We start from the raw sequence: 52,117 nt of genomic DNA on the forward strand, positions 1-52,117 counted from the left end.
CCGTAGGCATTGACACTGTCGGTGCCGAGTCCCAGCTCGTTGGAGAACTGCATGAGCAGGCGCTCCAGGACGACGTAGCTCTCCTCGGTCGTCGTCGGGTCGGATGCACGGGTGTACGCAGCCTGCCGGATCTTCTCCAGATCCGGTTCGGCCGCCTCCACCAGGCGCACGCGGCGTTCCAGGCCCTGGCCCTCGGGCATTCCGACGACCTCCGTGTGGAAAGCGTCGGCCTTCTCGTCGGTGAGGACACGGGCGTCCCTGACGACCTCGCTGTCCCGGTCGCCCTGCAACAGCGGCTCGGCCGAGGTGTCACGTTCGTTGAGAAGGGCCTCGGCGTACTCGCTGGCGGCGGCCACGATCTTGGCCACCGTCTCGGCGTCGCGCGCCTCCTGCCAGGTGTCGATGGAACCCTTCACCTGGAAGCCGCCCATGACAAGGCCGACCAGCACGGGTATGAGCAGGATCGCGTTCAGACGGGTGGGCACCCGCCAGTTGCGGGGGGAGAGACGACTGCCGCTGGGAGCGGGAGCTGCCGTCGGCTCCGGTCCGGTCACTTGTGTGGGTGCCGCTCCGCGCGGCGGCGGGGTGAAGTTGCCCCGCGCCGACGACTCGGGACCTTTCTTGCTTCGCCTCACTCGACCAACAACCTCTCGGCGCCGGCACCTACGTCGTGCCGCGGGTGACTCCACGCCCTAGTACGTCTTTGACTAATGGGCAGTTCAGGCATTCCAGCACGTCACGCTGACGACTTCCAAACACTGGGAGGCAACGATTCCGCGTGATGTAAGTCCCAGATAAATCGGTCATACAGAGCGAGCCCCGGCAAAAAGTGGGGCCCTTGTGAGCGCAGCGGCACCGATCGACCGCGACGCGTGGTCGTACCACCCTATTTCTCTGTCGAAACGTTATGAACACCGATGCCGACCGTGTCAAAGGACACAGTCGGCTTCGGTGTATCTACGACAACTGCCGTATGGCGTTGTGGACTTGGGTCGTATTTCGGGCCCAAGCGGCCGGGGCGCGGTGTTTGAGTTCGTTGCGCCCCTACCGCAGCCGGGCCATGAGCGCGTGCTCGACGAGGGTGATCAGGGCCGACTTGGCGTCCGCGCGGTGGCGGGCGTCGGTCGTGAGGATCGGGGTGTCGGGCCCGATCTGCAGGGCCTCGCGGACCTCGTCGGGGGAGTACGGCTGGTGCCCGTCGAAGCCGTTCAGGGCGATCACGAACGGCAGGCCGCTGTTCTCGAAGTAGTCGACGGCCGGGAAGCAGTCGGCGAGCCGGCGGGTGTCCACCAGGACGACGGCACCGATGGCGCCGCGCACCAGGTCGTCCCACATGAACCAGAAGCGGTCCTGACCGGGCGTACCGAAGAGGTACAGGATCAGGTCCTGGTCCAGGGTGATACGGCCGAAGTCCATGGCGACCGTCGTGGTCGTCTTGTCCCCGGTGTGCGTCAGATCGTCGATGCCGGCCGAGGCGGAGGTCATCACGGCCTCGGTGCGCAGCGGGTTGATCTCCGAGACGGCGCCCACGAACGTGGTCTTGCCCACGCCGAAGCCACCCGCCACCACGATCTTCGCCGAGGTGGTGGTCCGTCCCGGTTCAGAGCTTGCGAAGTCCACTGAGCACCCTTTCCAGCAGAGTCACGTCCGGCGCGCCACCGGCGTTCTCGTCGCCACCGGGCTGGTGGATCGCGACGAGGCCGGCCTCGGCGAGGTCCGCGACAAGGATCCGGGCCACACCGAGCGGCATGGACAGCAGGGCCGACACCTCGGCCACCGACTTCACCTCGTGGCACAGGTGGCAGATCCGCTGGTGCTCGGGAAGCAGCCCCATCAGGTGCGCGGGGTCTGCCGTCGTGCTGATCAGCGCCTCGAGGGCGAGCTGGTAACGCGGCCGCGTCCGGCCACCGGTCATGGCGTACGGCCGAACCAGCGGCTGGTCGCCCTCGTCTCCGTACGGCTCTGCGTACGGATCGTGAGGAGCGGTGGGCGGGGTCATGGATCCTCCGAGCGGGACAGCAAGTCGGTCAGTCGAGCCGTCTGGCGGGGGCCGGTGGGGGGTCTGTGACGGCCGGACGGTGATTTGGTGAGTTCTGTGGATCCGCAGGCGTCAGTGGAGCAGACTGCCTTGGAGTTCGGCGCGCAGGTCGGGCGTGAGCACGGCGCCCGCGCGGTCGACGAGCAGCGCCATCTCGTACCCGACGAGGCCGATGTCGCACTCGGGGTGGGCGAGGACGGCCAGGGACGAACCGTCCGAGACGGACATCAGGAAGAGGAACCCGCGTTCCATCTCCACCACCGTCTGGGCCACGTCCCCACCCTCGAAGATCCGGGACGCCCCGGCCGTGAGCGAGGTGAGCCCGGAGGCGACGGCGGCGAGCTGGTCGGCCCGGTCGCGCGGGAACCCTTCGGACATCGCCAGAAGGAGTCCGTCGGCGGACACGACGACGGTGTGGGACACCCCGGGGGTGTTGTCCACGAAGTTGGTGATCAACCAGTTGAGGTTCTGTGCCGCCTGGCTCATCTGGCTCAACTAACGCTCCTGCTGGTGAGTGGGGCTCGGGAAGCTGCCGGTCTGGCCGGTACCGGCCTGTCGACCCTGCGCGATGCCCCGACGGAGATTGGTCAGCCGGCCGCGTACGTCGTCAGGCGAACGCGAGACCTGCGGACCGGTTTGGTGCTGTTGCTGCTGAGCCGTCCCCGGCACGAGGTTCGCGCGCGGGACCCGGCGCGGCAGGCCGGAGGTGGTGACTCCGCCTGCCGACGGCTGGCGGACTCGTTCGGCCTGGCGGACCAGGTCGTCATTGGGTGTGCTGCGCCAGGTGGGGGATGCCGGCGCGGCGGGGGTCGCCGGTCGCTGGGGCGCGACCGGAGCCTGGGGAGCCTGGGCGGGCTGCTGCGGAGCGCTGCCGCCGCCGGGCTGCTGGGCCTGCTGGTTGCCGCCCTGGCCGTTCTGACCGCCCTGACCGTGGAACCAGTTGGTCTCCAGCGTGTCGTACAGCGGGGTACGGCCGTCGCCCGGACCCGCGGCCGGGGGCAGAGCCTCCGGTTCCTGCGGACGCGTGGCGGGGCGCTGCGGGGGCATCGGCGGGCGCTGCGGCGGCCGGGGCGCGCCGGAGTTCTCACCGTTGACCTGCGGACGCTCGAACTGACCGGTGTCCTGCGGGCTCTGCCGCCCGGGCAGGTCGAACTGCCCGGTGCTCTGGCCGTTCTGCCGAGCCGGGGCGCCGAACTGTCCGGTGTCCTGGCCGTTCTGCCGGCCCGGCGCGTTGAACTGCCCGGTGTCCTGCGGGTTCTGGCGGCCGGGAACCGGGAACTGCCCGGTGTCCTGCGGGTTCTGCCGGCCCGGTGCCGGGAACTGCCCGGTGCCGGAGCCGTCGAAGCCCGCCGCCGCGAACTGGCCGGTGGACGAGGGGTCCTGCGAGGCGCCGCGGGACGGACCGGTGGGCGCCGGCGGGGCACCGGCCCCGCCGTACACGTCGGAGCGCATGAACGATCCGGTGCCGTCCTGCCCGGCGTCCGAGCCGGGGCGCTGGGCGTCGAAGTCAGGACGTCCGGCGGGCGCGGAACGCGGGAAGTCGTTGCCGGAGCCCGGGCCCTGGCCGGGGTCGATCCGCGGCATCGGCGCGGTGACGTCCGGCTGCTCGTCGTGGCCGCGCGGGGCGTCCAGCGAGGCGCGGGGCACCGGCGGCTGCGCGCTCTCGTCGCTCCAGCTCGGCGTGCGCGACGGAGAGTTGCCGCCGGGCAGCTCGGCCCGCGGACCACCGCGGCCGGGCAGCTGCGGACGAGGGCGACGCCTGCCGGAACGTTCCTTGCCCTGCTTGGGCTGCACGGCGCCGGGACCGCTGTCACCGGGGCCGCCCGGACGCTGACCCTGGCCGCCGTCGGCGAAGCCGCCCTGGCGCCCGGAGTCGTCGAAGTTCTCGAAGGTGCCGGGGCCACCGGTCCCGGCGGCCTGGAGGCCCTGCGGGGCCCCCGGAGCCTGGCCGCCGCCGAACATGTCGACGCCGGCACCGGCGGGGGCCGGCCGTCCACCCTGCGGCGGCGGACCGCCCTGCGGCCCACCCGGACCACCCGGGTTGCCGAAACCACCCGGACCACTGGGGTTGCCGGGCAGCGCGGCCCGCGGGCCCTGTCCGGCGCCCACCTGCCCGCGCTGCGGGACGGCACCGAGACGGCCGGGACCACCGGAGGGGCCACCGCCGAGCGGCGGGCCCGCCTGGCCGCCGGCCTGGCGACGCGCGGCGGCGGCACCGGCCGCGGCCTGCGCGGCGGCCGGACCACCGGTGGAGGGCATGCCCTGGCCGGGCTTGCCCGGGGTGGGCTTCTTGTTGCCCTGCGCGACATCGACGGGAAGCATGACGAGCGCGGTCGTACCGCCCGAGTCGGACGGACGGAGCTGGATCCGGATGCCGTGCCGCTGCGACAGCCGGCCGACCACGAACAGACCCATGCGCCGGGAGACCGACACGTCCACGGTGGGCGGCGCGGCGAGCCGCTCGTTGATCGCGGCGAGGTCCTCGGGGGAGAGACCGATACCGGTGTCGTGGATCTCGATCAGCACCCGGCCGTCGGGCAGGGCGTGACCGGTGACCTTGACCTTGGTCTGCGGTGAGGAGAACGACGTGGCGTTCTCCAGCAGCTCGGCGAGCAGGTGCACGAGGTCGTTGACGACCCGGCCGGCGACCTCGGTGGTCGGCACCGCGGCGAGCTCGATGCGCTCGTACTGCTCCACCTCGGACGCCGCGGCACGGAGCACGTCGACCAGCGGGACCGGACGGGTCCAGCGGCGGCCGGGCTCTTCACCGGCGAGAACGAGGAGGTTCTCACCGTTACGGCGCATGCGGGTGGCGAGGTGGTCGAGCTTGAACAGGGAGGACAGCTGGTCGGGGTCGGCCTCGCGGGACTCCAGTTCGGAGATGAGCGACAGCTGGCGCTGGATCAGACCCTGGGAGCGGCGCGAGAGGTTGGTGAACATCGCGTTGACGTTGCCCCGCAGCAGGGCCTGCTCGGCGGCGAGGCGGACCGCCTCGCGGTGCACGTCGTCGAAGGCCGCGGCCACCTGGCCGATCTCGTCCCGGGAGTGCACACCGACCGACTCGACGGAGGTGTCGACGTCCTGCGGGTCCGACTCCGAGAGCTGCTTGACCAGCTCGGGCAGCCGGTCCTGGGCGACCTTGGTCGCGGTGTCCTGGAGGCGCCGCAGCGAACGGATCATGGACCGGGCCACGACGAAGGCGCCGACCAGGGAGACACCGAGGACGAGCAGGATCAGCGCACCGGAGATGATCGCTTCCTGCTCGGATTCACTACGGAGCTGACGAGCCGTCTGCTCCATCTCCTCCAGCAGCGAGCCCTCGATCTTCTTCATCTGCTCGATCTTGGCAGAAGAATCGTCGACCCAGTCCTTGTACGTGCGCCTGTCCTGGGAGGCCAGACCGCCGTTGCTGGCGAGTACGCGGTCCGCGTAGACGTCGGCGGCCTCGATGGTCGGGTTCGCGTCATCGATCGGCTTGGTCTTCTCTTCGGCGCCGTCACCGTAGATGTCGGAGAAGGTGGTGCGGTCGGACTGCTCGTTCGCCAGGGCCGAGTTCGCGTACAGCCGGTCGTTCTCGGAGAGCGAGCCCGGGTCGTCGTCGGTCTCGGGCAGGGCCGCCGCGATGACCGCGCGCTGGACGGAGGCGTACTCCTTGGCGGAGGAGAAGGCCGCCAGGGCACGGGTGCGCGTGATCATCTCCGGGTTGCTGGTCGCCTCGGCCATGTCCGTGGACAGACCCAGCAGCTGGGTGATCAGACGGTGGTACGCCTCGACGGTCTGCGTGGAGTTCCTGGCGTCCTCGTAGGCGTTGCCGCGGATGCCGTTGAGGTTGTTCAGCTCGCGCGCGACGCGGACGAGGCTGTCGCGGACACCGGGCAGCTTGTCCGTGGTGTTCGCGTTCTCGGCTTCCTGGGTCGCGTCGAGGAACTGGATCCGGGCCTGGTCCGTCTTCTGGCGGGTGCCCTTGACCGTGTAGTCGGAGGCGTTCAGGCCGTGCGCGAGGGGGCCGGCGGACAGGTCGCGCTCCCGCTGGAGCGCGTCGGCGAGCTCGGTCGCCTGCTTGGTCATGTCGGTCAGCAGCCGCATGTTCTCGAGCTGCTGGATGTCGTCCACGTTGTCGCCGATGCGGAGCGCGCCGAGCGAGGTCGCCGCCACCACGGGGAGCGCGAGCAGCGACACGAGACGGGTCGAAATACGCCAGTTGCGGAGAGCTATTCGTGAACCGGGGCCGCTGGAGCCGACCTTGTTGCCGCCCTTGGGCTTCCCGGGCGGCGGGGGAGGAGCGGACGCGCCGGGGCGCCCGGAGCGCTCACCGCCGTCGCCGATCTCCGCCGGACCCGGGTTCTGGGCGTGCTGGGGGGAGGAGCCGTTACCGGCTCCGTTGTGTGGCTCCGGCTCCGCCGAAGCGCTGCCATCCCTCTTGAAACGTCCCTGCACTAGCGTCGCAACCTCTGGACCAGGCGCCCCTCCGCGTGAACGGCGGGGCGGTGTCGGCGTCTTGGGGGCGCCCTGAATACGTCCCCTGTTGGTGGTCGTGAGTGACCGGCGCTGGCTCCCCCTTCCACCGCCGCCAGGCGCTGCTTTGCGCCTCTGCGCGCCGGCACGATCCTGCGGCGGTCCGTGGAATTCCAGCACAGTGCCGGATCTCCAACAAGGCCAATGGGTAACGGTCTGTTCACTGTGACAGTGTGTGAGGTGAGCGTTACCAGATGTGGACAGGGTTTCCCGTCAAAACGGGCATATTCCTGCGATTCACTGCCGTGGGCAGGGTGTCCCAGTCGCCATGATCAGGAGCGGAATGCGGGCTTCAGATGGCCGATATCCGTTTTGTCGGGGTGAGTTGAGGATCCGGATTGCCCGTTTTGCCCATGACTGAGTGAGCAAACTCACACGCCGATCATGCCTTCTTCACGTCTTGACCCGGGAATCGGATGTTTAGCCTGACGCTTTACAGGGATGGCGAATCCGACAACCCGCGCTTGTGGGGCGACTCTTGCAGCCGGCCCGGCGCCCGCATATGACGAGGTCCAGAACAACAGTGAAGACGACGATGATGTTCCGCACGATAGCCAACCCCCGGCGCACCACGCTGGCCCACCTCGCCGACGCCGAGGAGCTGCGCACGCCGGAGCAGGAGCATTCTGTCGACCTCCCCTCCCAGACCGCCAACCCGCGCCGCACCGTCCTCATGAAGGTCCCGGTCCAGGCCGCGGAGTAGTTGCGCGCTCAAGTACGCGCAGGATCCGCCCGCTGCTCAAGGCGGATCCTGTGAATACGAGACGGTCCCTGTGAGAACACAGGGAGAAGGGCGCCCGGCCACCCGGCCAGGGCGCCCTTTACGTGTACGCGCCCGCATGCACGGCGTTATTACGCGAGGCGGGCACCCTTTGCCGCGTTAGCCTGGAGCGGCAGACTCCAGCCGGCTCAGTTACTCAGTTAAGGGGCGCAAGCATCCCGTGCGCATCGCCAGGTTCTCCATCGACGGGAACGTAGCCTTCGGCGCGGTCGAGGGCGACAAGCCGGACGAGCTCGTCCTCGACATCATCAAGGGCATTCCGTTCGCGGACTTCGAACTCTCCGGCACAAAGGTCCCGGTCAGCAAGGTCAGGCTGCTGCCGCCGGTGCTCCCCAACAAGGTCGTCGCCTTCGGCCGCAACTACGCCGAGCACGCCAGGGAGCTGGGCAACGAGGTGCCCGACGCCCCGTTCGCCTTCTTCAAGCCGGCCACCTCGGTGATCGGCCCCGGCGACGAGATCCAGTACCCCTCCTTCTCGCAGGAACTCCACCACGAGGCCGAGCTGGCCGTGGTCATCGGCCGTATGTGCCGCGAGGTCCCGCGCGACCGCGTCAAGGACGTGATCTTCGGCTACACCTGCGCCAACGACGTCACCGCGCGCGACGTCCAGCGCCGCGAGAAGCAGTGGGCCAGGGCCAAGGGCTTCGACACCTCCTGCCCGCTCGGCCCCTGGGTGGAGACGGAGCTGGACCCCTCCGACCTGACCATCCAGCTCACGGTCAACGGGCAGCAGCGCCAGCTCGGCCGGACGAGCGAGATGATCCACTCCATCGAGGACCTGATCGTCAACATCACCGAGGCCATGACCCTGCTCCCCGGCGACGTCATCCTCACGGGCACCCCGGCAGGGGTCGGCCCCCTCAACGTCGGCGACGAAGTCGCCGTCACCATCGAAGGCATCGGCACTCTCACCAACAAGGTGATCAAGCGTGGCTAACGGCTCCGTCCGCGTACGTTTCTGTCCGTCCCCGACCGGCAACCCCCATGTGGGCCTGGTCCGCACGGCCCTGTTCAACTGGGCGTTCGCCCGCCACACCGGCGGCACGTTCGTCTTCCGCATCGAGGACACCGACGCGGCCCGTGACTCCGAGGAGTCCTACGAGCAGCTCCTGGACTCCCTGCGCTGGCTGGGCTTCACCTGGGACGAGGGCCCCGAGATCGGCGGCCCGCACGCGCCGTACCGCCAGTCGCAGCGCATGGACACCTACAAGGAGATCGCCGGCAAGCTCCTGGAGGCCGGCCGCGCGTACCACTGCTACTGCACCGCCTCGGAGCTGGAGGAGCGCCGCGACGCCGCCCGCGCGGCCGGCCGCCCGTCCGGCTACGACGGCAAGTGCCGCGAGGTCACGTCCGAGCAGAAGGAGCGGTACGAGGCCGAGGGCCGCGAGTCGATCGTCCGCTTCCGGATGCCCGACGAGACGATCACCTTCACGGACCTCGTCCGCGGCGAGCTCACCTTCACCCCGGAGAACGTGCCGGACTACGGCATCGTCCGCGCGAACGGCGCCCCGCTCTACACGCTCGTCAACCCGGTCGACGATGCCCTGATGGAGATCACCCACGTCCTGCGCGGCGAGGACCTCCTCTCCTCGACGCCCCGTCAGATTGCCCTGTACAAGGCGCTGATGGAGCTGGGTATCGCCAAGTCCGTGCCGCAGTTCGGCCACCTGCCGTACGTGATGGGCGAGGGCAACAAGAAGCTGTCCAAGCGCGACCCGCAGTCGTCGCTCAACCTCTACCGCGAGCGCGGCTTCCTCCCCGAGGGCCTGCTCAACTACCTCTCCCTCCTTGGCTGGTCGCTCTCCGCGGACAAGGACATCTTCACGATCGAGGAGATGGTCGCCGCCTTCGACATCGCGGACGTGAACCCCAACCCGGCCCGCTTCGACCTGAAGAAGTGTGAGGCGATCAACGCCGACCACATCCGCATGCTGGATGTGAAGGAGTTCACCGAGCGCTGCGCCCCCTGGCTGAAGGCCCCCTTCGCCCCCTGGGCCCCGGAGGACTTCGACGAGACGAAGTGGGAGGCCATCGCCCCGCACGCGCAGACCCGCCTCAGGGTCCTCTCGGAGATCACCGAGAACGTCGACTTCCTGTTCCTGCCGGAGCCGGTCGAGGACGAGGCGAGCTGGACGAAGGCGATGAAGGAGGGCAGCGACGCCCTGCTCCGCACGGCCCGCGAGAAGCTGGAGTCGGCCGACTGGACCTCGCCCGAGTCCCTCAAGGAGGCCGTCCTGGCCGCCGGCGAGACCCATGGCCTCAAGCTCGGCAAGGCCCAGGCCCCCGTCCGCGTCGCCGTCACCGGCCGCACGGTCGGCCTGCCGCTCTTCGAATCCCTGGAGATTCTGGGCAAGGAGAAGACACTGGCGAGGATCGACGCGGCGCTGGCCAAGCTGGCGGCGTGACGCACGCGCACACGTGAGGGGCGGCACCCGGGCATCCGGGCGCCGCCCCTCACGTCTGGGCTTCCGGGTGCCGCCCCTCAGCGCATTGGTTCAGACGGCGTCGTCCTCATCGATCAGATAGTGGCTCTCGTCGAAGATCTCCAGCACGACGACGACCATGATCGCGCCGGCCACCATGTACTCCAGCATCACACCGGCGCCACATACGCCCTACGTAGATGCTCGTCCGGGCCCAGCGGCGCCGTCGAGGTCTTCTGGAACGGATCACGGGCCAGTATCCGCACGGCCTTGTCCAACTGGGCCTGGCGCGACGCGGGCAGAGTGTCGTACGCCGCGCGGGCCTCGACGGTGAACTGGACGCGGTACTCGGGCATGGCTGTGACTCGGTCTTTCACTCGGCGGTCCCACCACGTTAAGGCATCCGCAGTACACGGAGCCCTGCTCACGGATACGGTCATTTCCATGAACATCAAGGCCGTGGTCTGGGACGTCGACGACACCCTCTTCGACTACACCACGGCCGACCGGACGGGGATGCGCGCCCACTTGGCCGTCGAGGGCCTGCTCCACGGCTACGAGTCCGTCGAGCAGGCGATCGGGCGCTGGCGCGAGCTCACGAGCCTGCACTGGCGGCGGTACGCGGCGGGCGAGGGCGACTGGGAGGCCACGCGGCGCGACCGCGTACGGGACTTCCTCGGTGAGCCGCTGCTGACCGACGCGGAGGCGGACGACTGGTTCGAGCGCTACATCGCCCACTACGAGCGTGCCTGGAGCCTCTTCCCGGACGTCCTGCCCGTTCTGGACTCCCTCGCGGCCAGCCACCGGCACGCGGTCCTCTCCAACTCCAGCCTCCCCGTCCAGGAGCGCAAACTGCGCGCCCTCGGCGTGTGGGACCGCTTCGAGACAGTGCTGTGTGCCGAACAGTTGGGCATCCACAAGCCGGCCGCCGAGGCGTTCCACGCCGCCTGCGAGGCGCTGGGGCTGCCGCCGCACGAGGTGGCGTACGTCGGTGACCACCCGGAGATCGACGGGCGGGGTGCCGCCGACGCAGGTCTGCTGTCCGTCTGGATCGACCGCGGCGGCGCGTACGCGACCGTCGACCCGCCCGCCGGTCCGCACCGGATCGCCACCCTCGCCGAACTCCCGGCGATCCTCGGCGCGGATAGTCGTTTTGGAGCGCCGTCCACCTTCGGGTAATGTTCTTCCTGCGCCGCCGGAGAGCGGGCCGAAAGGCCGGAACCGACGGAGCAAGCTAGAACAAGATCCCCTTAGGGGCTTGCGTTCCAGTGGCCTATGGTGTAATTGGCAGCACGACTGATTCTGGTTCAGTTAGTCTTGGTTCGAGTCCAGGTAGGCCAGCTCGCAGAGCTTATCTGCGCACGCGGAGATCAGATCCGCAAAGCCCCCGTTGTGTAGCGGCCTAGCACGCTGCCCTCTCAAGGCAGTAGCGCCGGTTCGAATCCGGTCGGGGGTACTGATTCCGATCTTCTCGGGATCGCTAGGGCCCCCGTTGTGTAGCGGCCTAGCACGCCGCCCTCTCAAGGCGGTAGCGCCGGTTCGAATCCGGTCGGGGGTACTGTCTGGTCTAAACCACATTGGTCTATGGTGTAATTGGCAGCACGACTGATTCTGGTTCAGTTAGTCTTGGTTCGAGTCCAGGTAGACCAGCTCGGACCTGCGGAAACGCAGGCTCCACGCCCCCGTTGTGTAGCGGCCTAGCACGCCGCCCTCTCAAGGCGGTAGCGCCGGTTCGAATCCGGTCGGGGGTACGTCGACGAAAGGCCCTCCACCTTGGTGGAGGGCCTTTTCTCGTGCCCAACTCGGCTGGGGCGCACTGCAGTTGATCTCATGAGAAAAGGCCTGCCGCGGCGTTGAGGCAGGCCTTCACCGTGATCACGTGGACTTTTCTGGTCAGCCGGTACGGCGCAGCGCCTCCGACAGACGGGCCGCGGCGTCGATGACCGCCTGGGCGTGCATGCGGCCCGGGTGGCGGGTGAGGCGCTCGATGGGGCCGGAGACGGAGACGGCGGCCACGACCCGGTTGGAGGGGCCGCGCACGGGGGCGGAGACCGAGGCGACGCCCGGCTCGCGCTCGCCGATCGACTGGGCCCAGCCCCGGCGGCGTACGCCGGAGAGGGCGGTCGCCGTGAAGCGGGCGCCCTGGAGGCCGCGATGGAGACGCTCGGGCTCCTCCCAGGCCATGAGGATCTGCGCCGAGGAACCGGCCTTCATCGTGAGGGTCGAACCGACCGGGACCGTGTCCCTGAGGCCCGAGAGCCGCTCGGCCGCGGCCACGCAGATCCGCATGTCGCCCTGGCGGCGGTAGAGCTGCGCGCTCTCGCCCGTGACGTCACGGAGGTGGGTGAGCACCGGGCCCGCCGTCGCGAGGAGGCGGTCCTCGCCGGCGGCCGCGGCCAGCTCGGCCAGCCGGGGGCCGAGGATGAAACGGCCCTGCATGTCGCGTGCCACCATGCGGTGGTGTTCCAGAGCCACGGCCAGGCGGTGGGCCGTGGGCCGTGCGAGTCCGGTGGCCCCGACCAGACCCGCGAGGGTGGCCGGACCGGACTCCAGAGCGCTCAGGACCAGGGCCGCCTTGTCCAGAACGCCGACGCCGCTACTGTTGTCCATGCAACGATACTCGCGTCTCACTCTGTGAAACGCAAGTTCAATTTCGCGTGGACCTTGCCACTCTGGAAGGACGACAACGGCTCGTCGACCAGCGAGCCCGGCGGCCGGCGCGCGACACCGCGACATCACGGGGCTCTGCGCGCTCGCCACCTCCGAAGATCTCTAGTTTGGCCGGTGCACGGACAAGCCGGCCGGAGGGAAAGCGATGGGTAGGACACTCGCGGAGAAGGTCTGGGACGACCACGTCGTCCGGCGCGCCGAGGGCGAGCCCGACCTCCTCTTCATCGATCTGCACCTGCTGCACGAGGTGACCAGCCCCCAGGCCTTCGACGGTCTCCGCAAGAGCGGGCGGAAGGTGCGCCGACTCGACCTGACCATCGCCACCGAGGACCACAACACCCCGACCCTCGACATCGACAAGCCCATCGCCGACCCGGTCTCCCGGGTCCAGCTGGAGACGCTGCGCGAGAACGCCGCCGAGTTCGGGGTGCGGCTGCACCCGCTGGGCGACGTCGAGCAGGGTGTCGTGCACGTCGTCGGCCCGCAGCTCGGGCTGACCCAGCCGGGCATGACCGTCGTCTGCGGTGACTCCCACACCTCCACGCACGGCGCCTTCGGCGGCCTGGCGTTCGGTATCGGCACCTCCCAGGTGGAGCATGTGCTGGCCACCCAGACGCTGCCGCTGGTCCGCCCGAAGACCATGGCCATCACGATCGACGGCGAACTGCCCGAGGGCGTCACCGCCAAGGACCTGATCCTGGCGATCATCGCCAAGATCGGCACGGGCGGTGGCCAGGGCTATGTCCTGGAGTACCGCGGCTCCGCCATCGAGAAGCTCTCGATGGAAGCCCGCATGACCATCTGCAACATGTCGATCGAGGCCGGCGCCCGCGCGGGCATGATCGCCCCCGACGAGACGACCTTCGAGTACCTCAAGGGCCGCCCGCACGCCCCCGAGGGCGAGGACTGGGACGCGGCCGTCGCGTACTGGAAGACGCTGAAGACGGACGAGGACGCCGAGTTCGACGCCGAGGTCGTCATCGACGCCGCCTCGCTGTCGCCGTTCGTCACCTGGGGCACCAACCCGGGCCAGGGCGCTCCGCTTTCCGCGTCCGTCCCCGACCCCGCTTCGTACGAAGACGCTTCGGAGCGCCTCGCCGCCGAAAAGGCCCTGGAATACATGGGGTTGGAGGCCGGGCAGCCGCTGAGCTCCATCAAGGTGGACACCGTCTTCGTAGGCTCCTGCACCAACGGCCGCATCGAGGACCTGCGCGCCGCCGCCGAGCTCGTCAAGGGCCGCAAAGTCGCCGACGGCGTACGGATGCTGGTCGTCCCCGGCTCCGCGCGGGTCGGTCTGCAGGCCGTCTCCGAGGGCCTGGACGTCGTCTTCAAGGAGGCCGGCGCCGAATGGCGGCACGCGGGCTGCTCGATGTGTCTGGGCATGAACCCGGACCAGCTCGCCCCGGGTGAGCGCTCCGCATCCACCTCCAACCGCAACTTCGAGGGCAGGCAGGGCAAGGGCGGGCGTACGCACCTGGTGTCGCCGCAGGTCGCCGCCGCGACGGCCGTCCTGGGCCACCTGGCCTCCCCGGCCGACCTGATCGACGCCGACACCCGTACGCCCGCTGGAGTCTGAGAATCATGGAAGCATTCACCACGCACACCGGCCGGGCCGTCCCGCTGCGCCGCAGCAACGTCGACACCGACCAGATCATCCCCGCCCACTGGCTCAAGAAGGTGACCAGGGACGGCTTCGAGGACGGGCTGTTCGAGGCCTGGCGCAAGGACGAGACGTTCATCCTCAACCAGCCCGAGCGCAAGGGCGCCACCGTCCTGGTCGCCGGCCCCGACTTCGGCACCGGCTCCTCCCGTGAGCACGCCGTGTGGGCGCTGCAGAACTACGGCTTCAAGGCCGTGATCTCCTCCCGCTTCGCCGACATCTTCCGCGGCAACTCGCTCAAGAACGGTCTGCTCACGGTCGTTCTGGAGCAGAAGATCGTGGATGCGCTGTGGGAGCTCACGGAGAAGGACGTGACTGCTGAGGTCACTGTGGACCTTGAGGCGCGTGAGGTTCGCGCCGAGGGGATCACCGCCGCCTTCGAGCTGGACGAGAACTCCCGCTGGCGGCTGCTGAACGGGCTGGACGACATCTCCATCACGCTCCAGAACGAGGCGGACATCGCCGCGTACGAGGCCAAGCGGCCGTCGTACAAGCCGAGGACGCTGAAGGTCTGACCCGGCCCGCGGGCCATCCCCTCGGACCGGTCCGCACGGTCCGCGCGCAAGGCGGATTCCAGCCACCGTGACACCCCCCTGTACCCCCAATCGAGCACGGTTGGGGGTACAGCCATGTCCGGGGTAACGCGCCTTCGAAGTGGTGTGCAGAAAGGTTTCAACTCCCCTAGTTACAAAGGCGATTGCCGGGGTACGCGCACCATGATGCGGCATCGGAAGGGGGTGTCCGACAGGCCTCCGGAAGACGGCAGTTGCCCCCTGCGCAGGCGACAACTCGCCCCAGATGGCACAATCTGTGCATGGAACACGACGGCCAACTCGAGCTCTATGCGGCGGTCGCGAGCCAACTGAAGGAAGCGCACGCAAGGGTGCGCGCACTGCAAGTCCCGGAGGGCGTACGGATGGCGCTGACCCGGAAGCTGCTGGTCATTACGGCCGTGGCCAAGCACGATCTCGCCGACGCGGCAAGGCGTCTGGAGGGCTTCATGACGGACCTCGACGAGGGGCGAATGCCCGCGGAGGAACGCTGAAGGGCTCCATGACCGCCGAGTTCGTTGCGGCACAAGGGTGATAAGCCCGTTTCGTGTTTGATTTGCGGTATATATCTGCCTAACGTGCGAAAAAGCTTGAACAGTTTCGTTCTGGCGAATCTCCGAAGGGGAAGACGTGAACAAGGCGCAGCTCGTAGAAGCGATTGCGGACAAGCTCGGTGGTCGTCAGCAGGCCGCCGACGCTGTCGACGCTGTCCTGGACGCGATCGTCCGGGCGACGGTCGCGGGTGAACGGGTGTCGGTCACCGGTTTCGGTTCGTTCGAGAAGGTCGACCGGCCGGCCCGTTACGCCCGCAACCCGCAGACGGGTGAGCGGGTTCGGGTCAAGAAGACCTCTGTGCCCCGATTCCGTGCGGGCCAGGGGTTCAAGGACCTGGTCAGCGGTTCGAAGAAACTTCCTCGCGGTGGTGAGGTCGCGGTCAAGAAGGCGCCCAAGGGCAGCCTGACCGGTGGGGCCGCGGCGACGGTCAAGAAGGCGGCGGCGAAGAAGACGACCGCGAAGAAGGCCGCGGCGAAGAAGGCGCCGGCGCGGAAGGCGGCGCCGGCGAAGAAGACGACGGCGGCGGCGAAGAAGACCACCGCGAAGAAGGCCACCACCAAGGCGGCGGCCAAGAAGACGACGGCGGCCGCGAAGAAGACCACGGCCAAGAAGGCCCCGGCGAAGAAGGCCACGGCCAAGAAGGCGCCGGCCAAGAAGTCGACGGCTCGCAAGACGACCGCGAAGAAGACTGCCGCCCGTTAGTAGGTGAGGCGCTGGGTACTTTTACTCTCACACGCGCCGGGCCGGGCTCCTTGACTGGAGCCCGGCCCGCGGTGTTTTGGGGGAGTCGTCAAAGGGTCTGCAAAGTGATCAGCGTGATCCGGAGGGACGTGCCCTCGCCCTCCGTCTCGATGCGGACCCGTTGGCCGGGGCGGAGCAGGCGTAGGTGGCCCGCGTCGAAGGCCCGGGTGTCGAAGGGGACGGGGGTGCCGTCGTCGAGGAGGACCTGGCCGGAGCGAGTCTCGGGGTCGTAGGTGTACGCGGTCGCCTGCATGGGCGCAGCCTACTGGCCGGGTATCAGCAGGCGCGCGGCCACGGCGGCCGTACGGGGGCCGACGCCCAGGGCGAGGGCGGCGCGGAGATCGTCGCCGGTGTCCACGTCCTGGCGTACGGAGTCGACCTCGTCCACGGTGAGTTCCGTCGCGCCCGAGCGGCGGTGGCGCAGTCGGGAGCCGGGGCCGAAGGCGGGGCGCAGGGCGCGGCCGGGGGTCGCGGCGAGCAGGGTGGTGCCGGTGCCGGCGGCGTCCGGGACGAAGGCGCGGGGGAACGCGGCGGCGGCTTCCAGGACTCGGGTCAGTTCCGGGGGGCGCAGAGCCGGTAGGTCGGCGTTCAGGGCCGCCAGGGGGCTTCGCGGGCGCACAGTGCGCAGGAGGGCCTCCGCGTGCCGCAGAGCGGCGTTCAGGCCGTCCGCCGGGTCGGCCTGCGGGTCGTCCGGGACGATACGGGCGCCGAGTGCGGCGAGCTCGCGGCCGGCCAGGTGATCGTCCGTGACGACCACCACACCCCGGACCGCCGTCGAGGCCAGGGCCGCCGCCACCGTGTCCTGGGCGAACGCGAGGGCCAGGCCGGGGCGCACCCCGTCGGCGGCGGTGTCCGCGAGTCTGCTCTTCGCCCGCGCCAGGGGCTTCAGGGGTACGACCAGGGTCCACTGCACCAGCGTTCCGTCCCTCTCTTGTCGCGGTCATTGTCACCTGGCCGCAAAGGCGGCTCGGAGGGCGGGGCGTACGGTGTTCTCGACAGACCGGCGGCCCGGGGCGACACTTGTGCGGCTCCGGATCCCCGGAGCAGGCCCTGGGAAGCCCTAGAGGAAGGTGTCCGCGTGCCCCGCCGCAGAATCGGCTTCTGGTACCGCCTCGCCGCGGTGATCGCCAAACCGCCCCTGGTGGTGCTGATCAAGCGGGACTGGCGTGGAATGGAGAACATTCCGGCCGAGGGTGGATTTATCACCGCGGTGAACCACAATTCGCATGCCGATCCCTTTGCGTACGCCCACTATCAGTACAACAGTGGCCGCGTTCCGCGATTTCTCGCGAAGAGCGGCCTCTTCGGTAAAGGATTCATCGGCGCCTTCATGCGCGGCGCCGGACAGATCCCCGTCTACCGCGAGACCACGGACGCGCTGAGCGCCTTCCGGGCCGCGATCGACGCCGTGGAGCGCGGTGAGTGCGTCGCGTTCTACCCGGAGGGCACCATCACCCGGGACCCCGACCAGTGGCCCATGACCGGCAAGACCGGGGCCGCGCGGGTCGCCCTGCAGACCAAGTGTCCGGTGATCCCCGTCGCCCAGTGGGGCGCCAACGAACTGCTGCCGCCGTACGCCAAGAAGCTCCACATCCTTCCCCGCAAGACCCACCACGTGCTCGCGGGCCCGCCCGTGGACCTCTCGCCCTTCTACGACAAGGAGATGACCCCCGACCTGCTGAAGGACGCGACGGAGGTCATCATGGCCGCCATCACCCGGCAGCTGGAGGAGATCCGCGGCGAGAAGGCACCGCAGACGCCGTACGACCCGAAGCGCGAACGCATCGAGCAGCGGCGCCGGACGGCCGCGGCGGTCGAGCCCCGGCGGCCCGACCAGCACAATGGAGCCCTGCGGGAACAGGAACGTCAGGGAGAGGGGCAGGGCAAGTGAGCAAGCCGGTCAAGGCGGCCGTGTTCAGCGCCGGTTCATGGGGCACGGCCTTCGGCATGGTGCTCGCCGACGCGGGGTGCGAGGTCACACTCTGGGCGCGCCGCCCGGAGGTCGCGGACGCGATCAACTCCACCCGCGCCAATCCCGACTACTTCCCGGGCATCGAGCTGCCGGAGAACCTGCGGGCCACGACGGACCCCGCCGAAGCCGCCGAGGGCGCCGACTACACCGTCCTGTCGGTCCCCTCCCAGACCTTGCGCGCCAACCTCGCCGAATGGACCGGCCTGCTGGCCCCCGACACCGTCCTCGTCTCCCTCATGAAAGGCGTCGAACTCGGTTCCGCCATGCGGATGAGCGAGGTCATCGAGGACGTCGCCAAGGTCGGCCAGGACCGTATCGCCGTCGTCACCGGGCCCAACCTGGCCCGCGAGATCGCCTCCCGCATGCCGGCCGCCTCCGTGGTCGCCTGCACCGACGAGGCGGTGGCCCAGCGGCTCCAGGCCGCCTGCCACACGCCGTACTTCCGCCCGTACACCAACACCGACGTCGTGGGGTGCGAACTGGGCGGCGCGGTGAAGAACGTCATCGGTCTCGCCGTCGGTATCGCGGACGGCATGGGGCTGGGCGACAACGCCAAGGGGTCCTTGATCACCCGGGGCCTCGCCGAGACGACCCGCCTCGGCCTCGCGATGGGCGCCGACCCGCTCACCTTCTCCGGACTCGCGGGCCTCGGCGACCTGGTGGCGACCTGCTCCTCGCCGCTCTCCCGCAACCACACCTTCGGCACCAACCTCGGCAAGGGCATGACCCTGCAGGAGACCATCGCGGTCACCAAGCAGACCGCCGAGGGCGTCAAGTCCTGTGAGTCCGTACTGGACTTGGCGCGCCGGCACGGCGTCGACATGCCCATCACCGAGACGGTCGTCGGCATCGTCCACGAGGGCAAGCCGCCCGTCGTCGCCCTCAAGGAGCTGATGTCGCGCAGCGCCAAGCCCGAGCGACGCTGAGCTTTACCGGCCGTGCGGGCGCTGACTGCCGCCCTACCAACGGGTACTCTCAACGCGATATGAGCACCGAGAACCTCCCCCAGAGCCCTGAGCAGCCGTCCCGCAAGCCGCGCGTGGCCGTCGTCTTCGGCGGCCGCAGCTCGGAACACGGGATCTCCGTCGTCACGGCCGGCGCCGTCCTGCGGGCCATCGACCGGACGAAGTACGACGTCCTGCCGATCGGCATCACCCGGGACGGCCGTTGGGCGCTCACCGCCGACGAACCGGAGCGCATGGCGATCACCGACCGCCGTACGCCCGAGGTCGAGGAACTCGCGGAGTCGAGGGACGGCGGCGTGGTGCTCCCCATCGACCCGGCCAACCGCGAAGTCGTCTACAGCGAGCCCGGTTCGGTGCCCAAGGCGCTCGGCGAGGTCGATGTCGTCTTCCCCGTCCTGCACGGCCCGTACGGCGAGGACGGCACCCTCCAGGGCATGCTGGAACTCTCCGGCGTCCCGTACGTCGGCTCGGGCGTCCTCGCCTCGGCCGTCGGCCAGGACAAGGAGTACATGAAGCGGGTGTTCACCTCCTTCGGGCTCAAGGTCGGCCCGTACGTGGTGATCCGGCCGCGCGAGTGGCAACTCGACGAGTCCGCCGCCCGCAAGAAGATCATCGACTTCGCCGGCGAGCACGGCTGGCCCCTCTTCGTGAAGCCGGCCCGCGCGGGCTCCTCGATCGGCATCACCAAGGTCGACGACCTGTCGGGGCTGGACGAGGCGATCGCGGAGGCCCAGAGCCACGACCCGAAGATCCTCGTCGAGGCGGCGCTGCGCGGCCGCGAGATCGAGTGCGGGGTGCTGGAGTTCGAGGACGGACCCCGCGCCTCCGTCCCCGCCGAGATCCCGCCGCCGGACGCCCACGCCTACTACGACTTCGAGGCCAAGTACATCGACTCGACCCCGGGCATCGTGCCGGCACCACTGACGCCGGAGGAGACCGCGGAGGTCCAGCGCCTGGCGGTGGAGGCCTTCGACGCGGCGTCGTGTGAGGGTTTGGTGCGTGCCGACTTCTTCCTCACGGAGGAGGGCGAGTTCGTGATCAACGAGATCAACACGCTGCCCGGTTTCACGCCGATCTCGATGTACCCGGCGATGTGGAAGGCGAGCGGGATCGAGTACCCGGAGCTGGTGGACAGGTTGGTGCAGGCGGCGCTGCACCGCTCGACAGGGCTCCGCTGAGGAAACCTAAGGGGCGCGGGGCTGTATCGATTTGCGGCTCCGCCGCGTGGGCGCGACCAGCCACCAACGGTCCGCAGCCTCCAGACGGCCTTCTGAGGCAACCGCTTAGGAAGCAATACCTTCAGGGATCGCCTTCTTGATCGCCGGCGCCAGCCCCACAAGGATCGGCGACGTGTCCTCCCCGGCCCTCTCCGCCGGCACCGTCACCTCCACGTACGCGGAGCGATTGGCGGTGGTGAAGCGGTACGACCCGTCGTCCCGCTTCTCCATCAGCCAGTCCACCCCGTTCACCGCCCCGGCGACCGCGTCCGCGTCGCGGCCCTCGGCCACCCCGGGGTCGACCATCTTCGGCGGCTGGGGCACACCACAGCGCAGTATGATCGCCGGGCTGCCCCAGCCCGCCGTCAGCGGCGAGGCGGGCTCGGGGTCCCGGCGGTCCCGGCCGTCCACCTTCCGCGGCAGCGCTTCATCCAGGTTCCGGCACAGCTTCGTGACGGCCGCGTCCGGGCTGGGAACCGCCGCTGATCCGCCGTCGTCTGCTGAGGAGCAGCCCGCGACGGCGATCAACAACGACCCGGCGAGGACGGGCAGCCCGAAGCGAGCGGCGTGCCGGTGGCGCAAGGAGTTCACCGGCCAAGGGTAGACGGGGGCTACAGGTGCACGACCGGGCAGGTCAGGGTGCGGGTGATGCCGTCCACTTGCTGGACCTTCGCGACCACGAGTCGGCCGAGGTCGTCGACGGTGTCGGCCTGCGCGCGCACGATGACGTCGTACGGGCCCGTCACGTCCTCGGCCTGGATGACCCCAGGGATCTTGCTGATCGTGTCGGCGACGGTCGACGCCTTGCCGACCTCCGTCTGGATCAGGATGTACGCCTGTACCACGGAACCTCCAGGGCGGCCACGAGGATCATGTGGGGAAAAGGAACGCCACGGTATCGCGTCGTCACGCGCCACGGGGAGACCCGTGGAGGCCGCGCCGCACACACCGGGGCGCGGGGGCGACGGAAGTCGACGGTCGACGCGACCGTACCGAGGACGAGAACCGCTCGCGACCGGGCGCGGGCGACACTGGAAGCGGCACAAGAAGGGGCGATACGACGATGAAGGGCACCGTGGGAGAGCTGGGGGAGTTCGGGCTCATCAGGGAGCTCACCTCCCGGCTCACCACCACCCCCGCGGTCCGGGTCGGCCCCGGCGACGACGCCGCCGTGGTGGCCGCGCCGGACCGCAGGGTCGTGGCGAGCACCGACCTGCTCCTGGAGGGGCGGCACTTCCGCCGGGACTGGTCCACGGCGTACGACGTCGGGCGCAAGGCGGCCGCGCAGAACCTCGCGGACATCGCCGCCATGGGCGCCGTACCCACCGCGCTGCTCCTCGGCCTGGTCGCGCCCGTCGAACTCCCGGTGACCTGGGCGACCGAACTCATGGACGGCCTGCGCGACGAGTGCCAGGTCGCGGGGGCGGCCGTGGTCGGCGGTGACGTCGTACGCGGCGACACCATCATGATCTCCATCACCGCGCTCGGTGATCTGCGCAACCACGAGCCCGTGACCAGGGGCGGAGCCCAGCCCGGCGATGTCGTGGCCGTCACCGGCTGGCTCGGCTGGTCCGCGGCCGGGCACGCGGTGCTCTCGCGTGGCTTCCGCTCGCCGCGCGCCTTCGTGGAGGCCCACCGGCGCCCGGAGCCGCCGTACCACGCGGGGCCGGCCGCCGCCGCCCTCGGCGCGACCGCGATGTGTGACGTGAGCGACGGGCTGATCGCCGACCTGGGGCACATCGCGGAGGCGAGCAAGTGCCGGATCGACATCCGCTCCGGCGAGATCGACATCCCCTCCCAGATGAACGACATCGGGCAGGCCGTCGGCGTCGACCCGATCCAGTGGGTGCTCACCGGGGGCGAGGACCACGCGATCGTGGCGACCTTCCCGCCGGACGTGAAGCTGCCCGCCCGCTGGAAGGTGATCGGCGAGGTCCTCAACCCCTCGGCGCTGCCCCAGGTGACCGTGGACGGGGCGCCCTGGACGAGCAAGGGCGGCTGGGACCACTTCGGGGACATCGAGTCGTGAGGCTTCCCAGGGTCCTGACGGTGGCGGGCTCCGACTCCGGCGGCGGGGCCGGGATCCAGGCCGACCTGAAGACGATGCTCGCGCTCGGCGTGCACGGCATGAGCGTGATCACGGCCGTCACCGCGCAGAACTCCCTCGGTGTGCAGGGCGCCTGGGAGCTGCCGGTGGAGGCCGTCCGCGCCCAGTACCGCAGCGTCGTCGACGACATCGGCGTCCAGGCGGTCAAGACCGGCATGCTCGCCTCCGCCGAACTCGTCGAGGCCGTCGCGGAGTTGCTGGCCGGCACGGACGCGCCGATCGTCGTCGACCCGGTCGGCGTCTCCAAGCACGGCGACCCGCTGCTCGCCGCGTCCGCACTGGACTCCCTACGGACGCGGCTGCTGCCGGTGGCGACCGTCGCGACCCCGAACCTGGACGAGGTCGCCCAACTGACCGGCGTACAGGTCGAGTCGGAGGCCGGGATGCGCGCGGCGGCCTCGGCCGTGCTGGCGTACGGGCCCCGATGGGCGCTGATCAAGGGCGGCCATCTGCCGGGGGAAGCCGTCGATCTGCTGACCGACGGCTCCGAGGAGCACTGGCTGCGGGCCCCCCGCCACGACAACCGGCACACGCACGGCACGGGCTGCACCCTCGCGTCCGCGATCGCGTCCCAGCTGGCGAAGGGCCAGTCTGTGCCGGAGGCCGTGGCGGTGGCCAAGGAGTACGTCACCGGGGCGATCGCCGCCGGGTTCGCGCTCGGTGGGGGGATCGGGCCCGTGGACCACGGATGGGCGGTCACACGGGGTACTCCGGCAGTTTGATGTTCGTCGCCGCCTTCTCGGTGAGCCGCTTGAAGAAGGCCGCCAACGAGCGGGAGGCGAGGAGCCGGTACATCCGGTCCCGGCCGCGGATCCGTCGCTCGGTGGGCGGCGCGAAGAACGGGCCCGCGTTGCCCGAGATCTTCTGGCAGCCCTTGGCGAAGTCCCGGATCCGCGCCTCGTACGCGGCGAACGCCGTACGGTGGTCCCCGCCCGCCAGGGCCAGTTCACCGGCCAGGACATACGCGCCGACGATCGCCACACCGGTGCCCATGCCGCCCATCGTGGCGCCGTACCCCGCGTCGCCCAGCAGCGCCACCCGGCCCTGGGCGAGCCGGTCGACGTGGATCTGGGCGATCGCGTCGAAGTACAGGTCGTCGGCCGCCTCCAGCGCCTTGAGGACGTTCGGCCCCTCCCAGCCCATGCCCGCGAACCGCTCGGCGAGGATCCGCTTCTGGGCGGCGATGTCCTGGCGGTCGTACGACAGCCGCTCGGACCGGAAGACCAGCAGCGCGACCGCGCGGTCCGGGTCGTCGCCGTAGTTGCCGAGGGCGATCGCCCGGCCGGGCTCGCTGTAGACCCGGCCGGCGCGGTTCAGGCCCAGGTGGTTGGGGACGTCGAAGCCGGCCACGTAGTGGTCGAAGAAGCGCAGGTGGCGGGATTCGTCGCCGAAGACGAGGCCGCGGGTGTGCGAGTGGAGGCCGTCCGCGCCGATCACCAGGTCGAAGCGGCGGGGTTCGCTGTTGTCGAAGGTGACGTCGACGCCGTGGGGCGTGTCGGTGAGCGTGGCGATCGAGTCGCCGAACACGTAGTCGACGCGGTCCCGGGTGCGCTCGTACATGATGCGGGCCAGCTCGCCGCGGAAGATCTCCACGTCGCCGCTCATCATCTCCGCCGGCAGGTCCACCTTCGGGGAGCCGTCCGCGTCGACGACGATCTGCCGGCCCATGTGGGTCTGCCGGGCGTGGATCTCGTCCCAGATGCCCATCTCGGTCAGCACCTTCCGGTGGACATGGCCGCGGAAGTCGACGGCGAAGCCGCCCTCGCGCAGGGCGGGCGCCATCTCGGCGGCGACCCGGGCGCCGTACCGGACGAGGTTCAGGGCGAGCGCGGGTCCGGCGACACCGGCGCCGGAGATCAGGACGGAGAGGTGGCTGAGATCGTGCGTCGTGTTCGTCATGCACGGCAGCTTCGGCCGGGGCGCTGACCGTCCGCCTACCGTCCGCCTACCGTTCGCTGACCGCCGCTGACCCGAGGCTGCGGCCCTGGTCGAAGGCCTTGTCGTAGGCCTCCGGCGACAGCTGGGCGCGCACGTCCCGCTCTGTGCGTACGACATCGGGGTCGCCCTCGATGCGGGCGCCCCGCAGGGCCGTGGCCGCGCCGAGGAGTTCGGCGGCGCGCTCGGGGGAAGGGGCGACGGAGGCCAGCGCCTCGGCGAGGTCGGCCAGTACGAGGCCTCCGGGCGAGTCCAGGGCGTGGGAGCGGGGCAGTGCGGTTCCGCGCCACAGGGCGAGTGCCTCGCGCAGCCGCGCCGCCGCCTGCGGATGATCCCCGGCGGCGGCGCGGTACGCCCTTCCCCGCACAGTCGCTCGAAGAGGTGGGCGTCGACGGCGTCGGGCGGGGTGATGATGCGGTAACCGGCGGGCGTGGCCTCGATTGCCGTGTGCGCGGTGTGTGGCCCTAGGCGCCTGCGCAGGCGGGAAATCTGGGACTGCAGGGCGCCCGCGGCTCCGGCGGGCGGCTCGGCGCCGTACAGGCCGCCGGTCAGGCGCTCGGTGGAGACCGAACGGCCCGCGTCGAGGAGCAGCAGCGTCAGGAGGGCGCGGGGGCGGGGTCCACCGGGGTCCACCGAAGTGCCGTCGTCGGCACGTATGTCGAGGGGACCGAGGATGCCGAACCGCATTCACGGGATTCTGTCAGCACAGGGAGGGCGCGGGCACGACGGGTACGTGCGGGCACGGCAAAAAGCCGGCCCACTGTTCAGTGGACCGGCTCTGTGCAGCGAACCAGCAGTGGCCGCGCGCTAGCTGAGCGTCAGCGCGAGACCTTGCCGGCCTTGATGCACGAGGTGCAAGCGTTCACGCGCTTCGGCGTCCCGCCCACCACGGTACGCACACGCTGGATGTTCGGGTTCCAGCGGCGGGACGTACGGCGGTGCGAGTGCGAGATGTTGTTGCCGAAGCCCGGCCCCTTGCCGCAGACGTCGCAGTTGGCAGCCACGGGTCACTCCAAAGACTTCAGATGCACTTACGGTTGATCCCGGCACGCCGGGATCGAGATCGCAGGATCAGAGATCTGAGTGGCGTTGCCGGGGGAATGGCCCGATCTGGATCGGGCAACCGGAGCAGCATACAACGGCTGCGCCAGTAGAACGAAACTACCATGGCTGCTCAGGGCCCTGTTCCCGGCCCTCTTCCGGTGGACACCCACCCTGGGTCTACGCTGCGTCCCACGTTCGGGCAGCTCAAGGAGGCGCAGGTGGCGCAGGTGCCGCAGACATTCTTCGATGCTCTCGCGGTGCGCACCTGGTGCGGTCTCGCGCTGGCGGCGCTCGGGCGGGCGCGCGAGGAGATCGACGCGATCAACGTCTACCCCGTCGCGGACGGGGACACCGGCACGAACCTCTACCTGACCATGGAGTCGGCTGTCACGGCGGTCGAGGCCGTCTTCGCGGGCCACGAGGCCGGCGACGGGGCCACCGGGAAGCCCACGCTGGCCGACGCCGCGCGCGCGATGGCGCACGGCGCTCTGATCGGCGCCCGGGGCAACTCCGGGACGATCCTCGCCCAACTGCTCCGGGGCATGGCCCAGGTACTCGCCGACGACGGTGAGGCGGCCCACACCGACGGCCAGGGCCTCCGGCTCGCCCTTCGCCACGCCGCCGACTCCGCCCGCGACGCCGTCGCCCACCCCGTCGAGGGCACCGTCCTCACGGTCGCCTCCGCCGCGGCCGACGCGGTCACCGGAGCCGAGGGCGACTGCGGCGCGGTCGCCCGGGCCGCCTACGAGGGCGCGGGCAAGGCTCTCGCGGCCACCCCCGGGCAACTGGCCGTCCTGGCACGCGCGGGCGTCGTGGACGCGGGCGGACGGGGCCTGGTGGCCGTACTGGCGGCGCTGGTGGAGACGTTCACGGGAGAGGCGCCGAAGGTGGTGGTGGCCGGTGCCAGTGCTCGTGTGGGCGTGGGTGTCGACGCCGCGACGGACGTGTGTACGGACGACCGGTCCGAGCCCGGCGGCCCCGCCTTCGAGGTGATCTACCTCCTGGAGGCCGACGACGCGGCCGTGGCCCGGCTGCGCACACGGCTCGACGCGCTGGGCGACTCGCTCGTGGTGGTCGGCGGGGACGGGCTGTGGAACGTCCATGTGCACGTCCACGACGCCGGAGCCGCCGTGGAGGCCGGCGTCGAGGCCGGGCGGCCGTACCGGATCCGGATCACGCACTTCGGGGCCGAGGACGCCCACATGACCGGTGCGGCCGGGCGACCGCCGCGGGAGCGGGCCCAGCGCGCCGTCGTGGCCGTCGTACCGGGGGAGGGGCTGGCCGCGCTGTACACCGAGGCCGGCGCTACCGCGGTGCTGGCCCGCCCCGGGGAGCCCCCCGCCAGCGGGGAGCTCGTGGAGGCCGTACGGCGTGCCCACGCGCGCGAGGTGGTGCTGCTGCCCAACGACGCGGACCTTCGCCACACGGCGGCCGCCGCGGCCGAGCAGGCCCGTACCGAGGGCGTACGCGTCGCCCTCATCCCCACCCGCTCGGCGGTCCAGGGCATCGCCGCCCTCGCCGTCCACGAGCCCGACCGCCGCTTCGACGAGGACGTCGTCTCCATGACCTCCGCGGCCGGCGCCACCCGCTACGGCGAGGTCGTCATCGCCGAACGCCAGTCCTGGACCATGGCCGGCATCTGCCAGGCCGGCGACGTCCTCGGCCTCATCGACGGCGACGTCGCCGTAATCGGCGACGACATCACGAGTACGGCCGTGACCGTCGTCGACCGCATGCTCGCCGCAGGCGGCGAGATGGTCACCCTCGTCCTCGGCGACGAGGTCCCCACCGACGTCGCGGACCACGTGGAGACACGGGTACGGGAGTCCTACCTGGCGGTGGACACGGTGGTGTACCGGGGCGGCCGCCAGGGAGCGTTGCTGTTGATCGGGGTGGAGTAGCTCGAACGAGGGTGTTTGTGGCGCGGAAGAGCTCGGGGGATGGGACGGGTAAGGGGCGGCGGGGGCGAGAAAACCAAGGGCTCCCCCCGGTGCCGCTCAGCTCTCCTCGCCCGCCCCCACCACCTCCAACATCCGCTCCGCCTCCGCCCGCCGCGCCACCGCCACCTCGTCATCCCGCCCGGCGGCATACGCGGACAACACCCCACGCGCGCGTGCCCCCGCCGCATCCCCTCGCCCCAGATCCGCCTCCAACCACCCCGCGGCAAGCTCAGCCCCACAACGGGCATCAAGAAAGTCCACCCCGAGCGACCCGTACACCGCCACCGCCCGCCCGACGAACTCCAGCGCCTCCTCGAACACCGGCCGGAACTCGGAGAGCTCCGCGTCCCCGGCCACCGACCGCGCGAGCAGATCCCCGAACTGCCGATACGTCTCACCGAGTTCCGCGACGATCCGCCGCCGGTTCTCCTCCCCGACCACGTCCGACAGCGCCGCCTCGCACCCCAGCACCGCGTCACCCATCAACTCCCGGGCCGCGTCCAGTCCCGCCCCCTCCTGCGCCGCGTACCACGCCCGCGCGCGCAACGCCCGGACGTACCCGTGGACGTTGCCGAGCTCTCCCCAGAGGTCGCCCGCGCGCTCGTAGGCCCGGTCGGCGTCGGCGGGCAGCCCCGCGCGGGCGAGGGCCTCGGCGGCGAGATGGGCGAGCATGGCGTGGTCGCGCTGCTCCGGCCAGTGCCGGGTGATGTCGGCGGCCCGAAGCCACCGCTCGGCGGCCTCGCGGTGTTCACCGAGCTCGGTGTGGCAGTCACCGAGCCACCACAGGGTCTGCGCGACCGCCCCCTCGCCGTGTGTCTCGGCGGTGAGATCCGGCAGCGCCGACTCCAGTACCTCCGCGGCCTCCGCCCACCGCCCCTGCCGCAGCAGGAACCCGCCGAGCAGATGCCGGGCCCAGGAGCCGAGCGTCCGGCTCTCACCGGCCTCGTCGGCCCAGTGCGCCGCCTCCAGGGCGTGCTCCGCGGCCGCCTCGACGCGGTCGCCGGCGCCCAGGACCTCGGCCAGCTGGGCATTCAGCTGGGAGCGGCCCACCGGGTCCAGCTCCGTGCCGCCGTGCTCCAGCGCCGCGCGGGCCGCCCGCTCGGCCGTCTCCAGGTCCCCGACCTGCTGCGCGACCCCGGCCAGCCGTGCCTCGTACTGCACCGCGAACCAGGGCAGCCCGGCCGTCACGTACCGCTCCGCGCCCTCCGCGAACAGCTCGGCGGCCGCCTGGGCGTCCCCGCGGCGCTCGGCCAGCTCCCCGAGCAGCGCCCGCGCCTCCGCCGCCCGCGAGGCCAGCCGTACGTCGTCCGCGCGGTGCGGCTCGACGAACTCCGCCAGCTCCCGCACGGCCGCGTCGGCGGCGGCCACCGCGTCCGCGTCCGCCGTATCCCCGGTGCCGTCCATCTCGTGCATCCGCTGCACGAGGATCCGCGCCCGCCCGACCAGCACGGACGCCGTCTGCCGTACGCCGGTGGCGTCGGCCTCGTGGAGGGCGAGGACCTTCTCGTACGGCCCGGAGATCAGCTCCAGGGCCGTTTCGACGCGGCCGTTCAGGGCGTGGACCGTGGCTCCACGCGCGCGTGCCGCCAGCGCCTCGCCCGGGTCGCCGGCCTCCTCGTACAGTTCGGCCGCCTGCTCGAAGAGGGTGGCGCCCTCGGGGCCGAGGCCGATCGCCCGGTGGTCGACGACCTCCGCGCGGTCGTAGGCCGTCAGCTCGGCAGCCCGGCCCTCGGCTTCCGCGGCACGGGCCACGGCGGCCCATGCCGCGACGGAGTCGGGGTGCAGGGACTCGGCGAGCCGCCGCGCCTCGGCGAGCAGCCCGGCCAGGTCGCCGGGGGCCGGTGCGCTCCCCGCGGCCTCCGTCCGCTCGGCCGCGGCGGGCTGCCGGGGCGCGGGAACCGGTGCCGTACGCGTCGCACGCACCCCCAGCGGCAGCCGGTCCAGCAGTGGCTGCTGGTCCATACGCTCCCGGGCGACCGTGCTGACGTACGCCGTGCCGTTGCGCTCGTCGAACAGCGCGGCCAGGGAAAGGGCCTCCTCGCGCGCGTGGGAGGCCAGTTCGCGGGCGGTCCAGGTACGGTCGGCCGGGCCCGGGACCGTTTGATCGCCGAACCCACGGGCGACCAGGCGGTCCATGAGCAGGGCCACCACACTCATGAAGTCCAGCTTGCTGCGCGGGTCCCCGGAGTCCGTGAAGTACGCCGGACGCTCGGCCAGCAGCTCCAGGCCGCGCGCCTCGTTGCCGGACAGGGCGCAGAACTCCACATGGTCCGCGTACGCGCCCCGCATGCTCTCCATGGCCCGCACCAGCCGGAAGCCGCGCAGATGGTGGGCGCGGGCCTCGTCCACACGGCCCAGGCGCAGCAGCGGCACCAGGGACGACGCCAGGACGGTGTGCGGCTCGTGGGCGCACGCGTACCGGCCCTCCAGGACCGGCGCCCACAGCTCCAGTGCCTCGGCGTCCCTGCGCAGCCGCGCCCGCCACCAGCCCTGGCCGTGCAGCTCGCACGCGTGGCAGTCGGCCATGCTGTCCCGGTCGGCGGCGAGCCACGCCTCGTACGCCCGCTCGGTCCGCGCCAGATCCCCGATGTGCGCGGCCACACTGAACTCCGCGCTGCGCACGGCCCGTTCGGAGTGCCCGGCGAGCCGGTAGCGGTGCTCCATCTCGCCGAGCCACTTCTCGATCGAGGCGAGCGGGATGTGCGGCTGGTTGAGCATGCCGGCCGACATCCACTTGAAGACCCAGTGCAGGGAGTGGATCTCGTACTCGTCGAAGTCCTCGGGGCGCTCGTCCCACATGCGCAGCAGACGCGCGAAGGGGACGAACATCTTGTCCTTCTCGGAGCTGTAGTTGTAGACCTTCAGCTGGTGTCCGAGCGCCTCGATCACGGCGAGCGGGATGGTCAGCTTCTCCGCCTCCGCGAGCAACTGCTCCGCGCGCGCGTTGCGGGCGGGACCTTCCGGCTGCTCGTAGTTCTCCGCCATGGCGCGGCGCAGATCGTCAAAATCCATGACGTCACTCACTTGCGGCCGTCCTCCCCCGTGCCCGTCTCACCGTGGGTGGCCCACTCCAGCAGGCCGATGAACGCCCGGTTCAACAGCGCCGAGTCCGCGGGCCTGAGCGGGCGTTGCGCCATCAGCAGGGCCTGCCCGTAGAGGGACTCGGTGGCGGTGCCGATCAGCTCCGGATCGTTCAGGGAACTGATTCGCCGGATCAACGGGTTGAGATGGTTGAGCACCAACCGCGCGCGGGGGGCACTGCCCCGAAGCGAGCCGAGGATGCCCGCCCACAGATCGTCGGCCCGCTCCTCCGCCTCCGCGCGAGCCTGCTCGTGCCGGGAGGACCGGTCGTCCAGGTGCAGCGCGGGCACCGACAGCGGATGGAACGCCCGCAGCACCACATCGCACCCCAGGGGGTCCAGCTTCGCCCGCGCGGCCGACAGGAAACCCGTCAGCGCCAGCTCCTCGTCCGGGTCCGGCGTGTCCAGATGCGCGGTCACCGTGTCGGCGTCCAGTTCGGCGACCACCGTCCCCGGCCGCACCGACGGCAGCGCCTCGACCAGCTCGCTGTCGTACGTGTAGCCGCCGTTGACGACCCCGACACCCTGCGCGGAGGCGATCGGCGCGACCTGGCGGTACTCCTCGACCGTCCGCGTGAAGTGCACCACCGGGTGCCGCTGCGCGAACTCCTCCAGGGACAGCCGCCCGTCGGTCGTCTCGAAGGGCAGCCACGGCAGCATCGTGCGCAGCATCCCCCTGTCGTGCCGCGCCAGGGACTTGACCCCCAGGTAGTGCACCGACAGGAAGGCCGCCAGCCGCTCCGGATCACCCGCGGCGAGCCCGGTCAGCCAGCCGCGAATCCTTTCGCCCAGCGCCTCCCGTACGGCCGCCAGGGTCTCGTCCTCGTACAGCGACTCCCGCGACGCCGTGGGCCGCAGGCTGTCCGTGTCGAGGACACAGCGCACGAAGAACGCCCAGTCCGGCAGCAGCTGTTCGGCCCGCTCGGTGAGCAGCATGCCCTTCAGATGCACCCGATGACTCGCCCGCTGGGCCGGGCTGACGGCCGACGGCAGGACGTACGCCACGCCCCGGATCGCGGCCAGCGGCACGTCCAGCTCGATCGCGTCCAGCGGAGTGAACCCGAACAGGTCGTGACAGTGCCGCGCGAGGGCCACCCTCCGGGTGGTGGGGGAGGGGTACGCACGGTCCCAGGGCGCGGGCAGATCGGTGACCGCCTCGTCGCCCACCCGGACGTCGTACGGCAGCAGCGACCCGAAGTCCCGGGCCAGCGACAGCACGCGCGCGTGGGAGAGCCATTCGGCCGCGCCGGGCCGCGCGACCAGGTGCACCGTCGTGCCGGGCTCGGGGCGCGCCTCGTCGGGCAGCGTCCGCACGGTGTACGACCCGTCGTCGGTCGCCGTCCACTCCACGGGCGGCGCCCCGGGCGTACGGGCGCTGCGGCTGACCACCCGGATGCGCTCGGCGACCACGAAGCACGCCAGCAGCCCGATGCCGAACTGCCCCAGAAAGTCCGAGCGGACCTCCTGGAGCCCGTCGGCGATCCCGTCGGCCCGCTTGGAACTGCGGCCGATCGTGGCCAGCAGATTGTGCACATCGGACTCGGTGAGCCCCACGCCGGAGTCCTCCACCCGCAGCGCGCCGCCCGCGGCGAACAGCCGCACCCGGGCGGGCGCGTCGGGCTCCTCGGCACGCCGCGCGGTGATCGCGTCCACGGCGTTCTGCAGCAACTCCCGCAGGTAGACCTTCGGACTGGAATAGAGGTGGTGCGAGAGGAGATCCACCAGGCCACGCAGATCGACCTGGAACGTATGAGGCGACTGGGAAGACTGAGGTGTCCGGGGTGCCTGGGATGACTGTGAGGTCATTGAATCCATCGTCGCAGCGCCGGTGGGGTGGGATTCTGGCGACGGCGGCGGGGTCGGGCGGTCCCGCGAGACGGTGACCGCGGACGGGGGGCGGTACGGACCCTGACACTGCTGGGCCCGGGAGTGCGTCATCCTAGGCCCGAACGACCCGTCTGACCAGCAGATTTCAAGGACGTATACGGGATTGTCAGTGGGTTGGTGTGCAATGGATCTCGTGCCCGCGCTCGAAGAACCGCTCAAGAACACGCTCGGCGCCGCCACCGCGAAGGTGATGGCCGAGCACCTCGGCCTGCACACCGTCGGCGACCTGCTGCACCACTACCCGCGCAGATACGAGGAGCGTGGCCAGCTCACCCACCTCGCCGACCTGCCCATGGACGAGCACGTCACCGTCGTCGCCCAGGTCGCCGACGCCCGACTGCACACCTTCGCCTCCGCCAAGGCGCCCCGCGGCAAGGGCCAGCGCCTCGAAGTCACCATCACCGACGGCAGCGGCCGCCTCCAGCTCGTCTTCTTCGGCAACGGCGTGCACAAACCCCACAAGGAGCTCCTCCCCGGCACCCGCGCCCTCTTCGCCGGCAAGGTCTCCGTCTTCAACCGCCGCCTTCAACTGGCCCACCCGGCCTACGAACTCCTGCGCGGCGACGACGTCTCCGAGACCGTCGACACCTGGGCCGGCGCCCTCATCCCGATCTACCCGGCCACCGCCAAGCTGGAGTCCTGGAAGATCGCCAAGGCCGTCCAGACGGTGCTCCCGAGCGCCCAGGAGGCCCTGGACCCCCTGCCCGACTCCCTCCGCGCGGGCCGTGGCCTCGTCCCCCTCCCCGAGGCCCTCCTGAAGATCCACCGCCCCCACACCAAGGCGGACATCGACTCCGCCCGCGACCGCCTCAAGTGGGACGAGGCCTTCGTCCTCCAGGTCGCCCTCGCCCGCCGCCGCCACGCCGACGCCCAACTCCCCGCCGCGGCCCGCAAACCCACCCCCGACGGCCTCCTCACCACCTTCGACGCCCGCCTCCCCTTCACCCTCACCGAGGGCCAGCGAAAGGTCTCCAAGGAGATCTTCGACGACCTGGCCACCGAGCACCCGATGCACCGCCTGCTCCAGGGAGAGGTCGGCTCGGGCAAGGCCCAGCCTCTCGACTCGCTGGTGCTCACTCCCGCCGGTTTCCGCCGGATGGGGGACTTGAGCGTGGGGGACGAGGTTGTCGTGCCCGACGGGGAGATTGCGCTGATCGACGGCGTCTTCCCGCAGGGAGAGCGCGATGTCTGGCGGCTGGTCCTGTCCGACGGCAGCTCTGTCGAGTGCGACGACGAGCATCTCTGGATCGTCGGTACGAGCTGCGGGTGGCACCGGGGGCAGGAACCCAAGGTCATGACCACTCGGGAGGTCCGTCTCGATACCTTCAAGGCGAACGGATCCTCAAAGTGGTACATCCCGGCCGCAACCCCCGTCGACCTCGGAGACGATTCAGGACTGCCGTTGGATCCGTACCTGTTCGGCCTCCTCCTGGGGGACGGCTCGTTCCGCCACAACCTGCGTTTTTCCACGATCGACGAGGAGATTCGAGATGCCGTGGCAGCCGCGGTCGCGCCGGAATGCCGACTGGTGCCGGTAAAGGGCTCCGGCTGCGACTACACGATCCAGCTGACGCAACGTGCTGGCGGCGTCCGCAACCCCGTGATCCAGACGCTGCGCGACCTGAACCTGTGGGGCCTCACGCCACATGGGAAGTTCGTGCCGGACGACTTCAAGAACACGTCGGTCAAGAACCGTCTGGCCCTGCTGCAAGGCATTCTGGACACGGATGGCACTGTGCAGGCGGACGGTCTGAGCATCTCGCTCTGTTCTGCCTCGCGCAGGCTGGCGGACGACGTCGCCTGGCTCGTGCGATCGCTGGGTGGCCGTGCACGAGTTCTGCCGAAGCGAGCCGCATTCAATGTCTCGGTCGCCCTGCCTGAGGAACACGCGCCGTTCCGGCTGACCCGCAAGGCCGACCGCGTACGGGCTCGGCCGAAATACAGCACGTTTCGACGTGGAATCCGGGCCGTCGAGCATGTGGGCCGCAAGCCGGTCCAGTGCATCAGCGTCGCCCACCCGAGCCACGCCTACGTCACCGACAACTTCACGGTCACCCACAACACCATGGTGGCCCTGCGCGCCATGCTCGCCGTCGTCGACGCCGGTGGACAGGCCGCGATGCTCGCGCCCACCGAGGTGCTCGCCCAGCAGCACCACCGGTCGGTCACCGAGATGATGGGCGAGCTGGCCAGTTGGGGGCTGTGGCGCGAAGCGCCTCCGCAGAAGGGCGGTGGTGGGAGACGGGAGGGAGGGATGCTGGGCGGGGCCGAGCACGCCACCAAGGTGGTGCTGCTCACCGGTTCGATGGGCGCCGCGGCCCGCCGCCAGGCCCTGCTCGACCTGGTCACCGGCGAGGCCGGCATCGTCATCGGCACCCACGCGCTGATCGAGGACAAGGTGCAGTTCCACGACCTGGGCCTGGTCGTCGTGGACGAACAGCACCGCTTCGGGGTGGAACAGCGCGACGCGCTGCGCGGCAAGGGCAAGCAGCCGCCCCACCTCCTCGTCATGACGGCCACCCCCATTCCGCGCACGGTCGCCATGACCGTCTTCGGCGACCTGGAGACCTCGGTCCTCGACCAACTCCCCGCCGGCCGCTCACCCATCGCCAGCCATGTCGTCCCGGCCGCCGACAAACCCCACTTCCTCGCCCGCACCTGGGAGCGGGTCCGCGAGGAGGTCGAGAACGGCCACCAGGCATACGTGGTCTGCCCCCGCATCGGCGATGAGGAGGACGACCCGAAGAAGGCCAAGAGGTCCCCCGAGGACGAGGCCGAGAAGCGCCCACCCCTCGCGGTCCTCGACGTCGCCGACCACCTCTCCAAAGGCCCCCTCAACGGCCTCAAGGTCGAGGTCCTGCACGGCCGTATGCACCCCGACGACAAGGACGCCGTGATGCGCCGCTTCGCCGCCGGCGAGACGCACGTCCTGGTCGCCACGACAGTCATCGAGGTCGGCGTCAACGTCCCCAACGCCACGGCGATGGTCATCATGGACGCCGACCGCTTCGGCGTCTCCCAGCTCCACCAGCTCCGCGGCCGGGTGGGCCGAGGCTCGGCAGCGGGCCTGTGTCTCCTGGTCACAGAGATGGCCGAGGCCAGCGCGGCTCGCCAACGCCTCAACGCCGTCGCCTCCACCCTCGACGGCTTCGAACTCTCCCGCATCGACCTGGAACAACGCCGAGAGGGCGACGTCCTCGGCCAGGCCCAGTCCGGCGCCCGCACCAGCCTCCGCATGCTGGCCGTCATCGAGGACGAGGAGATCATCGCGGAGGCGCGGGAGGAGGCGACGGCGGTCGTGGCGGCCGACCCGGACCTGGAGCGCCTGCCGGGCCTGAAGACAGCGCTGGACGCCCTGTTGGACGAGGAGAGGGAACAGTACTTGGACAAGGGCTGAGGGCAGCCGCCCCGCTATCTAGGGGCGCGAGGCCCCTCCCACCTGCCAAACTGGACCCATAGTCGCCCCTCGACCAAGGACCCAAGATGACCCGCGTGATCGCCGGCGCCGCCGGCGGACGGCGCCTCTCCGTGCCGCCCGGCACCGGAACCCGCCCCACCTCCGACCGCGCACGCGAGGGCCTCTTCTCCACCTGGGAATCCCTCCTCGGCGGCCCCCTGGACGGCGAACGGGTCCTCGACCTCTACGCCGGCTCCGGCGCCGTAGGCCTGGAGGCCCTCTCCCGAGGCGCCGCCCACGCCCTGCTCGTCGAGGCCGACGCGAGAGCGGCCCGCACGGTCCGCGACAACGTCAGATCGCTCGGCCTCCCCGGCGCCGAGGTGAGGTCGGGCAAGGCGGAACAGATCATCCAGGGCCCGGCCCCGGAGAAGCCGTACGACCTCGTCTTCCTGGACCCTCCGTACGCCGTCACGGATGACGATCTTCTAGAGATTCTCCTCACACTCCGTACGGAGGGCTGGCTCGGCGACGAAGCCCTCGTCACCGTGGAGCGCAGCACCAGAGGCGGCGAATTCCGCTGGCCGACCGGTTTCGAAGCGATCAGGTCCCGTCGCTACGGCGAGGGAACGTTTTGGTACGGTCGCGCCGCCTCCACGTGCGAAGACGCATGATGACCGGACCGAAGAGCGAGGGATCCCAAGTGCGCCGAGCCGTCTGTCCGGGGTCGTTCGACCCCATCACCAACGGACACCTCGACATCATTGGCCGCGCCTCCAAGCTGTACGACGAGGTCTACGTCGCCGTGATGATCAACAAGTCCAAGAAGGGCCTGTTCGAGGTCGAGGAGCGGATCGAGCTGATCCGCGAGGTCACCGCCGACTACGAGAACGTACGGGTCGAGGCCTTCCACGGCCTCCTCGTCGACTTCTGCAAGCAACGCGACATCCCCGCCATCGTCAAGGGCCTGCGCGCGGTCAGCGACTTCGACTACGAGCTGCAGATGGCCCAGATGAACAACGGCCTCTCCGGCGTGGAGACCCTCTTCGTCCCCACCAACCCCACCTACAGCTTCCTGTCCTCCTCCCTGGTCAAGGAGGTCGCGACCTGGGGCGGCGACGTCTCCCACCTGGTGCCCCCGCTGGTCCTCCAGGCCCTGAACGAGCGTCTGAAGCAGGACTGAGGGGACGGCGGTCGTCCGCTGGCCGTACAGTCGACCCGACCGTCTCCAACACAGCTGTAGAGAGTGGCGAGCACACGGTGGACGTGCAGAAGAAGCTCGACGAGATCGTCTCGGTCGTCTCCGGCGCCCGGGCCATGCCCATGTCGGCCTCGTGCGTGGTCAACCGCGCCCAACTGCTCTCGCTGCTCGAAGAGGTGCGCGCGGCGCTGCCCGACTCCCTCGCCCAGGCGCAGGAGCTGATCGGCGACCGCGAGCACATGGTCGAGCGGGCCCGGCTGGAGGCCGAGCGGATCATCGAGACCGCGCACGCCGAGCGCGGCTCCCTGATCTCCGACACCGAGGTCGCCCGCCGCTCCCAGAACGAGGCCGACCGCATCCTCACCGAGGCCCGCCAGGAGGCCGAAGAGGTCCGCGCCGAGGCCGACGACTACGTCGACTCCAAGCTCGCCAACTTCGAGGTCGTCCTCACCAAGACCCTCGGCTCCGTCGGCCGCGGCCGCGAGAAGCTCCTCGGCACCGGCCCCGGCCTCGACGAACAGGGCTACGAGGACGAGGACGCCCCCGAGCGCAGCCACGACCCCGAGACCCTGCGCCGCGACGCCGACGCGTACGTGGACGCCAAGCTCGGAGCCTTCGAGGCCGTCCTCGCCAAGACCCTGGAGGCCGTCGGCCGCGGCCGGCAGAAGCTCCACGGCCGGATCGCCACCGACGACCTCGGCGCCCTCGCCCTGAACGACGACGGCACTTCCCCGCAGCCCACCAGCGACGCCGACTACCTGGCCGAGCTCGCCGCGCTCTCCGACACCCCCGCCCAGCGGTCCTCCGCGGTGCCGGAGCAGTCGTCGTACGGTCGGCAGCAGGACGCGTACCAGGCGACGGCGTACCAGCAGGATCCGTACGGCGGCTACCAGCAGCAGTATGCCCAGCCCCAGCAGGCGGCCGACCCCTACGGCTACCAACAGGCCGATCCGTACGCGGCCGGCTACCCGCAGCAGCCCTCGTACGACCCGAACCAGGGACACCAAGGGCATCAGGAACAGCAGGGGCAGCAGGGGCAGCAGGGGTACGCGCAGCCCCCGGCCAATGCCCTCGACGAGACCAGCCTGTTCGACACCACCATGATCACCGCGGAGCAGCTGCGTCGCTACGAACAGGGCCGCTGACAGCGGATTGGGCCGAGAGCGAAAGGTCCAGTATCCTGGCTCTTCGGTCGCGCGTACATCCGCGATCAACGCTGCCCGGGAAGCATCGAAGGGCGGCATCCCAGAGCTTCAAGATCGAAAGCAGGAATGGCCCTGAACGCCCGCCTCGACCACCGCAACCCTCTCGTGTTCGACACACACGAGCTGGGGCGGCGTCCTGGCGCGCTGCAGCGCCTAACCCGTGAGATCGACGCTCCCAAGGACCTCGGGATCCAGGGAGTGATCGGAGTGCCGGAAGGCGCGCCGGTGGGGCTCGAACTCCGCCTGGAGTCGGTCATGGAAGGTGTGCTCGTCACAGGCACCGCCCGTGCCAAGGCCGAGGGGGAGTGCGTAAGGTGTCTGGAGCCGCTTGAGCTGGAGCTCGATGCGGACTTCCAGGAGATGTTCTCGTACCCTGACGCCGACGACCGGGGCCGCCCCAAGGCGGAGCCGGCCGACGACGCCGAGGAAGACGAGGACAGGCTCTTCATCGAGGACGGCCTGTTCGACCTCGAACCCGTGCTGCGGGACGCGGTGGTGCTCGCACTGCCGATGCAGCCGGTGTGCCAGGACGACTGCCCCGGCCTGTGCTCCCAGTGCGGAGCCCGGCTCGCGGACGACCCGGACCACCACCACGACGCCGTCGACATCCGTTGGGCGGCACTGCAGGGACTCGCCGGTTCACTCGAAGATGGCGAGAAGGACGAGATGAGCGGCGCCGAAGCTGGCGTCGACGAGAAGCAGGAGAAGTAGCCGTGGCTGTTCCGAAGCGGAAGATGTCGCGCAGCAACACGCGCCACCGCCGGTCGCAGTGGAAGGCTGCGGTCCCCACCCTGGTTGCGTGCGAGCGCTGCCACGAGCCCAAGCAGCAGCACATCGCGTGCCCGTCCTGTGGCACCTACAACAAGCGCCAGGTCCTCGAGGTCTGAGCGGCTGGTGAGAGGCTTTATGTCTGACGCCAAGGCGGAAACAAGCGCCAAGAAAAAGGCGGAGAACACGGCCTCGTCCCACACGCTTCTGGAAGGGCGGCTCGGCTACAGGCTCGAGTCCGCCCTTCTGGTGCGCGCGCTGACCCACCGTTCCTACGCGTACGAGAACGGCGGCCTGCCCACCAACGAGCGCCTGGAGTTTCTCGGAGACTCCGTCCTCGGCCTCGTGGTCACGGACACGCTGTACCGCACCCACCCCGACCTGCCCGAAGGCCAACTGGCCAAGCTGCGGGCCGCGGTGGTCAACTCTCGTGCGCTGGCGGAGGTGGGCCGCGGGCTCGAACTCGGCTCCTTCATCCGGCTCGGCCGCGGTGAAGAGGGCACGGGCGGCCGGGACAAGGCATCCATCCTCGCCGACACCCTCGAAGCGGTGATCGGTGCGGTCTATCTCGACCAGGGCCTGGACTCGGCGGCGGAGCTGGTGCACCGCCTGTTCGACCCGCTGATCGAGAAGTCCTCGAACCTCGGAGCCGGCCTGGACTGGAAGACCAGCCTCCAGGAGCTCACCGCGACCGAGGGGCTCGGTGTGCCCGAGTACCTGGTCACGGAGACCGGCCCCGACCACGAGAAGACCTTCACAGCTGCCGCCCGCGTCGGAGGCGTCTCGTACGGCACCGGCACCGGCCGCAGCAAGAAGGAAGCGGAGCAGCAGGCGGCCGAGTCCGCCTGGCGCGCGATTCGCTCCGCGGCGGACGAGCGCGCGAAGGCGGCCGCGGCCGCAGCCGCGGCCGCAGCCGAGGCCACCGCCGACACACCTTCGGACACCGCGTCGGCCTGACCTGGACGACACCCCCTGAACGCTTTCCAGCTCGGGGGGTGGTGCCGTGTGGCGGCCGCGGGTTGTGGTGGGTTGCTCGCGCAGTTCCGCGCGCCCTAAAAGAACTGGGGGCGCCCCCCCGGTTTTTAAGGGGCGCGGGGAACTGCGCGACCAGCCCCCACTCACCCGCACCCAACAACGAACCCCGCCCCGCCAAACCTCCGGAGGATCCCATGCCAGAGCTTCCCGAGGTCGAAGTCGTGCGGCGAGGGCTGGAGCGGTGGGTGGCCCGCCGGACGGTCGCCGATGTGGAGGTCCTGCACCCGAGGGCGATCAGGCGGCATCTCGCCGGGCCGGACGACTTCGCGCACCGGCTCAAGGGGCACCGGATCGGTGAGCCGAGCCGGCGCGGCAAGTACCTGTGGCTGCCCGTGGAGGACAGCGGGACGGCCGTCCTCGCCCACCTCGGGATGAGCGGCCAGCTGCTCGTGCAGCCGCACGACGCGGTTGACGAGAAGCACCTCAGGATCCGCGTACGGTTCGCGGACGCCCTCGGTACCGAACTCCGCTTCGTCGACCAACGCACCTTCGGGGGACTGTCGTTGCACGACACGATCCCCGACGGCCTGCCGGACGTCATCGGCCACATCGCCCGCGATCCCCTCGACCCGCTGTTCGACGCAGAGGCCTTCCACCAGTCGCTGCGGCGGAAGCGTACGACCATCAAACGGGCCCTGCTCGACCAGTCGTTGATCAGTGGCGTCGGCAACATCTACGCGGACGAGGCGCTTTGGCGCGCACGAGTCCACTACGAGCGCCCGACCGCCGGTTTCACGCGCCCCCGCACCACCGAACTCCTGGGCCACATACGGGACGTGATGAACGCGGCCCTGGAAGTCGGCGGCACGAGCTTCGACAGCCTGTACGTCAACGTCAACGGCGAGTCGGGGTACTTCGACCGCTCACTCGACGCGTACGGGCGGGAGGGGCTGCCGTGCCGACGCTGTGCCACGGGGATGCGGCGGCGCCCCTGGATGAATCGGTCCAGCTATTACTGCCCGGCGTGTCAGCGGGCGCCGCGCGTCTCGTCGTAGCGCTCGCGTGCCCGGAGGACGTCCTCCATGCGGTCCTCCACACAGTGGATGAGGGACAGCAGGCGCTCGGCGACCTCGCGGCCGAGCGGGGTGAGTGTGTAGTCGACGCGGGGCGGGTTGGTGGGCTGGGCCTCGCGGTGGACCAGACCGTCGCGCTCCAGGGCGTGGAGGGTCTGGGAGAGCATCTTCTCGCTGACGCCGTCGACCCGTCGGCGCAGCTCGTTGAAGCGGAGCGTGCCCTCGTGCAGCGCGCAGAGCGTGAGACCGCCCCAGCGGCCGGTGACGTGCTCCAGGGTGCCCCGGGACGGACAGTTCCTGGCGAACACGTCGAAGGCCAGGTCGTCGAGGTTCGGACCGTCCGCGCCCGCGGCGGCCTGCGCGGGCGTCACGGCGGTCTGCGCGGCTGATTCCATACGTCGAGGATACTCCGGCACAGCGCTAACCAGAAGGTTGCACTAACTAAAGGTTAGCGCCCGTGGTGTGTGAGCCTGGCAACCGAAGAACTAGTAACCGAAGTCCTGCGTCCACCAGGGCCCCCCGTCGGCCATGTGCACACCGACACCGAGGGTCTTGAAGTCGCAGTTCAGGATGTTCGCGCGGTGGCCGGGGCTGTTCATCCAGGCCTCCATGACCGCCTCGGCGGTGGCCTGGCCGCGGGCTATGTTCTCGCCGCCGAGGCCGATGATCCCGAGGGCGGCCGCGCGGTCCCACGGGTCCAGGCCGTCGGGGTCCGTGTGGTCGAAGAAGGCTCGCAGTGCCATGTCCTCGCTGAACGCCTGGGCCAGCTTCGCCAGCGTGCTGTTCGCCGCGACCGGGCTGCAGCCCGCCTTGGCCCGCTCCTCGTTGACCAACTGGAGGACCGCCGCCTCGGCCTGGGTCTCCGAGGAGATCTCCGCCGGGGAAGTGGTCTTTTTCCCCTTGGTGGGCTCGGGCTTCGGCTTCTTGGTCTTCTTCGAGCCGGAGCCCTTGTCCGCTTCTTCGGAGGGCGTCTTGGACGGCGTGGGCGTCTTGGTGGACGGGCTGGCCGAAGGCGAGGCCTCGCGCTGGGAGTCGCGGCTGGTGGACTCGTCCTCGCGCTCCTCGGCGGCGCCGTCCGTACCGCCCTGCTGTGCCGCCGCACCCGTCGGCGAGCCGACCGGTACCACCGTCTCGGGGGTGCTGCCACCGCTGACCGTGTACTTGCCGCCGCCCGGCAGCACACCTGTCGCCACCGCGACGGTGCCGAGGGCCACGGCGGCGGAGACACCGAGCAAGCCGGTCTTCACGGGCGTGACGGCCTTCTTCTTACGGCGGCGCGAACCACCGGAACGCGACGCCTCCCGGGCGTCGGCCTCCAGGACCGCGGCAAACCCGTACAGGTTCTCCGGGCCGTAGTGCGGCTCCGGGCCCGTATCGGTGACTCCGGTGGCGCGGCCCGTGGCGGCGCGGCCGGCGGCGGAGCGTCGGTGGCGTCCCATGTACTGGCCTTCCTCGTCCTTGCGGTGTCCTGCGGTCAACGTTGGGAGTCATCGTCAGGACTGTCGTCAACGTTGTGATCGTCGTCTTCACGAACCTCACACGAACGAGTGAGTTTCATATGAGATTCATTGGGTCGGGACGGTACAGCATGGCGCCAGGGGAGGGAGGGGCCTGGGAGACATTGGCCCGTTAACGTGCAGGCATGAGCGAGGATGTACGGCTGGTCGCCTGGGTGCGCGGACGGGTGCAAGGTGTGGGTTTCCGCTGGTTCACGCGGGCCAGGGCGCTGGAGATCGGCGGGCTGAGTGGTTTTGCTCTCAATTTGGCCGACGGGCGCGTACAGGTGGTCGCCGAGGGTACTCGCGAGGCCTGCCAAGGGCTGCTGGACTGGCTCCAGGGCGACGACACGCCCGGGCGCGTTGACGGGGTCACCGAGATCTGGGACACACCCCGAGGGGGTTACGACGGCTTCGCCGTCCGCTGACCGGCTCTGTGGAGCGAGGCGAGCAACAGCGGAGGCGTGAGCCACTGGCATATGTCAGCGGCATGCACAAACCAGAAATGTGCTGGTGGTTGCCAACAATGCGCTGTCATGGCAGTCTCCCGCGACAAGGCCGGTCATCCGCTCCGCCGACCACGAGAGATCCCGGAAATGCCGCAGCGCCCCCCGTCGAGGGCCGCGCGCCACCGGGGTGCCCGCCAATGCGGGGCGTGATCGTGTTGACCGTCAAACTTTTTGGTGAGACGCTGAAAGCCCCGCGCACCTTAGCTGTTTGGCATGGATGAACGGCAGCAAAACTCAACAGTCCAAGCACCGCGGGTGCGATTCCCTCACGACCCACACCGCTTCGGTCGGTCACTCAGTGTGGAGGACCATCCATCATGGCAAAGGCGCTTCTCGGTTACGTCGGCGGCTCCGACCCGCGACTCCTCGCCGAGATGCGACGGCTCCAGCAGCGCGTCCAGGACCTGGAATCCGAGCTCGTACGGATCCAGGCGGAGAACGACGCGCTGACGGCTGCCGCTTCTCACGACTCGCTCATGGAGCTCGACGCACACCAGGCGGAGCCTGCGCTCACCTGATCACTGCAACGCATGGCACCACGACAGCAGTGGTTGGGCTGCCCGTATCAACCGCTAAGTTGTCAGATCTGCAAGGGACGCCTTCCTGAGGCGTCCCTTCTTTCTTTCCCCCGCGCTTCCCCACGCGCGTGAACGGTGCTTCTCACACCCTTTTGAACGGTGCTTCTCACACTCTTTAACGTGTGGTGTGCCCTGCACGTTCATGTGCGAAACCGCGCGTTCATGGAGTGAGACAAGGCCGGAAGGTAGAGTCCAGCGGCGTGCACCTCAAGGCCCTGACCCTCCGAGGGTTCAAGTCGTTCGCCTCGGCGACCACACTCCGCTTCGAGCCGGGTATCACGTGTGTCGTCGGACCGAACGGCTCGGGCAAGTCCAATGTCGTGGACGCGCTCAGCTGGGTCATGGGCGAGCAGGGCGCGAAGTCGCTGCGCGGCGGCAAGATGGAGGACGTCATCTTCGCCGGCACCACAGGGCGCCCCCCGCTCGGCCGCGCCGAGGTGTCCCTGACCATCGACAACTCCGACGGGGCCCTCCCCATCGAGTACTCCGAGGTCACGATCACGCGGATCATGTTCCGCAACGGCGGCAGCGAGTACCAGATCAACGGCGACACCTGCCGTCTCCTCGACATCCAGGAACTGCTCTCCGACTCCGGCATCGGCCGCGAGATGCACGTCATCGTCGGCCAGGGCCAGCTCGACTCCGTCCTGCACGCCGACCCCATGGGCCGCCGCGCCTTCATCGAGGAGGCCGCCGGCGTCCTCAAGCACCGCAAGCGCAAGGAGAAGGCGCTCAGAAAACTGGACGCCATGCAGGCCAACCTGGCCCGCGTCCAGGACCTCACCGACGAACTCCGCCGCCAGCTCAAGCCCCTCGGCCGCCAGGCCGCCGTCGCCCGCCGGGCCGCCGTCATCCAGGCCGACCTGAGGGACGCGCGCCTCAGGCTGCTGGCCGACGATCTCGTACGACTCCGGGGGGCGCTGCAGAACGAGATCGCCGACGAGGCCGCGCTGAAGCAGCGCAAGGAGGCCGCTGAGGACGAGCTCAAGAAGGCCCTCCAGCGCGAAGCGCTCCTGGAGGACGAGGTACGGCAGCTCACCCCGCGCCTGCAACGGGCCCAGGAGACCTGGTACGAGCTGTCGCAGCTCGCCGAGCGGGTGCGCGGCACGATCTCCCTGGCCGACGCCCGGGTGAAGAGCGCCACCTCGGCGCCGCCCGAGGAGCGGCGCGGACGCGACCCCGAGGACATGGAGCGCGAGGCCGCCCGCATCCGTGAACAGGAGGCCGAACTCGAAGCGGCCCTCGAAGCCGCCGAGCGCGCCCTGGAGGACACGGTCGAGCACCGGGCCGAGCTGGAGCGCGAGCTGGCCATCGAGGAACGCCGCCTGAAGGACGTCGCGCGATCCATCGCCGACCGCCGCGAGAGCCTTGCCCGTCTCAACGGCCAGGTCAACGCCGCCCGCTCCCGCGCGGCCTCCGCCCAGGCCGAGATCGACCGCCTCGCCGCCGCACGCGACGAGGCGCGGGAACGTGCCGCCGCCGCCCAGGAGGAGTACGAGGCGCTGAAGGCCGAGGTCGACGGCCTCGACGCCGACGACAGCGAACTCGCCGAGCAGCACGACGCCGCCAAGCGTGCCCTGGCCGAGGCCGAGTCCGCTCTCACCGCCGCCCGCGAGGCCACCACCACCGCCGAACGCCGCCGCGCCGCCACCCAGGCCCGCCACGAGGCCCTCGCCATGGGCCTGCGCCGCAAGGACGGATCGGGCGCGCTACTCAACGCGAAGGACCGCCTCAGCGGCCTGCTGGGCCCGGCCGCCGAACTCCTCACGGTCACCCCGGGCCACGAGGTCGCCCTGGCCGCCGCCTTCGGCGCCGCGGCCGACGCCATCGCGGTGACGACCCCCGCCTCGGCCGCCGACGCCATCCGTCTGCTGCGGAAACAGGATGCGGGGCGAGCGTCGCTGCTGCTGGCGGGGGCGCCGGAGGAGGACCTCACACCCACACTCCAAAGGGGCACGGAGCGCTATGCCGTCGACCTCGTCCGCGGTCCCGCCGACCTCATGCCCGCCGTACGCCGCCTACTCCACCGCATCGTCGTGGTCGGCACCCTCGAAGACGCCGAGGACCTCGTTCACGCGCGCCCCGACTTCACCGCGGTCACCGCCGAAGGGGACCTGCTCGGGGCGCACTTCGCGCACGGAGGCTCCGCGGGGGCGCCGAGTCTGCTGGAGGTGCAGGCGTCCGTCGACGAGGCGGCGGCCGAGCTGGAGGAACTGGTCGTACGGTGCGAGGAGTTGGCCGAGGCCCAGGAGAGCGCGGTCGAACTGCGCCGGGAACGGGCCGGGCTCGTGGAGGAGCTGGGGGATCGGCGCCGGGCGGCCGAGCGGGAGAAGTCCGCGGTCGCCCAGCAGCTCGGGCGGCTCGCCGGGCAGGCGAGGGGCGCCGCCGGGGAGGCCGAGCGGTCCACCGCCGCGGCCGCTCGGGCCCAGGAAGCGCTCGACAAGGCCGTACAGGAAGCCGAGGAGCTGGCCGAACGGCTCGCCGTCGCCGAGGAGATGCCCGTCGAGGAGGAGCCCGACACCTCCGTACGGGATCGGCTCGCGGCGGACGGGGCCAACGCGCGGCAGACCGAGATGGAGGCCCGGCTCCAGGTGCGTACGCACGAGGAGCGGGTCAAAGGGCTGGCCGGGCGCGCCGACTCGCTCGACAGGGCCGCGCGCGCCGAGCGCGAGGCGAGGGCCAGGGCCGAGCAGCGCCGGGCGCGGCTGCGGCACGAGGCGGCCGTGGCGGAGGCCGTCGCGTCCGGCGCCCGGCAGCTGCTGGCGCATGTCGAGGTCTCCCTCGCCCGCGCGGAGGAGGAGCGCACCGCGGCCGACGCCGCCAAGGCGCGCCGGGAACAGGAACTGGTGCGGGCGCGGAACGAGGGGCGAGATCTCAAGGCCGAGCTGGACAAGCTGACCGACTCCGTGCACCGGGGAGAGGTGCTCGGCGCCGAGAAGCGGATGCGGATAGAACAACTGGAGACGAAGGCGCTGGAGGAGCTGGGCGTCGAACCGGAGGGCCTGGTCGCCGAGTACGGGCCCGACCAGCTCGTACCGCCGTCACCGCCAGCGGAGGGGGAGGAGCTGCCGGAGGACCCGGAGCATCCCCGTAACCGGCCCAGGACGTTCCACCGCGCCGAGCAGGAGAAGCGGCTCAAGGCGGCCGAGCGGGCGTACCAGCAGCTCGGCAAGGTCAATCCGCTGGCGCTGGAGGAGTTCGCGGCGCTGGAGGAGCGGCACAAGTTCCTCAGCGAACAGCTGGAGGACCTGAAGAAGACCCGCGCCGATCTGCTTCAGGTGGTGAAGGAGGTCGACGAGCGCGTCGAACAGGTTTTCACCGAGGCGTACCGGGACACCGCCCGTGAGTTCGAGGGTGTTTTCAGTCGGCTCTTCCCGGGGGGTGAGGGGCGGTTGATCCTCACCGACCCCGACAACATGCTCACCACGGGCGTGGACGTGGAGGCCCGGCCTCCGGGCAAGAAGGTCAAGCGGCTGTCGCTGCTCTCCGGTGGCGAGCGGTCGCTGACCGCCGTCGCGATGCTCGTGTCGATCTTCAAGGCGCGGCCCAGCCCGTTCTATGTCATGGACGAGGTCGAGGCGGCCCTGGACGACACCAACCTGCAGCGGCTGATCCGCATCATGCAGGAGCTGCAGGAGGCGTCGCAGCTGATCGTGATCACCCACCAGAAGCGGACCATGGAAGTCGCCGACGCGTTGTATGGCGTGTCCATGCAGGGTGATGGCGTGTCGAAGGTGATCAGCCAGAGGCTCCGGTAGTTCCGGCCGAGTCAGTCCTTCAACCGCGGCAGCACCCGCTCCGCGAACAGCCGAAGCCCTCGCCGGCCCTCCTCCACCGGCATTCCGCCCGCCAGCGGATGCAGTACGTAGTTGTCGAGGCCCAGCGCCACGCACTCGTCCGGCGTGACGATCCGGTACACGCCCTCGGCGCGCAGCTCGTCCACCGTCGCCGCCGCCGACCGCACGGCCGACCGGATACCGGCCGACTGCCAGGACGCGTACGTCCGCGCCTCATGCAGGAAGTGCCCGCCGTACTCAGCCCACGCCCGGTCCGGATCCTCGGCGACGTGCAGCAACGGCGTCTCGGCGGCGGGCATCATCGTCCACCCCTCGGTGTCGTACTCCATGAGCCGCTCCTTGTAGTACGCCTCCAGCTCCGGCAGATGCGCGCTCGGGAAGAACGGCAGCCCGAGGCGTGCCGCCCGCCGCGCCGCGGCCTTCGACGAGCCACCGACCAGCAGTAGCGGATGCGGCTCGGTGCCAGGACGCGGGGTGACCCGGACCGTACGCCCCCGATATGTGAAGGGCTCACCGGTCCACGCCCGGAGCAGGGTCTCCAGCAGCTCGTCCTGGAGCCGCCCCCGCCCCTTCCAGTCCACGTCGAACTGCGCGTACTCCTCCGGCCGGTACCCGATCCCGGCGACGGTCACCAACCGCCCGCCGCTCACCAGATCCAGTACGGCGATGTCCTCGGCCAGCCGCAACGGGTCGTGCAGCGGACCGATCACCGCCGACACGGTCACCGCGATCCGACGGGTCGCTCCGAACACCGCCCCCGCGAAGACGAACGGCGACGGCAGCCAGTTGTTGGCGACCCCGTGGTGCTCCTCCGTCTGCACCGTGCTGATGCCCTGCTCATCGGCGTACGCGGCCATCTCGACGGCGGCCCGGTAGCGGGCGCCGAGCGAGGCGGGCGTCGCCCCGGGCTCGACCATATTGAAACGGACGACCGTGACGGGCATGGCGGACCCCCTTTGGGCGGCTGTGGAGGGGACGTTAGCTGACGGTGCGTCAGGTATCCAGGGGTGTGGAGGGCCCGTGTGGCCCCGCACGGCGATCGAACGCGCCGCTGGTCGGGTCCCGCATACTGGACGCGTTATGGAACTCATCCTTGCTCTTGTCATCGCCGTGGTCGTGCTCGGCGTGCTGGGCGGGCTCGTCGTAGGCAGCCGCAGGAAGAAGCCGCTGCCCCCGGCACCCCCCACCACCCCGGACATCACCGCGCCCCCGGCCGAGCCGCACGTCGGCGACGAGGCCGAGACCCCGCGCGAAGAACCGCGCAGAACCATCGAGGAGGTGGACCTCCCGGACGCCACGGCGACAGCACCCGTCGCCGTCGAGGAGCCCCCGGCCGCCCCCGCGATCGAGATCCCCGAACCGACCGCCGGCCGTCTCGTACGCCTGCGCGCCCGGCTCTCCCGCTCGCAGAACGCGCTCGGCAAGGGGCTGCTCACGCTCCTCTCGCGCGAGCACCTCGACGACGACACCTGGGAGGAGATCGAGGACACCCTCCTCACCGCCGACGTCGGCGTCCAGCCCACCCAGGAGTTGGTCGAACAACTGCGCGAGCGGGTGAAGGTGCTCGGCACCCGCACCCCGGCGGAGCTGCGCGGGCTGCTGCGCGAAGAGCTGCTCAAGATCCTCGTCCCCGAGTTCGACCGCGCGGTCAACACCGACTCGCCCCTCGACACCCCGGGCATCGTGATGGTCGTCGGCGTCAACGGCACCGGCAAGACCACCACCACCGGCAAGCTCGCCCGCGTCCTCGTCGCCGACGGCAAGAACGTCGTGCTCGGCGCCGCCGACACCTTCCGTGCCGCCGCCGCCGACCAGCTGCAGACCTGGGGCGAGCGGGTCGGCGCCCGTACGGTGCGCGGTCCCGAGGGCGGCGACCCGGCGTCCATCGCCTTCGACGCCGTCAAGGAGGGCATCGAGGAGGGCGCCGACGTCGTCCTCATCGACACCGCCGGCCGACTGCACACCAAGACCGGCCTCATGGACGAGCTCGGCAAGGTCAAGCGCGTCGTGGAGAAGCACGCGCCGCTGGACGAGATCTTGCTCGTCCTCGACGCCACCACCGGTCAGAACGGGCTCGTGCAGGCCCGCGTCTTCGCCGAGGTGGTCGACATCACCGGCATCGTGCTGACCAAGCTGGACGGCACCGCCAAGGGCGGCATCGTCATCGCCGTACAGCGTGAGCTGGGCGTACCCGTCAAGCTCGTCGGCCTCGGAGAGGGCGCGGACGACCTGGCGCCGTTCGAGCCGGAGGCGTTCGTTGACGCCCTTATCGGAGACTGAGCCAGGAAGGCTCCAGCAGGTAGGAAATTTCCTAGCTGAGGTGAGAAGCGCCCGCCCCCGGCAGTCGGGGGCGGGCGCTTCGCCGTGTGTGCGTATCCCAGGCGGCATCCGCCCTTACGCGCGCGACCGGTGCGCCACGTACGCCAGCGTCCCGAGCAGCAGTCGCGCGGCGGGCGGCTTCGTCGCCGAGTCGAGGGCCGGGGAGCGGAGCCAGCGGGCCGGGCCGAGGCCGGCGCGGTCGGCGGGCGGGGCGGTGATGTGGGCGCCGGGGCCGAGGCCCCGCAGGTCCAAGGCGGAGGGGTCGTCCCAGCCCATGCGGTAGAGCAGCTCGGGCAGCTCGGCCGCCGCGCCGGGAGCGACGAGGAAGTGCGCGCGGCCCTCGGGGGCGGCGATCACCGGGCCGAGCGGGAGGCCCATGCGCTCCAGCCGGACCAGGGCGTGCCGCCCGGCGGACTCGGCGACCTCGATCACGTCGAAGGAACGGCCGACCGGCAGCATGATCGAGGCGCCGGGAAACTCGGCCCAGGCCTCGGTCACCTGGTCGAGCGTGGCCCCGGCGCGGACCGGGGGAGCGAAGTCGAGGGGATGTGCGCCGGGCGCGGCGCAGCGCGCCTTGCCGCACGAGCACGCGCCCGAAGCCGTCCGTGCGCCGGGGACGACGTCCCATCCCCAGAGGCTGGTGAACTCGGCCACGGCCGTGCACTCCGAGGTACGGCCACGCCGACGCGTGCCCGAACGCATCTCCCGGATACGCATCTCCCGAATGCCGCCGATCGTGAAGCCCATGCCCCCTCCAACGGGTCCAGCGCGCCGGTGGTTACGCGACGGAGGCGGAATGTAACGCTGTGTCGCCGCCCGAATGGCGCACAGGCGGCACATCCGGTGGTGCGGTCTGTGACACGCGCCCCTGAGTGCGTCACTCCGCCCACTCCCGGCCGTCATGTGTCAAGTGAATCGCGTACTGACGTTCATGAGTTCATCCGAAGGGGTGGCGAATGGTGGCGTTTACGGGACCGCCATGGCTGAACGGTGATCGTGGGGTTACTTTGAGTGCACGGGGCCTGGGGACGTTCGCGCTCGTGGGTATGCCGGAGGCAAGTCGTCTTTCCGTTCGAGGGGTGAGAACCATCGGGCGTACGGCGTGGTAACCGGCATTCTGGTAAGGCTTTGCGCACACAGCGTGCAAGCGCACAGGTGGTTTCAGGGATGGGGGCGTTCCAGTGGGCGGCAACGGCGGAAGCGGCACGAACGCTGAGAAGCGCCCGAACGAACTGCTGGGCTCGTGGTTCGTCCGCAGCGGCTGGTCCAAGGGCGAGCTCGCCCGGCAGGTGAACCGCCGCGCCCGCCAGCTCGGGGCCAACCACATCTCCACCGACACGTCCCGCGTACGCCGCTGGCTCGACGGGGAGAACCCGCGCGAGCCGATCCCCCGGATCCTGTCCGAGCTGTTCTCCGAGCGGTTCGGCTGTGTGGTCGCCGTGGAGGACCTGGGGCTGCGCGCCGCTCACCAGTCACCGTCGGTGTCCGGCGTCGACCTGCCCTGGACGGGCCCGCAGACCGTGGCGCTGATCAGCGAGTTCTCGCGCAGCGACCTGATGCTGGCGCGGCGCGGCTTCCTCGGGAGCTCGCTGGCCCTGTCCGCGGGCCCGGCCCTCATCGAGCCGATGCAGCGCTGGCTCGTCCCCGCGGCCCCCGCCCCCCGCTCGGAACCTGAGCCGCCCGTCGCCGTCCGCCGCGGCGGACGCCTCTCCCAACCGGAGCTGGAACTCCTGGAGTCCACCACGGCGATGTTCCGGAAGTGGGACGCCCAGTGCGGCGGCGGTCTGCGCCGCAAGGCGGTCGTCGGCCAGCTGCACGAGGTGACCGACCTCCTCCAGGAGCCCCAGGCCGAGGCCACCACCAGGCGCCTGTTCAAGGTCGCGGCGGAGCTCGCCGAGCTGGCGGGCTGGATGTCGTACGACATCGGCCTCCAGCCCACCGCCCAGAAGTACTTCGTCCTCGCCCTGCACGCCGCCAAGGAGGCGGGCGACAAGCCCCTCGGCTCGTACGTCCTTTCCAGCATGAGCCGCCAGATGATCCACCTCGGCCGGCCCGACGACGCGCTCGAACTGATCCACCTCGCCCAGTACGGCAGCCGCGACTGCGCGAGCCCGCGCACCCAGTCGATGCTGTATGCGATGGAGGCCCGCGCCTACGCGAACATGGGCCAGCCCGGAAAGTGCAAGCGGGCGGTGCGGATGGCCGAGGACACCTTCACCGACGCCGAGGAATGGGACGACCCGGACCCCGACTGGATCCGCTTCTTCAACGAGGCCGAACTGCACGGCGAGAACTCCCACTCCTACCGCGATCTCGCCTATGTCGCCGGCCGCAGCCCCACCTACGCCTCCCTGGCCGAGCCCGTGATGCGCCGCGCCGTCGAGCTCTTCTCGACGGACACCGAACACCAGCGGTCGTACGCGCTGAACCTCATCGGCATGGCCACGGTGCATCTGCTCCAGCGGGAGCCCGAGCAGAGCGTGGCCATGGCGCAGCGGGCCATGGAGGTCGCCGAGAAAGTGCGCTCCGAGCGCGTCAACACCCGTATCCGCAAAACCGTCGACACGGCCGTACGCGATTTCGGCGACCTCGCCGAGGTCGTCGTCCTCACCGACGAGCTCGCCGCACACCTCCCCGAAACCGCCGAGGCGGTCTAGGGCCTGTTCTGAGTTGAGATCACGGGAGGGCTGGCAGGCTGCGTAGCCAGAGGATGGAGCCGCG

General features: G+C 70.5%; 46 protein-coding genes, 5 tRNA genes and 2 pseudogenes (1 of these 53 running past the window's edge). 32 read left to right on the forward strand and 21 right to left on the reverse strand.

Annotation, left to right across the window (positions count from 1 at the left end; all coding sequences use genetic code 11):
- The 5 genes from F3T56_RS13280 to F3T56_RS13300 form a co-directional block, all read right to left on the reverse strand.
- A protein-coding gene (locus F3T56_RS13280) for a sensor histidine kinase (protein ID WP_172638924.1) crosses the window boundary here: on the reverse strand, positions 1–635 show its beginning. The gene continues 2,590 nt to the left of window position 1, outside the view; the window shows 635 of its 3,225 coding nt (coding positions 1–635); it begins with the start codon at positions 633–635; the stop codon falls past the left edge of the window.
- Between the two features lie 409 nt (positions 636–1,044).
- Positions 1,045–1,620: a GTP-binding protein gene (locus F3T56_RS13285; RefSeq protein WP_149825350.1), complete on the reverse strand. Its 576-nt coding sequence runs from the start codon at positions 1,618–1,620 to the stop codon at positions 1,045–1,047.
- Entirely contained in the window at positions 1,601–1,999 is a 399-nt protein-coding gene (locus F3T56_RS13290; RefSeq protein WP_009314205.1) for a DUF742 domain-containing protein, read from the reverse strand. The genes F3T56_RS13285 and F3T56_RS13290 overlap by 20 nt, the downstream gene beginning before the upstream one ends.
- A gap of 111 nt (positions 2,000–2,110) precedes the next feature.
- Positions 2,111–2,524 (reverse strand): roadblock/LC7 domain-containing protein, encoded by a 414-nt coding sequence (locus F3T56_RS13295; RefSeq protein ID WP_005479910.1) that lies wholly within the window; start codon positions 2,522–2,524, stop codon positions 2,111–2,113.
- Positions 2,525–2,533: 9 nt separating this feature from the next.
- Positions 2,534–6,475, reverse strand: a complete 3,942-nt coding sequence (locus tag F3T56_RS13300) for a sensor histidine kinase (RefSeq protein ID WP_149825352.1) — start codon at positions 6,473–6,475, stop codon at positions 2,534–2,536.
- 601 nt (positions 6,476–7,076) lie between these two features.
- Here F3T56_RS13300 and F3T56_RS13305 point away from each other — a divergent pair.
- The 3 genes from F3T56_RS13305 (at position 7,077) to gltX (ending at position 9,739) form a co-directional block, all read left to right on the forward strand.
- Positions 7,077–7,256 carry a hypothetical protein gene (locus tag F3T56_RS13305; protein WP_149825354.1) on the forward strand — a complete coding sequence of 60 codons (180 nt, stop codon included), beginning with the start codon at positions 7,077–7,079 and terminating at the stop codon, positions 7,254–7,256.
- A 238-nt stretch (positions 7,257–7,494) separates the two neighbouring features.
- Positions 7,495–8,271 carry a fumarylacetoacetate hydrolase family protein gene (locus F3T56_RS13310; RefSeq protein ID WP_149825356.1) on the forward strand — a complete coding sequence of 259 codons (777 nt, stop codon included), beginning with the start codon at positions 7,495–7,497 and terminating at the stop codon, positions 8,269–8,271.
- A complete protein-coding gene (gene gltX / locus F3T56_RS13315; RefSeq protein ID WP_149825358.1) occupies positions 8,264–9,739 on the forward strand; it encodes a glutamate--tRNA ligase in 1,476 nt (491 codons plus the stop codon). The genes F3T56_RS13310 and gltX overlap by 8 nt, the downstream gene beginning before the upstream one ends.
- A 188-nt stretch (positions 9,740–9,927) precedes the next feature.
- Here gltX and F3T56_RS13320 read toward each other — a convergent pair whose 3' ends face one another.
- A complete protein-coding gene (locus F3T56_RS13320) occupies positions 9,928–10,113 on the reverse strand; it encodes a type II toxin-antitoxin system RelE family toxin (protein WP_149825359.1) in 186 nt (61 codons plus the stop codon).
- Positions 10,114–10,201: 88 nt separating this feature from the next.
- Here F3T56_RS13320 and F3T56_RS13325 point away from each other — a divergent pair, with 88 nt between their 5' ends.
- The 6 genes from F3T56_RS13325 (at position 10,202) to F3T56_RS13350 (ending at position 11,508) form a co-directional block, all read left to right on the forward strand.
- The gene (locus tag F3T56_RS13325) at positions 10,202–10,936 is read left to right on the forward strand and encodes an HAD family hydrolase (protein ID WP_149825361.1); all 735 of its coding nucleotides are present in this window, start codon (positions 10,202–10,204) and stop codon (positions 10,934–10,936) included.
- Positions 10,937–11,026: 90 nt separating this feature from the next.
- Positions 11,027–11,098: transfer RNA gene (locus F3T56_RS13330), tRNA-Gln, on the forward strand.
- Positions 11,099–11,140: 42 nt separating this feature from the next.
- A tRNA-Glu gene (locus tag F3T56_RS13335) sits at positions 11,141–11,213 on the forward strand.
- A 29-nt stretch (positions 11,214–11,242) separates the two neighbouring features.
- Positions 11,243–11,315: transfer RNA gene (locus F3T56_RS13340), tRNA-Glu, on the forward strand.
- 20 nt (positions 11,316–11,335) lie between these two features.
- A tRNA-Gln gene (locus F3T56_RS13345) sits at positions 11,336–11,407 on the forward strand.
- A gap of 28 nt (positions 11,408–11,435) precedes the next feature.
- A tRNA-Glu gene (locus F3T56_RS13350) sits at positions 11,436–11,508 on the forward strand.
- A gap of 142 nt (positions 11,509–11,650) precedes the next feature.
- Here F3T56_RS13350 and ndgR read toward each other — a convergent pair.
- Positions 11,651–12,367 carry an IclR family transcriptional regulator NdgR gene (gene ndgR, locus F3T56_RS13355; RefSeq protein ID WP_030577649.1) on the reverse strand — a complete coding sequence of 239 codons (717 nt, stop codon included), beginning with the start codon at positions 12,365–12,367 and terminating at the stop codon, positions 11,651–11,653.
- A 205-nt stretch (positions 12,368–12,572) separates the two neighbouring features.
- Here ndgR and leuC point away from each other — a divergent pair, with 205 nt between their 5' ends.
- The 4 genes from leuC (at position 12,573) to F3T56_RS13375 (ending at position 15,895) form a co-directional block, all read left to right on the forward strand.
- Positions 12,573–14,003: a 3-isopropylmalate dehydratase large subunit gene (gene leuC, locus F3T56_RS13360; protein ID WP_149825363.1), complete on the forward strand. Its 1,431-nt coding sequence runs from the start codon at positions 12,573–12,575 to the stop codon at positions 14,001–14,003.
- A gap of 5 nt (positions 14,004–14,008) precedes the next feature.
- A complete protein-coding gene (gene leuD / locus F3T56_RS13365) occupies positions 14,009–14,602 on the forward strand; it encodes a 3-isopropylmalate dehydratase small subunit (protein ID WP_149825365.1) in 594 nt (197 codons plus the stop codon).
- A 299-nt stretch (positions 14,603–14,901) separates the two neighbouring features.
- A complete protein-coding gene (locus F3T56_RS13370; RefSeq protein ID WP_149825367.1) occupies positions 14,902–15,132 on the forward strand; it encodes an SCO5555 family protein in 231 nt (76 codons plus the stop codon).
- Between the two features lie 136 nt (positions 15,133–15,268).
- On the forward strand, positions 15,269–15,895 hold the full coding sequence (locus tag F3T56_RS13375; protein WP_149825369.1) for an HU family DNA-binding protein: 627 nt from the start codon (positions 15,269–15,271) through the stop codon (positions 15,893–15,895).
- An 88-nt stretch (positions 15,896–15,983) separates the two neighbouring features.
- Here the strand turns inward: F3T56_RS13375 and F3T56_RS13380 are convergent, their stop codons facing one another.
- Together F3T56_RS13380 and cofC are read right to left on the reverse strand one after the other, a co-directional pair.
- Positions 15,984–16,187, reverse strand: coding sequence for a hypothetical protein (locus F3T56_RS13380; RefSeq protein WP_149825371.1), 204 nt, complete (start codon positions 16,185–16,187; stop codon positions 15,984–15,986).
- Between the two features lie 9 nt (positions 16,188–16,196).
- The gene (cofC, locus tag F3T56_RS13385) at positions 16,197–16,847 is read right to left on the reverse strand and encodes a 2-phospho-L-lactate guanylyltransferase (RefSeq protein WP_149825373.1); all 651 of its coding nucleotides are present in this window, start codon (positions 16,845–16,847) and stop codon (positions 16,197–16,199) included.
- Between the two features lie 165 nt (positions 16,848–17,012).
- Between cofC and F3T56_RS13390 the strand changes: the two genes are divergently transcribed.
- From F3T56_RS13390 to F3T56_RS13400, 3 genes are read left to right on the forward strand one after another with little or no spacing between them, the layout of a single operon-like run.
- Positions 17,013–17,825 carry a lysophospholipid acyltransferase family protein gene (locus F3T56_RS13390; protein WP_149825375.1) on the forward strand — a complete coding sequence of 271 codons (813 nt, stop codon included), beginning with the start codon at positions 17,013–17,015 and terminating at the stop codon, positions 17,823–17,825.
- Positions 17,822–18,832 (forward strand): NAD(P)H-dependent glycerol-3-phosphate dehydrogenase, encoded by a 1,011-nt coding sequence (locus tag F3T56_RS13395; RefSeq protein WP_149825376.1) that lies wholly within the window; start codon positions 17,822–17,824, stop codon positions 18,830–18,832. The genes F3T56_RS13390 and F3T56_RS13395 overlap by 4 nt, the downstream gene beginning before the upstream one ends.
- Before the next feature lie 59 nt (positions 18,833–18,891).
- Positions 18,892–20,049 carry a D-alanine--D-alanine ligase family protein gene (locus F3T56_RS13400; protein WP_149825378.1) on the forward strand — a complete coding sequence of 386 codons (1,158 nt, stop codon included), beginning with the start codon at positions 18,892–18,894 and terminating at the stop codon, positions 20,047–20,049.
- A 105-nt stretch (positions 20,050–20,154) separates the two neighbouring features.
- Here the strand turns inward: F3T56_RS13400 and F3T56_RS13405 are convergent, their stop codons facing one another.
- On the reverse strand, positions 20,155–20,679 hold the full coding sequence (locus tag F3T56_RS13405; protein WP_149825380.1) for a DUF3515 domain-containing protein: 525 nt from the start codon (positions 20,677–20,679) through the stop codon (positions 20,155–20,157).
- Between the two features lie 20 nt (positions 20,680–20,699).
- Complete coding sequence (locus tag F3T56_RS13410; protein ID WP_055512560.1) at positions 20,700–20,933, reverse strand: Lrp/AsnC family transcriptional regulator; 234 nt, start codon at positions 20,931–20,933, stop codon at positions 20,700–20,702.
- A 218-nt stretch (positions 20,934–21,151) separates the two neighbouring features.
- Between F3T56_RS13410 and F3T56_RS13415 the strand changes: the two genes are divergently transcribed.
- Positions 21,152–22,117 carry a thiamine-phosphate kinase gene (locus F3T56_RS13415; RefSeq protein ID WP_149825382.1) on the forward strand — a complete coding sequence of 322 codons (966 nt, stop codon included), beginning with the start codon at positions 21,152–21,154 and terminating at the stop codon, positions 22,115–22,117.
- On the forward strand, positions 22,114–22,917 hold the full coding sequence (thiD, locus tag F3T56_RS13420; protein WP_149825383.1) for a bifunctional hydroxymethylpyrimidine kinase/phosphomethylpyrimidine kinase: 804 nt from the start codon (positions 22,114–22,116) through the stop codon (positions 22,915–22,917). Before F3T56_RS13415 ends, thiD begins: the two co-directional genes overlap by 4 nt.
- Here the strand turns inward: thiD and F3T56_RS13425 are convergent.
- From F3T56_RS13425 to rpmB, 4 genes and pseudogenes are all read right to left on the reverse strand, one after another.
- The gene (locus F3T56_RS13425; protein ID WP_149825385.1) at positions 22,892–24,094 is read right to left on the reverse strand and encodes an FAD-dependent monooxygenase; all 1,203 of its coding nucleotides are present in this window, start codon (positions 24,092–24,094) and stop codon (positions 22,892–22,894) included. The genes thiD and F3T56_RS13425 overlap by 26 nt on opposite strands.
- Positions 24,095–24,140: 46 nt before the next feature.
- Positions 24,141–24,497: a hypothetical protein gene (locus tag F3T56_RS49695; RefSeq protein WP_342786923.1), complete on the reverse strand. Its 357-nt coding sequence runs from the start codon at positions 24,495–24,497 to the stop codon at positions 24,141–24,143.
- Positions 24,498–24,604: 107 nt separating this feature from the next.
- Positions 24,605–24,817, reverse strand: a pseudogene (locus F3T56_RS49700) (regulator); the annotation flags it as partial.
- A 131-nt stretch (positions 24,818–24,948) separates the two neighbouring features.
- Positions 24,949–25,134 (reverse strand): 50S ribosomal protein L28, encoded by a 186-nt coding sequence (rpmB, locus tag F3T56_RS13435; protein WP_003993230.1) that lies wholly within the window; start codon positions 25,132–25,134, stop codon positions 24,949–24,951.
- 258 nt (positions 25,135–25,392) lie between these two features.
- Between rpmB and F3T56_RS13440 the strand changes: the two genes are divergently transcribed.
- Positions 25,393–27,075 carry a DAK2 domain-containing protein gene (locus F3T56_RS13440; protein WP_149825387.1) on the forward strand — a complete coding sequence of 561 codons (1,683 nt, stop codon included), beginning with the start codon at positions 25,393–25,395 and terminating at the stop codon, positions 27,073–27,075.
- A gap of 96 nt (positions 27,076–27,171) precedes the next feature.
- Here the strand turns inward: F3T56_RS13440 and F3T56_RS13445 are convergent, their stop codons facing one another.
- The gene (locus F3T56_RS13445) at positions 27,172–30,126 is read right to left on the reverse strand and encodes a tetratricopeptide repeat protein (RefSeq protein ID WP_149825430.1); all 2,955 of its coding nucleotides are present in this window, start codon (positions 30,124–30,126) and stop codon (positions 27,172–27,174) included.
- Between the two features lie 8 nt (positions 30,127–30,134).
- The gene (locus F3T56_RS13450; RefSeq protein WP_172638925.1) at positions 30,135–32,009 is read right to left on the reverse strand and encodes an HSP90 family protein; all 1,875 of its coding nucleotides are present in this window, start codon (positions 32,007–32,009) and stop codon (positions 30,135–30,137) included.
- A gap of 196 nt (positions 32,010–32,205) precedes the next feature.
- Here F3T56_RS13450 and F3T56_RS13455 point away from each other — a divergent pair, with 196 nt between their 5' ends.
- The 8 genes and pseudogenes from F3T56_RS13455 to mutM all read left to right on the forward strand — a co-directional run bounded on the left by F3T56_RS13455 (position 32,206) and on the right by mutM (position 40,679).
- Entirely contained in the window at positions 32,206–35,478 is a 3,273-nt protein-coding gene (locus F3T56_RS13455) for a helicase-related protein (RefSeq protein ID WP_149825391.1), read from the forward strand.
- 80 nt (positions 35,479–35,558) lie between these two features.
- Positions 35,559–36,149 (forward strand): annotated as a pseudogene (rsmD, locus tag F3T56_RS13460) (16S rRNA (guanine(966)-N(2))-methyltransferase RsmD); the annotation flags it as partial.
- Between the two features lie 29 nt (positions 36,150–36,178).
- Positions 36,179–36,658 carry a pantetheine-phosphate adenylyltransferase gene (coaD, locus tag F3T56_RS13465; RefSeq protein ID WP_216372959.1) on the forward strand — a complete coding sequence of 160 codons (480 nt, stop codon included), beginning with the start codon at positions 36,179–36,181 and terminating at the stop codon, positions 36,656–36,658.
- Positions 36,659–36,735: 77 nt separating this feature from the next.
- Entirely contained in the window at positions 36,736–37,821 is a 1,086-nt protein-coding gene (locus F3T56_RS13470; RefSeq protein WP_149825397.1) for an ATP synthase subunit B family protein, read from the forward strand.
- A gap of 126 nt (positions 37,822–37,947) precedes the next feature.
- Complete coding sequence (locus tag F3T56_RS13475; RefSeq protein WP_149825399.1) at positions 37,948–38,592, forward strand: YceD family protein; 645 nt, start codon at positions 37,948–37,950, stop codon at positions 38,590–38,592.
- A gap of 2 nt (positions 38,593–38,594) precedes the next feature.
- A complete protein-coding gene (gene rpmF, locus F3T56_RS13480; RefSeq protein ID WP_003951102.1) occupies positions 38,595–38,768 on the forward strand; it encodes a 50S ribosomal protein L32 in 174 nt (57 codons plus the stop codon).
- Positions 38,769–38,787: 19 nt separating this feature from the next.
- Positions 38,788–39,606 carry a ribonuclease III gene (rnc, locus tag F3T56_RS13485; RefSeq protein WP_149825401.1) on the forward strand — a complete coding sequence of 273 codons (819 nt, stop codon included), beginning with the start codon at positions 38,788–38,790 and terminating at the stop codon, positions 39,604–39,606.
- Between the two features lie 212 nt (positions 39,607–39,818).
- Complete coding sequence (mutM, locus tag F3T56_RS13490; protein ID WP_149825403.1) at positions 39,819–40,679, forward strand: bifunctional DNA-formamidopyrimidine glycosylase/DNA-(apurinic or apyrimidinic site) lyase; 861 nt, start codon at positions 39,819–39,821, stop codon at positions 40,677–40,679.
- Here mutM and F3T56_RS13495 read toward each other — a convergent pair.
- A complete protein-coding gene (locus F3T56_RS13495) occupies positions 40,652–41,092 on the reverse strand; it encodes a winged helix-turn-helix transcriptional regulator (RefSeq protein WP_246203602.1) in 441 nt (146 codons plus the stop codon). The genes mutM and F3T56_RS13495 overlap by 28 nt on opposite strands.
- A gap of 90 nt (positions 41,093–41,182) precedes the next feature.
- Positions 41,183–42,136 carry a CAP domain-containing protein gene (locus F3T56_RS13500; protein WP_149825405.1) on the reverse strand — a complete coding sequence of 318 codons (954 nt, stop codon included), beginning with the start codon at positions 42,134–42,136 and terminating at the stop codon, positions 41,183–41,185.
- Positions 42,137–42,339: 203 nt separating this feature from the next.
- Between F3T56_RS13500 and F3T56_RS13505 the strand changes: the two genes are divergently transcribed.
- The 3 genes from F3T56_RS13505 (at position 42,340) to smc (ending at position 47,038) form a co-directional block, all read left to right on the forward strand.
- Positions 42,340–42,621 (forward strand): acylphosphatase, encoded by a 282-nt coding sequence (locus tag F3T56_RS13505; RefSeq protein ID WP_149825407.1) that lies wholly within the window; start codon positions 42,340–42,342, stop codon positions 42,619–42,621.
- 398 nt (positions 42,622–43,019) lie between these two features.
- Complete coding sequence (locus F3T56_RS13515; protein ID WP_149825411.1) at positions 43,020–43,220, forward strand: hypothetical protein; 201 nt, start codon at positions 43,020–43,022, stop codon at positions 43,218–43,220.
- Between the two features lie 260 nt (positions 43,221–43,480).
- Entirely contained in the window at positions 43,481–47,038 is a 3,558-nt protein-coding gene (gene smc, locus F3T56_RS13520; RefSeq protein ID WP_149825413.1) for a chromosome segregation protein SMC, read from the forward strand.
- An 11-nt stretch (positions 47,039–47,049) separates the two neighbouring features.
- Here smc and F3T56_RS13525 read toward each other — a convergent pair whose 3' ends face one another.
- Positions 47,050–48,021, reverse strand: coding sequence for an LLM class flavin-dependent oxidoreductase (locus tag F3T56_RS13525; protein ID WP_149825415.1), 972 nt, complete (start codon positions 48,019–48,021; stop codon positions 47,050–47,052).
- Between the two features lie 136 nt (positions 48,022–48,157).
- Here F3T56_RS13525 and ftsY point away from each other — a divergent pair, with 136 nt between their 5' ends.
- The gene (ftsY, locus tag F3T56_RS13530) at positions 48,158–49,357 is read left to right on the forward strand and encodes a signal recognition particle-docking protein FtsY (protein WP_149825417.1); all 1,200 of its coding nucleotides are present in this window, start codon (positions 48,158–48,160) and stop codon (positions 49,355–49,357) included.
- A 114-nt stretch (positions 49,358–49,471) separates the two neighbouring features.
- On the opposite strand, the gene F3T56_RS13535 is transcribed toward ftsY, so the two are convergent.
- Entirely contained in the window at positions 49,472–50,143 is a 672-nt protein-coding gene (locus F3T56_RS13535; protein ID WP_149825419.1) for a bifunctional DNA primase/polymerase, read from the reverse strand.
- A gap of 434 nt (positions 50,144–50,577) precedes the next feature.
- Between F3T56_RS13535 and nsdA the strand changes: the two genes are divergently transcribed.
- A complete protein-coding gene (gene nsdA, locus F3T56_RS13540) occupies positions 50,578–52,053 on the forward strand; it encodes a transcriptional repressor NsdA (RefSeq protein WP_149825421.1) in 1,476 nt (491 codons plus the stop codon).
- Positions 52,054–52,117 lie beyond the last annotated feature (64 nt).

Source organism: Streptomyces tailanensis (genome assembly GCF_008386495.1).
In the GTDB taxonomy this organism is placed as follows: domain Bacteria; phylum Actinomycetota; class Actinomycetes; order Streptomycetales; family Streptomycetaceae; genus Streptomyces; species Streptomyces tailanensis.

Coding starts and splice junctions, on each gene's coding strand:
- F3T56_RS13290 (WP_009314205.1), bottom strand. CDS start 1,999: ATGACCCCGCCCACCGCTCCTCACGATCCGTACGCAGAGCCGTACGGA.
- F3T56_RS13295 (WP_005479910.1), bottom strand. CDS start 2,524: ATGAGCCAGGCGGCACAGAACCTCAACTGGTTGATCACCAACTTCGTG.
- F3T56_RS13320 (WP_149825359.1), bottom strand. CDS start 10,113: ATGCCCGAGTACCGCGTCCAGTTCACCGTCGAGGCCCGCGCGGCGTAC.
- F3T56_RS13325 (WP_149825361.1), top strand. CDS start 10,202: ATGAACATCAAGGCCGTGGTCTGGGACGTCGACGACACCCTCTTCGAC.
- ndgR (WP_030577649.1), bottom strand. CDS start 12,367: ATGGACAACAGTAGCGGCGTCGGCGTTCTGGACAAGGCGGCCCTGGTC.
- leuC (WP_149825363.1), top strand. CDS start 12,573: ATGGGTAGGACACTCGCGGAGAAGGTCTGGGACGACCACGTCGTCCGG.
- leuD (WP_149825365.1), top strand. CDS start 14,009: ATGGAAGCATTCACCACGCACACCGGCCGGGCCGTCCCGCTGCGCCGC.
- F3T56_RS13370 (WP_149825367.1), top strand. CDS start 14,902: ATGGAACACGACGGCCAACTCGAGCTCTATGCGGCGGTCGCGAGCCAA.
- F3T56_RS13380 (WP_149825371.1), bottom strand. CDS start 16,187: ATGCAGGCGACCGCGTACACCTACGACCCCGAGACTCGCTCCGGCCAG.
- F3T56_RS13400 (WP_149825378.1), top strand. CDS start 18,892: ATGAGCACCGAGAACCTCCCCCAGAGCCCTGAGCAGCCGTCCCGCAAG.
- F3T56_RS13415 (WP_149825382.1), top strand. CDS start 21,152: ATGAAGGGCACCGTGGGAGAGCTGGGGGAGTTCGGGCTCATCAGGGAG.
- F3T56_RS13425 (WP_149825385.1), bottom strand. CDS start 24,094: ATGACGAACACGACGCACGATCTCAGCCACCTCTCCGTCCTGATCTCC.
- F3T56_RS13445 (WP_149825430.1), bottom strand. CDS start 30,126: ATGGATTTTGACGATCTGCGCCGCGCCATGGCGGAGAACTACGAGCAG.
- F3T56_RS13450 (WP_172638925.1), bottom strand. CDS start 32,009: ATGGATTCAATGACCTCACAGTCATCCCAGGCACCCCGGACACCTCAG.
- F3T56_RS13455 (WP_149825391.1), top strand. CDS start 32,206: ATGGATCTCGTGCCCGCGCTCGAAGAACCGCTCAAGAACACGCTCGGC.
- F3T56_RS13475 (WP_149825399.1), top strand. CDS start 37,948: ATGGCCCTGAACGCCCGCCTCGACCACCGCAACCCTCTCGTGTTCGAC.
- rnc (WP_149825401.1), top strand. CDS start 38,788: ATGTCTGACGCCAAGGCGGAAACAAGCGCCAAGAAAAAGGCGGAGAAC.
- mutM (WP_149825403.1), top strand. CDS start 39,819: ATGCCAGAGCTTCCCGAGGTCGAAGTCGTGCGGCGAGGGCTGGAGCGG.
- F3T56_RS13495 (WP_246203602.1), bottom strand. CDS start 41,092: ATGGAATCAGCCGCGCAGACCGCCGTGACGCCCGCGCAGGCCGCCGCG.
- F3T56_RS13500 (WP_149825405.1), bottom strand. CDS start 42,136: ATGGGACGCCACCGACGCTCCGCCGCCGGCCGCGCCGCCACGGGCCGC.
- F3T56_RS13505 (WP_149825407.1), top strand. CDS start 42,340: ATGAGCGAGGATGTACGGCTGGTCGCCTGGGTGCGCGGACGGGTGCAA.
- F3T56_RS13515 (WP_149825411.1), top strand. CDS start 43,020: ATGGCAAAGGCGCTTCTCGGTTACGTCGGCGGCTCCGACCCGCGACTC.
- F3T56_RS13525 (WP_149825415.1), bottom strand. CDS start 48,021: ATGCCCGTCACGGTCGTCCGTTTCAATATGGTCGAGCCCGGGGCGACG.
- ftsY (WP_149825417.1), top strand. CDS start 48,158: ATGGAACTCATCCTTGCTCTTGTCATCGCCGTGGTCGTGCTCGGCGTG.
- F3T56_RS13535 (WP_149825419.1), bottom strand. CDS start 50,143: ATGGGCTTCACGATCGGCGGCATTCGGGAGATGCGTATCCGGGAGATG.